Origin of the sequence: Prochlorococcus marinus str. MIT 9201 (assembly GCF_000759955.1) — a bacterium.
Classification (GTDB): domain Bacteria; phylum Cyanobacteriota; class Cyanobacteriia; order PCC-6307; family Cyanobiaceae; genus Prochlorococcus_A; species Prochlorococcus_A marinus_G.
On record NZ_JNAL01000010.1, the window covers coordinates 57,672 to 114,973 of the forward strand.

The following is a 57,302-nucleotide window of genomic DNA, read 5'->3' on the forward strand; positions in this document are numbered from 1 at the left end:
GGGTAAACCAGCTCTTGGGTTAAAGACGCGTAAAAAGAACAAACCAAGTAATAAATTAGTAGTTCGAAGGCGTCGTCGCGTTTCTAAGAGGAGTAGAGGAGGAAGAGACTCTTGATTACTTCAATTTTTAATTTCATTTCTATTTTATAAACATGGGACGTTCACTTAAAAAAGGACCTTTTATAGCTGATAGCTTGCTCAAAAAGGTAGAAAAACAAAATACTAATAATGACAAGTCTGTTATTAAAACTTGGTCTAGAGCCTCTACGATTCTACCTGTAATGATTGGCCACACAATCGCAGTGCATAATGGCAAGACCCATATTCCTGTATTTATAACTGAACAAATGATTGGCCATAAACTAGGGGAATTTGCTCCTACACGCACTTACCGTGGTCACATAAGAGATAAGAAAGGAGCAAAATCATGACAAAAACACCTGAAACAACAAAAACAGCAATCGCGCATGGAAACTATGTTCGAGGATCAGCTTCTAAAGTCAGAAGAGTTTTGGATCAAATTAGGGGTCGGTCTTACAGAGACGCATTGATCATGTTGGAATTTATGCCTTACAGATCTACTGATCCAATTACTAAAGTTCTGAGATCTGCAGTTGCTAATGCAGAGCATAATCTTGGAATGGATCCATCTACCTTAGTTATTTCCTCTGCATGGGCTAATAGTGGTCCAGTAATGAAAAGGTATAGACCTAGAGCTCAAGGTAGGGCTTTTTCTATCAAAAAACAGACTTGCCATATTAGTATTTCTGTTGAATCTGTTACTACTGAAACTAATGCGGAGGTACAAAATTAATGGGACATAAAATACATCCATCTGGACTAAGATTAGGAATTACCCAAGAGCATCGCTCCAAATGGTTCGCCACTTCTAAGACATATCCAATTCTTCTCCAAGAAGATTTTAAAATTCGTTCTTTCATTCAGAAAAAATATGGAGCAGCAGGAATTAGCGATGTATTAATTGCAAGAAAAGCTGATCAACTTGAACTTGAATTAAAAACAGCAAGACCAGGTGTGATTGTAGGAAGACAAGGAAGTGGTATTGAAGAATTAAGATCTGGAATTCAAAAAACCATAGGGGATAGAACAAGACAAGTAAGAATAAATGTAGTTGAAGTTGAACGCGTTGATGCTGATGCTTTTTTACTGGCTGAATATATTGCACAACAACTTGAAAAAAGAGTTGCCTTTAGAAGGACTATAAGGATGGCCTTGCAAAGGGCCCAAAGAGCTGGAGTCTTAGGCCTCAAAATACAAGTAGGCGGAAGGTTAAATGGCGCTGAAATTGCCAGAACTGAATGGACTAGAGAAGGTAGAGTTCCTTTACATACTTTGAGAGCCGAAATTGATTATGCAACACGTGAAGCTAATACAACTTACGGTGTTTTAGGCATTAAAGTTTGGGTTTTCAAAGGTGAAGTCCTACCTAAAGAGGAACAAAATATCCCTGTGGGTGCGAGCCCTAAAAGGAAAGCTAATAGAAGACCTCAACAATTTGAGGATCGTTCAAATGAGAATTCATAGGAGGTATAAAAATGCTTAGTCCAAAACGTACTAAATTCCGTAAACAACATAGAGGCAGAATGAGGGGGGTAGCCTCTAAAGGAAATACTATTGCATTCGGTCAATTTGCTCTCCAAGCTCAAGACTGTGGATGGGTAACTGCACGTCAGATTGAAGCCAGTAGAAGAGCTATGACAAGATATATCAAGCGTGGCGGTCAAATCTGGATAAGAATATTTCCTGATAAACCTGTAACTATGAGACCTGCTGAAACTAGAATGGGTTCTGGTAAAGGTAATCCAGAGTTTTGGGTCGCAGTTGTAAAACCCGGAAGAATACTTTTTGAAATGGGTGGTGAGGATATTACTGAGGAAACTGCTAAGGAAGCTATGCGTTTGGCTCAATACAAACTTCCTGTAAAAACTAAATTCATCTCCATTGATAAAAATGTAGAGAATTCCTCCAAAGAAAATTTAAATATTAAAAAATCTCAAGAGGAGGTTAAACAATGAAAAACTCAGAGTCTCTTAAAGAATTTAAAAAATTAAATTCTGATCAAATTACTGAAAAGATTGACCAATTACGAAAAGATCTTTTTGATTTGAGATTCAAGCAAGCTACGAGACAGCTCAATGAAACTCATAAATTTAAAATTATTAAGAAACAAGTTGCTCAATTACTAACTCTCAGTAAGAGTCAATCTGCTTCTAAAACTACTTCTGATTAATTATTAGTTATGGCACTTAAAGAAAGAATTGGTACTGTTGTTAGCGACAAAATGGATAAAACGGTTGTTGTTGCCGTTATTAACAGATATCCACATCCTACTTATAAAAAAATTGTAAGTAGAACTTCACGATACAAGGCTCATGACCCCGAAAATACATGTGTTTTGGGTGATCGAGTTAAAATTAGAGAAACTAGACCGCTTAGCTCTCATAAGAGATGGGCAATAGAAGAGATTCTTAATAAAAAAAGTCAGGCTAAGGAGGTTAAAAAATGATTCAACAAGAAACTTATTTAACAGTTGCTGATAATAGCGGAGCGAAAAGACTCCAATGTATTAGGGTCTTGGGTTCTAATAGAAGATACGCACATGTTGGAGATGTAATTGTAGCAACTGTTAAAGATGCTCTTCCAAATATGGGAGTTAAGAAATCTGAGGTTGTGAAAGCCGTCATTGTTAGAACAAAAGCAACATTAAGAAGAAATACTGGTAATTCAATCAGATTTGATGATAATGCTGCCGTTTTGATCAATGAGGATAAGAATCCTAAGGGTACTAGAGTTTTTGGTCCTGTAGCCAGAGAATTGCGGGATAAAAATTACACTAAAATTGTTTCTCTCGCTCCGGAGGTGATTTAAATGTTGGATTCATTAAAACAAAAGAAGAATTTGCAAAGAATAAAAATGAGAATCAAAACTGGAGATTTAGTTAAGGTAATTAACGGAAAGGAAAAAGGTAAAACAGGAGAGGTGTTAAAAACTATCCCTCTTGAAAATAGAGTTGTTGTTAAAGGAATCAACCTTAGAACAAAACATGTAAAACCAACTCAGGAAGGTGAAACTGGAAGAATACTTACTGAAGAAGCATCTTTACATGCATCAAATGTAATGTTCTTCTCAAAGGAAAAAAATCTTACAAGTAAGATTGAATACTTTATTGATAAAGAGGGAGTTAAGAAAAGAAGACTTAAAAAAACTGGTGAAGTAATTGATTAATTTTTCATCAGAAACCAGATTTAAACTTTTTCTAATTTATCAATTCTGACAAAGACCAGAATTAAAAAAAAATTATGACTCTAAAAAATCGCTACAAAGAATCAATTAGACCAAAGCTTTTAAAGGAACTTGGTCTTAAAAATATTCATCAAGTACCTAAAGTTGTCAAAGTCAACGTTAATAGAGGTCTTGGTGAAGCTGCTTCAAATTCAAAAGCTTTAGAGGCTTCTTTAAATGAAATGGCAACTATAACAGGACAAAAGGCCTTAGTAACTAGGGCCAAAAAAGCCATCGCGGGTTTTAAAATTCGAGAGGGTATGCCAATTGGTTGTACTGTAACTTTGAGAGGTGACAGGATGTATTCTTTTTTAGAGAGATTTATAAATCTAGCTTTACCAAGAATAAGAGACTTTAGAGGAGTTAATCCAAAAAGTTTTGATGGGAGAGGTAATTACACCGTTGGAGTGAAAGAGCAATTAATTTTTCCTGAAATCTCTTTTGATAAGATAGATTCAATAAGAGGTATGGATATAACTATTGTCACTAGTGCGAGATCAGATCAAGAAGGTAAAGCTCTATTGCAAGAGCTAGGTATGCCTTTTAGTAAGAATTAAATTAAAACTATGTCAAATCACGATCCTATTTCAGATATGCTTACTCGAATTAGAAATGCGAGTCAGAAAAAGCATACAACCACAACAATCCCAGGTTCAAAAATGTCCTTAAGTATTGCAAAAGTACTTCAAAAAGAGGGTTTCATTTCTGACATTAACGAGGAAGGTGAAGGCTATAAATCACAAATAATACTTGGTCTGAAATATAGTGGTAAGAATAAATTCCCTACTATTCGATCCATGCAAAGAGTTAGTAAACCTGGGTTGAGAATTTATAAAAACACTAGAGCTTTACCAAAAGTTCTTGGAGGCCTTGGAGTTGCTATCATATCTACCTCTAAAGGTGTCATGAGTGATCGTGATGCCAGGAAGCAAGGTATTGGTGGTGAAGTTCTTTGCTATGTTTATTAAGGAGGATTAATCATGTCACGAATTGGAAAAACACCAGTACTGATCCCAGATAAGGTAACGGTTGATTTTGATGGATTAACAGTTACAGTTAAAGGCCCTAAGGGTGAGTTAAAGCGTCAGATGCCGGAGGGAGTTAGTTTTGATAAAAAAGATAATTCCGTTGTCGTAATTCCTACTACTACTAAAATATTCTCAAGGCAAAGACATGGGTTATGTAGAGCCTTAATTGCAAATATGGTTGAAGGGGTTAGTCAAGGTTTTTCAAAAAAACTGGAAATTGTAGGCGTTGGTTCCAGAGCACAAGTAAAAGGTAAAAATCTAGTTGTTAGTGCAGGATATAGTCATCCTGTAGAAATGATCCCCCCTGATGGTATAACATACAAAGTTGAGAGTAATACAAACGTTACCGTATCTGGAATTGATAAGGAAATTGTTGGCAATGAAGCAGCAAAAATCAGATCAATTAGACCTCCAGAACCATACAAAGGTAAAGGAATTAAATACCATGATGAGAGAATTCTCAGAAAAGCTGGTAAATCTGGCAAAAAATAATTCCAATTAAAAAAATGACCAAACTTTCCAGGAAATTACAAACCCAAAAAAGACATAGAAGATTAAGGAGATTCTTAATTGGCGATACAACTCGTCCAAGATTGTCTGTTTTTCGCTCTAATAACCATATTTATGCCCAGGTTATAGATGATAGCGCTCAAAAAACTATTTGCTCAGCTTCAACTGTTGATAAAGAACTAAGAGAAAAATCTGAAAAATTACCTTCTGATTGTAATTCTTCTACTATTGTTGGAAAATTATTAGCAAAGAGAGCGATAAAAAAAGGTATTAAGCAAGTAATTTTTGACCGTGGAGGTAATTTATATCACGGTAGAGTTAAGGCGCTTGCTGACGCTGCTCGTGAAGCTGGCCTAGAATTCTAACTTTTTATTTTTACTATGACTGACACCCCAACAAAACAAGAAATTAAATCTAAGAACGATAACGTTCCTGGAACTATGCCCGTGGAACAAAAAAAGAATAATCGTAATGATCGAAAAAGAAATAGAAGAGGTGATTCGAAAAATCAAGAGAGAGATTCTGATTGGCAAGAGAGAGTTGTTCAAATTCGACGAGTTTCTAAAACTGTTAAGGGTGGAAAAAAAATGAGTTTTAGAGCAATTGTTGTAGTAGGTAATGAGAAAGGTCAAGTTGGAGTTGGTGTTGGAAAAGCTGGAGATGTGATTGGTGCTGTAAGAAAGGGAGTTTCAGATGGTAAAAAGAATCTTGTTAGGGTTCCCTTAACTCCAAATAACTCAATACCAACTTTATCTAAAGGTCGAGATGGTGCGGCAAATGTCCTAATTAGACCAGCTGCCCCAGGTACAGGCGTAATTGCTGGTGGTTCAATAAGAACAGTTTTAGAGTTAGCGGGTATAAAAAATGTCTTAGCAAAAAGATTGGGTAGTAAAACACCCTTGAATAATGCAAGAGCTGCTATGGTAGCTCTTTCTCAATTAAGAACCCACAAATCTGCTTCAAGGGAGAGAGGCATCTCACTTGAACAGCTTTATTCTTGAAAATTATGACTTCAACATTAAATACACTTAAATCAAACTCAGGCTCTAGAAAGAAAAAATTAAGAAAGGGTAGAGGTATTTCTGCAGGGCAGGGTGCTTCATGTGGTTTTGGCATGAGAGGGCAAAAGTCGCGTTCTGGAAGACCTACACGTCCAGGTTTTGAAGGTGGACAAATGCCTTTGTATAGGAGAGTTCCAAAATTAAAGCACTTTGAAATTATTAATCAAAAAAACTTTTCGATAATAAATTTAGATAAACTAAATGATTTTAAAGATAATGATACTGTTAGCTTGGACTCACTAGTTAAGAAAGGATTGATCTTTAAGCCAAAATTCCCATTAAAAATTCTTGGTAATGGAAAAGTTAATGTTAAGTTAACAGTACAAGCTCATGCATTCACAAAAGTTGCAAAACAAAAAATTGAGGATGCTGGTGGATCTTGCGAGCTTATAAATAGTAAATAAATTTATTCAAAAATTTAGTTTAGCTTTGAAATGTTTGTCAACAAAAGTAGAAATCCTAGCGCTTCTGAAATACTATCTCAACTATTTTTAAATAAAGAGCTAAGGAGTAGAGTCTTAACAACTTTGGGCCTTCTTCTTTTAGTGAGGCTTGGTATCTATATTCCTATGCCAGGTATTGATAGAATTGCTTTTAAAAGTTTTATAGATCAAGGGGGTCAATTAATAGGTTTTTTAGATATTTTTACTGGAGGAGGAATTTCAACCCTAGGAATATTTGCATTAGGCATACTTCCTTTTATCAATGCATCAATTATTATTCAGCTTCTTACAGCTTCATTACCTGTTCTTGAAGATTTACAAAAAAATGAAGGAGAAGCTGGCAGGAGAAAAATCGCTCAAATAACGAGATATGTATCTTTAGGGTGGGGTTTTCTGCAAAGCATTATTTTTTCTTTAATTCTTAAACAATATGCAATTCAGGGTATAAGCGAAACTACATTTGTTTTGCAAACCTCTATTGCCCTTGTTACTGGCTCAATGTTAGTGATGTGGTTTAGTGAAATTATTACTGAGAAAGGGATAGGTCAAGGCGCTTCATTGGTAATTTTTTTGAATATTGTTTCGACTTTACCAAAGGCTTTGAGTTCTACTATTGAAAAAGCTCAAACCGGTGACAGAGGAGATGTTTTAGGTATAGTAGTTCTACTTGGAGTATTTTTACTGACAATTGTTGGGATCATTTTTGTCCAAGAGGGAGCAAGACGGATTCCTATTGTCAGTGCAAAAAGGCAAATAGGAAATTCAACACTACTTCCTACAAGGCAAAGTTATTTACCTTTAAAATTAAATGCGGGTGGAGTTATGCCTATTATATTTGCATCTGCTTTAATCTTTTTGCCAATAACTATTGCAAATGTTACGGGAAATCCAGTCTTAATCAAACTGGCGAGTAGTTTAAATCCAGGATCTTCTAATCCATGGCCATATGCACTTACTTTCTTCTCCTTGATTTTGGGGTTCTCCTATTTTTATGCATCTCTTACTATTAATCCGGTTGATGTAGCTTCTAATTTAAAGAAAGGAGGAGTAGCGATACCAGGAGTTAGACCAGGAACTAATACAGCAAATTATCTATCAGGTATACAAAATAGGTTGACATTATTGGGAGGATTATTTCTGGGTTCAGTAGCTATAATCCCAGCTGCAGTAGAAAGAGCTACAAATGTGCAGACTTTTCAAGGTTTAGGAGCAACTTCTTTACTTATTCTAGTAGGTGTTGCGATTGATACTGCCAAGCAAATTCAAACTTATGTTATTTCTCAAAGGTATGAAGGATTAATTAATAATTAATGAAGAAGCATTTACTATTTTTGGGAGCTCCTGGAGCAGGGAAAGGGACTCAAGCAGAATTGCTAAGTCAAACTACTTCTTACTTACACCTTTCTACTGGTGAACTATTAAGAAAAGAAATCGAAATGAATAGTATTCTTGGTATTCAGGTAAAAGATATTATTAATAAAGGGGAACTTGTTAGTGATGAACTTGTATTAAATATAGTAAGACAAAATTTAGACAAGAATAATAAAGGCTGGATTTTAGATGGCTACCCAAGAAATCTATCTCAAGCAAATTCATTAAATGAGGTCTTAACTGAAATAAATCAACCTTTGGAAATGGTTTTTTACTTAGATATTCCAGAAGAGGTATTAATTAAGCGTTTGCTTTTAAGAGGTAGAAAAGATGATACTGAAGATACTATTAGAACAAGGGTTGATATCTATAAAAAAACTACCGAACCATTGATTCAATATTTTAAAGATCTCTCATTGCTAGAGTATATTGATGCTGATAGAGATTTAAAAACTATTTCATCTGATATCAAACATAAAATGGCTAGGTGATGATGTAGAATATAGTATTAATGTTTTATTTGCAAAACCCCTATGAAGGTCAGATCCTCAGTCAAAAAAATTAGTCCTGACGATCAGATCGTGAGGAGAAGAGGTAAAATCTATGTTATAAACAAGAAAAGACCTCGCAATAAACAACGTCAGGGTTAAATTTTAACCCTTTAATTCAACCTTTTACTTACTCAAAACACGTGGCCAGGATTGCAGGAATTGACATACCTCGCGAAAAGCGAGTTGAAATTGCACTTACATACGTCTATGGAATTGGTTTAACTAGATCAAAGCTAATTCTTGCTAATACGGGTGTAAACCCAGATATTCGTGTGAAAGATCTTTCAGATTCTGATGTTCAAAAACTTCGAGGTGCTACAGAGGAGTTTACTTTAGAAGGAGATTTGAGAAGAAAAGAAGGAATGGCCCTAAAACGTCTACAAGATATAGGTTGTATTAGAGGAAGAAGACATAGAATGAGTCTTCCTGTTAGGGGCCAAAGAACTAGAACTAATGCAAGAACAAGACGAGGCTCAAGAAAAACAGTTGCTGGAAGGAAAAAATAATTAACTAAATCTATTCACAAATTCCAATATTAAATAAAAAAAATCATGCCAGCTACAGTAAAAAAATCAGGTTCAAAGAAATCTAAACGAAATGTACCAAACGGTGTGGTACATATTCAAAGCACATTTAATAACACTATTGTTTCAATTACTGATACTTCTGGTCATGTAATTTCTTGGTCTTCTGCAGGAGCTAGTGGATTTAAAGGAGCAAGAAAAGGGACTCCATTTGCCGCACAAACAGCAGCTGAAGCAGCAGCTAGAAGAGCACTTGATCAAGGGATGAGACAAATAGAAGTCTTAGTAAGAGGTCCTGGCTCAGGTAGGGAAACCGCCATAAGAGCTTTACAAGTGGCCGGTTTAGAAATAACTCTAATAAGAGATGTAACACCATTACCGCATAATGGATGTAGAAGACCTAAACGAAGACGCGTTTAGATCCTAACTATCTCCGAACCCCCCCCCCAAAAAAAACTTTTTAACATCATTTTTTCCGTGTTGCAATACCAAATTGACAGAATCGACCATCAAATAGCAGATGATCGCTCCCAAACAGGAACTTTTTTAATTGGCCTTCTAGAAAGAGGACAAGCTACAACTTTGGGTAATTCGCTTAGAAGAGTCCTCATGGGAGGACTTGAAGGAAGTGCAGTTACTGCAGTGAGAATAGCGGGAATTAACCATGAATATGCAACTATTCCTGGAGTTAGAGAAGATGTTTTAGATATTCTTCTCAATTGTAAGCAACTATCAATTAATAGTTCTAATCCAGAGCTTGAAATCGGGAGATTAGTGGCAAGTGGTCCAATGGAGGTTAAAGCGAATGATATTCAATTCTCATCACAAGTTGAAATTGTTGATGGTGAAAAACCAATTGCAACTATCCAGGAGGGGCATAATCTAGAGTTAGAAATTCATGTTGAGAGAGGTGTGGGATATAGACCAGTAGATCGTAAGAGTGAAGAAACTACTGCTATTGATTTACTCCAAATAGATGCTGTTTTTATGCCAGTTAAAAGAGTTAATTTTACGATTGATGAAACTGCTGTGGCAGAAGGTGGAACAGGAAGAGAAAGATTAAAAATGGAAGTAGTTACAGATGGATCAACAAGTCCTGATGATGCTATCGCTGAAGCTGCAAACCAGTTGATAGAACTATTTCAACCTCTAGCTACTGTTACAATGGTTGAGGAAATCCCAGAAGAACCTGAACCATCTCCTGAAGCACAAATTCCTCTTGAGGAACTAAATTTGTCCGTAAGAGCTTATAATTGCCTTAAAAGAGCACAAGTTAATTCAGTTTCTGATTTAATGGGCTTTAGCTACGAAGATCTTCTTGAAATTAAGAACTTTGGATCTAAATCTGCAGATGAGGTTATTGAAGCTCTTGAGCGTATTGGAATTTCTATTCCACAAAGCAGAACCTCTGTTTAACATTTTTAAGATTATGAGACACCAACTTAGAATCCCATTATTAAGTAAACCTGCTGACCAAAGGAAAGCACTTCTAAGAGGTTTGACTACACAATTAATTAAAGAAGGTAGAGTAACGACAACAAAAGCTAGAGCGAAAGCTTTAAGAAACGAAGCCGAAAGGATGATTACACTTGCTAAAGAAGGAAGCTTGGCTTCTAGAAGAAGAGCTATTGGATATATTTATGATAAGAAATTAGTTCACTCTCTTTTTGAAAAAGCAAACGAAAGATATGGGGATAGAAAAGGCGGTTATACACGCATAGTAAGAACCGTTTCTAGAAAAGGTGATAATGCTCAGATGGCTATAATTGAGCTTGTTTAAGTTAGTTTCTAAAGATTCTTTATTTTTAAATAACTTTTGAAAAGGGTTGCTTTATTAGTCCAATATGATGGTTCTAATTATTCAGGTTGGCAAAAACAAAAAAATGCAATTACAGTTCAAGAAATTTTAGACAGAACTCTCTTTAAGATTACAAATCATTCAGTAAAGACTTTTGCGGCAGGTAGGACTGATGCAGGGGTTCATGCATCAGGGCAGGTAGTACATTTTGATAGTGATTGTGTTATACCAGGAAATAGTTATTCTGATATTTTAAATAGTCTTTTACCTTCAACAATTAGAATCTTGGAATCAGTTGAGGTTAAAGATTGTTGGCATTCATGCTATTCAGCATTGTATAGACATTATAGATATGTCATTAATAACAGTAAATTTTCTAACTTGTTCATCAATAATTGGTCGTGGCATAGATACCAAAAAGTATTAGATGAAGTTTTAATGTCAAATGCATCAAAGAGAATGGAAGGAGAGCATGATTTTTTTGCTTTTCAAAAAAGTCGAAGTAACAGGAAAAACTCCATTACAAAAATAAAAAAAATAGATATTAAAAGAGTGGAGGATTTGATTTTAGTTGATATTAAAGCTACTGGTTTTCTATATGGAATGGTTCGTTTAATTGTTGGTCAACTAGTGTTAGTTGGAGAAAAAAAAATATCGCCAGAAATTTTTACTCATAGATGGGTAAACAAAAAGAAAAATGATGTTAAAGAATCTGCTCCAGCTAAGGGGTTATGTTTTATCAATGCTGTTTATGAAGAAAATGTTTTTCAAAAGATTAATAACAATGATTTTTTTCCAGTATTTTTAATCAAAGGTTTTTCTTAAGGAAGTTGAATTAATCAAATTTTTGTAAATCACACAAAATTGTTGTTCAATATTCCTCCAATAAGGTAGAATTTAATATTAACTTTAAATTTATTTGCATAGATTTGGTAAATGAATAAAACAATTACTCCATCTTTAGAAACCATTGAAAGAAATTGGTTTCTAGTTGACGCAAAAGATAAGACGCTTGGCAGACTTGCTACAGAAATTGCAACTGTATTAAGGGGTAAGAATAAACCAACATTTACTCCTCATCTAGATACTGGAGATTTTGTCATTGTAGTAAACGCCGAGAAAGTTGAGGTAACAGGTAAAAAAGCATCACAAAAATTGTATAGAAGACATTCTGGTAGGCCAGGAGGAATGAAAATTGAAAAATTTGAGTCTCTTCAAGAGAGAATTCCTGAAAGAATCATCGAGCAAGCTGTTAAGGGTATGCTGCCACATAACTCTTTGGGAAGACAACAATTTAAAAAACTAAAAGTTTATAAAGGTGCTGATCATCCTCATGCTGCTCAGAATCCTGTATTATTAAGTTGTTAATTTATCAAAATGAATAGTCAAATAAAAAACAAAGCTGTGTATTGGGGAACTGGAAGAAGAAAAACTTCAGTAGCTAGAGTTCGCTTGATCCCTGGTAATGGACAAATAAAAATTAATGGTCGTTCAGGCGATGATTACCTAAACTTTAATCCTCTTCACTTAAATTCAATAAAAGCACCTTTGCAAACGTTAGGCCTTGAAAATTCTTATGATATTCTGGTAAACGTTTTTGGTGGTGGATTGACAGGCCAAGCAGATGCTATTAAGCAAGGAGCAGCAAGAGCACTTTGCGAATTATCTCCCGACAACAGGAAACCTCTAAAAACTGAAGGCCATCTTAGTAGAGATCCTAGAGCAAAGGAAAGAAGGAAATATGGTCTTAAAAAAGCAAGAAAAGCTCCACAATTCTCTAAACGTTAAAGGAATTTTAATTATGCCAAAATCAGAAATCCACCCAAAATGGTATCCAGATGCAAAGGTTATTTGTAATGGAGAAGTTGTAATGACTACAGGTTCAACCCAGCCTGAATTACATGTTGATGTATGGAGCGGCAATCATCCTTTCTTTACTGGAACTCAGAAAATTCTTGATACAGAAGGTAGGGTTGATAGATTTATGAAAAAATATGGAATGGGTTCAGCTAATTCAGCTACATCGAAAGAGCAAAAAGAAGAAAAAGATTCTAAAAAATAGAATTTTTAAAAAATAAGCATAATTTCAATTGGAATACTCAACATTAATTGCAAGGTTGAAAACTGCTGCAGAAAGTTTTGCAAATTTGGAAGTGCAGCTTGCAGACCCTGATATAGCTAATGATCCAAAAAAATTAGAATCTATAGCTAGAGAGAGGTCAAAATTGGAACCTTTAGTGATTGATTTTAATAAGTTGCTTGATACTGATAAAGAAATCGAAGATTCAAAAAATCTTTTAAAAGAGAATAGAAATGATAAAGAAATGGAATCTTTGATAAATGAGGAGTTAATAATCCTAGAGGAATGTAAGAATGAACTGATTCAAAAAACCACAATTGCTTTATTGCCTAAAGATCCAAGAGATGAGAGAAGTGTAATGTTAGAAATCAGAGCCGGTGCTGGAGGTAACGAGGCTTGTATCTGGGCGGGTGATTTAGCAAGAATGTATGAAAGATATGGACAAAAAATAGGATGGTCTGTAAAACCTGTTAGTTCCTCAGAGTCAGATATGGGAGGATTTAAGGAATTAGTTATCTCAGTTAAGGGAGATTCTGTATATAGTCAACTTAAATTCGAGGCTGGTGTACACAGAGTCCAAAGAGTGCCAGCTACTGAATCTCAAGGTAGAGTTCACACTTCTACAGCTACAGTTGCAGTCATGCCTGAGGCTGATCCTGTTGAGGTTAAGATTGATCCAACCGATTTAGAGGTTGGTACAGCGAGATCAGGTGGTGCAGGGGGTCAAAATGTAAATAAGGTAGAGACTGCTATTGATCTTCTCCATAAGCCTACAGGAATAAGAGTTTTTTGTACTCAAGAGAGATCACAATTGCAAAATCGTGAACGCGCAATGGAAATTTTGAGAGCTAAATTATATGAAATTCAATTAAAAGAAGCTAATGCCAAAGAAAGATCACAAAGACTTTCGCAGGTTGGAACAGGTGATAGGAGTGAAAAAATTAGGACTTATAATTTTAAAGATAATAGGACAACAGATCATAGATTAGGTTCAAATTTTTCTCTAGAACCAATTCTCGCTGGTCAATTGGATGAAGTGATTGATGCCTGCATAGCTCAGGAACAAAAGAGAATGATGGAAGAATTTAATAACGAAGCTAATTAGGATTTTATTATATTGTCACTCCTATGACGTATTTACTCCATTCTTTATGTCTCCCAGAGTCAATTTGTCTTGTAGCCTCAAAATTGAGATTACTAAGTGGTCGATAAGGCTTTCTTCGTAAAGGCATATTTGCCTCTTCTGGGGTTCGGTTACCTTTTTGCACATTACACCTAAGACAAGCTGTAGTAACATTTTCCCAATTATCAGTTCCACCTCTGCTTCTGGGTAAAACGTGATCAATAGATAAATCACTGCCTCTATAGTTGCAGTATTGGCAAGCGTTATTATCTCTTAGAAGTATATTTTTTCTTGTTAAAGAAACCTCCCTAAAAGGAACTTTGACGTAGTATCTAAGTCTTATAACTGTAGGCAACTTGCGTCCACAATGTATCGAATATGATTTATCTTCCTCTAAGCTTTCTGCCTTACCTTTGATCATCAAAATAACCGCTCTTCTCCAAGAAGTGATATTTAAAGGTTCATAAGATGCATTTAGAACTAGAGTCTGGCCCATGCCAAAATACAATTTACATGTCATGCTAACTGTATATTTCAATAAGCGCATATAATTGTGCAAAGTTAATGCAAATTCGGCCAACAAATCAGGGATTTAATTTTGATAAATATCCAACTTTTGAAAAAGATATTGATCCAAAACAAAGAGCATGGATTGAAGTCAAAGGTAAAGCACTTGAAGCAAATGTAAGGCAGTTAAGGTCGAAGTTAAGTAAAGATTGTCAATTTATGGCAGTTGTTAAAGCTGATGGATATGGACATGATGCAAAAGTAGTATCTGAATACGCTATCAAAGGGGGAGCTTCACAATTAGGCGTTGCCACTTTAAAAGAGGGTATTAGGCTTCGTTCTGCTGGAGTTAAAAAACCAATTCTTATTCTCGGTAATCTTTACAAGAAAAGGGATTTAATAATTTCCTTCAAGAATGATCTTATGCCAACCGTAAGTAGTATAAGAGAGTGTTTAATTTGTAATAATATTGGGAAGCACTTCGGGTTGAAATTTTCTTTACATCTTAAGGTTGATACTGGAATGTCAAGATTAGGATTTGAATCTGATAAATTTGTTCAACAATTTGAAAAAATAAAATCTTTTGAAAATATTTGCATAGAGGGAATCTATAGTCATTTATCATCTGCAGATGAATATAATTCATTAGATCCTAAAAGTAGTACACAATTACAAAGACTTAAGTTTCAGGAATTATTAAAGCAAATTAATGTTGATAGTAATCACAATATCAAAACTCATTTAGCGAATTCTGCAGGCATGCTCCTTCATGAAAAATTTCATTTTCATATGGTACGTGTTGGACTTTCTATGTATGGCTATAGTCCTTTAGCAAAAATAGATAAAAATTTATCACTTAAACCAGCTTTATTTTTGAAGGTTAAAGTAGCTTTTATAAGAATTATTGATCAAGGGGTAAGTGTAAGTTACGGAGGAAACTTTGTAAGTAGTAGAAAAACTAAGTTGGCTGTTTTAAGTATTGGTTATGCAGATGGAGTCTCAAGAAATCTCTCAGGCAAGATAAATGTTATCCACAATAATAAACTTTATCCCCAAGTTGGATCTATAACTATGGATCAAATGATGGTTGACATAACAGGTTCAAATGACATAAAAATTGGCAGTACCATGGTATTACTAGGATCTGATGGAGACAAAATAATTTCTCCTGTTGATTGGGCTAAAGAATCTAACACAATTCCATGGGAAATTCTTTGTTCTTTTAATAATAGATTGCCCAGAGTGCAAGTTGATTAGACATTTCGATTAAATAAAAAATTTTGAATGTTTGCATAAAAATTGATAATGTATAAGAACTGGAGAGGTGGCTGAGTGGTTGAAAGCGGCTCCCTGCTAAGGAGTTACAGGAGGTAACTTTTGTCGAGGGTTCGAATCCCTCCCTCTCCGTAATTAATAAAGAAAATCTATTTTAATTTATATTTTTTTAAAATAAGTCAAGATTAATAGATTTTAGGTCGTTAATAGAATTTAAAATTAAGTCCGCCCCAGCATCCTGTAGATTTTTTTCATATGATTTACGTTCATTTAATCGAGACTTTGAATGTAAATGAGGCGGAGCTATTCCAATACTTATGAATTTCTGAGATGGCATTTCTTTTTTAGCGTTAATAACTGTATTTATATCTGCAATAGTATCTCCTACATATCCAATAGGAATATTTGATGTACCAAGTTTACCTCCAATAAGTTTTTTAGATAATTCAATAAATCCTTTAGGATCAGGCTTGTCCGGGGCATCTCCCATACATATTAATGGAGGTGATTTAAGCCCAAGTCTTTTTTCTAAAACAAATTTTGCAGAGGCAGATTCTGCACCACTAACAAAACCCCAAATTATTCCATTGCTTTCTAATAAATCAAAAAACTTTTTATCAACTAATAAATCCTCATTCGTTATGAATCCAGACCAATATTTGCTATCTTCATTTGGATCACCTCCAAAGTAAAGTTCTTCAAAACACTTAACTATTTCCTCTCTGGGAGGTATTTCAATATTTAAGTTTCTTTTCTTTTTAAATCTTTTTATAAATTCTAAACTTAAATCCCAGTCATTATTCCATATCCCTTCATTTTTGGCATTATCAATATCCATAGAACTTGGCTCCCACCCCGAAAATTTGTAGACTGTTTTTTTTAATGAAAGTCTGTAACTGTTCTCAACGCTACGTATTACACCATCTATGTCGAATAAAATTAAACCAATATTTTTCAATGAAATTTTGAAACCTTATATAGAAGATTAGTATTCTTATTAAAAAAAAGCAAAGAAAAAATTCTTTGAATAATTTATTTATTATTTAAACTTAATGTTATAAATATCCTCTAGGAGTAAGAAAGATTTCATCTATTAATGTTGTTTGAGAATTGCCAATAATTATTATTGATAACATATCTATTTCTTTAAAAGGGATAGTTTTTAAAGTGAAAAACTTTTTTGATTGATTTTCTCTACCTACTTGTCTAGCTATTAAAACGGGAGTATTATCTGGCCTGGATTTTAAACATTGATCAACTACACTTATTAGCTGCCAATTTCTTTCGATTGATTGAGGATTAAATAGAGCTATGACAAAATCACCTAGAAGAGCTCCTTCAATTCTTCTTTCTATTAAAGACCATGGAGTTAACTTATCACTTAAGCTTATTGAACAAAAGTCATTCATTAGTGGTGCTCCACTAAGTGCAGCAGCTAATTGAACACTACTTATACCAGGATGAACTTCAAAGTAAGGTCTATATTCTTTTTCGATTCTTTGAAGTAACTCCAAAAGCAAACCCGCCATTCCATAAAATCCAGATTCACCTGACGAAATTAAAGCTACTTTTATTCCTTCTTCGGCCAGTTTAATAGCTTTAATGCATCTTTCCTTTTCCTGAGTAAGTTTACTTTCAATGAATACTTGATCACTCCTTTTTAAGGGTTTAATCAAATCTAAATACATCTTATATCCAATCCAAACACTACATCTTGAAAGTGCTTTTTTGGCATTACTGGTTAGGAAGGAGATATCACCAGGCCCACTCCCAATAATATGTATTTCGCCATGAGTTGGATTATATTGATTTTTTGATTCTGCTACGGCGATAGATACTGCCCCAGATTGATTTTTAAAAATTCTTTTTTCTTCTAATAATTTTGATTCTTCTCCTGCTGCGAGTAAGCAAGAAGCTTCCGCTACAGAAGGGGTGCCAATTTCTTTTTCTACAATACTTGAAGGATTTGGAACAATTATTGTTGAAAGATTTTCTTTACTAAAAAACTTAATAGGCAAGTTTTTTTCTTCAGCAAGTTCTAAAATTCCTTTCTCATCTTTTTTAATATTAACCGTTGCAATTCCGGCAATTGATTGCTGTGATAAATTTCTTGACTCCATTAAATTATTTAAAGATTTTGCTATTAATTCCTTACTTGTATTTCTTTCACATCCAATGCCAATCCATAGTACCGGCGGATGCCAAGTTGTTGCATGATTTTTGAATATACTCACATGAAATGTTGAATCTGGTTCTTCAATTTCCTTTTCGTTAATTTGATTAATAATCTCCCCTGATTCTGAAGTTTTCCATAAGCTATTACCAGATAATTGTTTGCAAAATATTTCTTCGTTCTTAGCTTGTTTAATTACTAGTTTTGACCAATCCTTTATTTTGCCAGATCTTCCCCAACCCCATTGCTTCCCAAATGCATCAAGATTTAAGAAGCTTTGATCATTTGAATTATTAGTTTCTATTATTTCGCCACCAAGAAAATTAGCAATTTGACATGCAATATTTTGCGTATTTGACTGATGTAAGCCAATTAAAGGAACTATCTTGGTACATTTTTTATCTATGACTATTACACCAGGATCTTTTTCTTTAGAGGTTAAAAAAGAATTTATTATGCGTATTGATGCAGCAATTGAGCCTATAAAAATTATTAAATCTATCTCCTGCCATTTTTTTAGTAAGATTTCTCTAGGTTTTTGTACCTGAATATGCTCATTTTCCTTTCCATCCTCTTTTGAAGAACCTGCAATATATATTTCCTTGACAAATTCTGTTTTTTTTAGCCTTTTTAAAATTTCTTTTGAATTATTAGATAGACCTATCGCAATGCCTTTCAAATTAAAATTTAATTTTTGGTATGATGAAATTATATCCTGTTAGTGCATAGAAAAATAATTTTAGTCAAATATAAAAAAATATTTAAGATATTTTCCAGTATAAATGGGTATATATACTCAAAGCCCAGTCATATTAATAGATCTTGCAAAAAAAGAGAAAAGTAACAAACAGTGAAACATTTGTTACTTTGTCACATGATCAAAGAATCTTTCGCTTATTATTTTTGGTAACCAAAATTCTTATTTTGATTGGTTCGTTCCTAAAAAGTTTAATATTAATGAATGTAGGCTTTTAGGTTCAGAAAATCTACTTAAGGACTTATTACTTAGAGGTGCTAGATGACCATCAGCCCACCAGAAAGTGGAGAAAAAAACAAGAAGATTTTGGAATCACCAGTTAAGGCTGATCCAAAACCAATTGATTTTGCCAAATTAGATAAACCAGGTTTCTGGTCAAGTAAACTATCCAAGGGTCCAAAAACTACAACTTGGATCTGGAATTTACATGCAGACGCTCATGATTTTGATGTTCATGCTGGAGATGCAGAAGAAGCTACAAGAAAAATATTTTCAGCCCATTTTGGACACTTAGCTGTAATTTTTATATGGATGAGTGCCGCATTTTTTCATGGTGCTAGATTTTCTAATTACACAGGTTGGTTAGCTGATCCGACACATGTTAAACCTGGCGCTCAGCAAGTATGGGCGATTGTTGGTCAAGAGATGCTTAATGGAGATCTTGGTGCAAACTACAACGGAATACAAATAAGCTCAGGAATATTCCAAATGTGGAGAGCTTGGGGCATCACAAATGAATCAGAACTAATGGCTTTGGCTATCGGAGCTGTGGTTATGGCTGCATTAATGCTTCATGCTGGTATATTTCACTATCACAAAGCAGCCCCAAAAATGGAGTGGTTCCAAGACGTAGAATCTATGATGAACCATCATTTAGCTGGTCTTTTAGGATTAGGTTCTCTAGCTTGGGCAGGTCACTGTATCCATATTGGTGCACCTACAGCAGCTCTTTTAGATGCTATTGATGCAGGTACTCCTCTAATAATTGACGGCAAAGAGATAGCGTCAATTGCTGATATTCCAATGCCTCACCAGCTTTGCGACCCTCAGATTGTTGGTCAAATATTTCCTGGTTTGGCAAGTGGTACTGGAAACTTTTTTAGTTTGAATTGGTTTGCTTTTACAGATTTTCTAACCTTCAAAGGAGGCCTTAATCCAGTAACTGGTAGTTTATGGATGACAGATATTGCTCATCACCATCTTGCAATAGCAGTTTTATTTATAATCGCAGGTCATATGTATAGAACCAATTACGGAATTGGTCATAGCATGAAAGAAATATTAGATGCTCATCAAGGTGATCCGATCTTATTTCCAGCCCCTCAGGGTCATCAAGGTCTATTCGAATTTATGGCAGAAAGCAGACATGCACAGCTTTCAGTGAATTTAGCAATGCTAGGTTCAATAACCATAATTGTTTCTCACCATATGTACGCAATGCCTCCTTATCCCTATATGGCGATAGATTACATGACTGTTTTAGGAACATTTACACATCATATGTGGATTGGTGCTTTATTTATAGTTGGAGCAGGTGCTCATGCAGGTATCGCAATGGTTAGAGATTATGATCCTGCAAAAAATATTGGTAATGTTCTAGACCGAATACTAAAAGCTAGAGATGCTATCATTAGCCACCTTAATTGGGTTTGTATGTGGTTAGGTTTTCATAGTTTTGGACTCTATATTCACAATGACACTATGAGAGCTTTAGGAAGACCTCAAGATATGTTTAGTGATAAAGCAATTCAACTCCAACCTATTTTTGCTCAATGGGTACAAAATATTCAATCTTCTGGAATTGGTACAACGCTTTTAGAAGGTAACGGAGTAAGTCAAGTATTTAATGGCGATACTATAACTATTGGTGGAAAAGTTGCTATGAAAGCAATACCCCTTGGAACTGCAGATTTAATGATCCACCATATTCATGCTTTCCAAATTCATGTAACATTACTAATCCTTCTTAAGGGAGTTCTATACGCAAGAAATTCAAGGTTAATTCCTGATAAAGCTTCATTAGGATTTAGATTTCCTTGTGATGGACCAGGAAGAGGAGGTACATGCCAAGTTTCTTCATGGGACCATGTATTTCTTGCCACTTTCTGGATGTATAACACCATCTCTATTGTTATATTCCACTTCTCTTGGAAAATGCAGAGTGATGTTTGGGGACTTACTGGAGGTAACTTTGCTCAAAGTTCCATCACTATAAATGGTTGGCTGAGAGATTTCTTGTGGGCTCAGGCTTCACAGGTCCTAACTAGTTATGGCCAGTCAATTAGTATGTATGGTTTGATGTTCTTAGGTGCACACTTCATTTGGGCATTCAGTTTAATGTTCCTCTTCAGTGGAAGAGGTTATTGGCAAGAATTGTTCGAATCAATATTGTGGGCTCACAACAAACTCAAAGTTGCACCCACAATCCAACCCAGAGCATTATCTATCACTCAGGGACGCGCAGTAGGTGTAACCCACTTCCTCGTCGGTGGTATTGCTACCACATGGGCTTTCTTCCATGCTCGCCTTTTCGGGCTGGGCTAATTATCTGAACTTCACCTTTTTAATTCAATGGCAACTAAATTTCCATCATTTAACCAGGGTCTAGCTCAGGACCCAACAACTCGAAGAATATGGTACGGAATAGCTACTGCGCATGACTTTGAGAGTCATGATGGTATGACTGAAGAAAAGCTCTATCAGAAGCTTTTCTCTACACATTTTGGTCACCTGGCAATAATAGCCCTCTGGGTAGCTGGTAACTTATTTCATATTGCTTGGCAAGGTAATTTTGAGCAATTTGTACTTGATCCAACTCATGTTCGTCCAATTGCCCATGCTATTTGGGACCCTCACTTTGGAACTGGAATTACTGAAGCAATGACTCAAGCTGGAGCTGATGGTCCAGTCAATGTTGCTTATTCTGGCCTATACCATTGGTGGTACACAATTGGTATGAGAACAAATGAACAGCTATTTCAGGCATCTATATTTATGAGTATTTTGGCTTGCTGGACTTTATTTGCAGGCTGGTTACATTTACAACCAAAATTTAGACCATCACTAGCTTGGTTCAAAAATAACGAATCTAGATTAAACCATCATCTTGCGGTATTATTTGGATTTAGTAGCATCGCTTGGACAGGACATTTAGTTCATGTGGCAATACCTGAATCTAGAGGCATACATGTAGGTTGGGATAATTGGTTAACTGTTCTCCCTCATCCTGCAGGGTTAGGGCCTTTCTTCTCGCTTAATTGGGGAGCATATGCTCAAAATCCTGATTCTTTAGACCAAGTATTTGGAACAGCAGAAGGTGCTGGAACTGCTATCTTTACATTTTTAGGAGGTCTTCATCCACAAAGTGAAGCTTTATGGTTAACAGACATTGCACATCATCATATTGCTATTGGCACAGTCTTTATAATTGCTGGACATATGTACAGAAATACGTTTGGTATTGGACACAGTCTTAAAGAAATTACAGAAGCACATAATACAAGGCACCCTTTAGACCCTCATAAAGGAAGCTTTGGTATAAACCACGATGGTCTTTATGAAACAGTTACTAACTCACTTCACTTTCAACTTGGTTTAGCTCTAGCAGCTCTTGGAGTAGCTACTTCATTAGTGGCTCAGCATATGGGAGCTCTCCCTTCATATGCATTTATCGCAAGAGACTACACAACACAATCAGCTTTATATACTCATCATCAATACATAGCTATGTTCTTGATGGTTGGAGCGTTTGCTCATGGAGCTATATTTTTTGTAAGGGATTATGACCCTGAATTAAATAGAGATAATGTACTAGCAAGAGTATTAGGTACCAAAGAGGCTTTAATCAGTCACCTTAGTTGGGTAACAATGCTATTAGGTTTCCACACTTTAGGTATTTACGTACACAACGATGTAGTTGTAGCCTTTGGTAATCCAGAAAAACAAATTTTAATTGAGCCTGTATTTGCTCAGTTTGTTCAAGCCGCTCAGGGGAAAATGATGTATGGTTTCAATGCTTTACTATCTGATCCTACTAGTGCTGCCAGTGTCGCAGCAAATTCTTTACCTGGGAATCATTATTGGATGGATTTAATTAATAGGCAAGATGCATTAAGTGCTTTCTTACCTATCGGGCCTGCTGATTTCCTTGTTCATCATGCTATTGCACTAGGACTTCATACAACTGCATTAATTCTTATTAAAGGAGCTCTTGATGCTAGAGGTACAAAATTAATTCCTGACAAGAAAGATTTGGGTTATGCATTCCCATGTGATGGTCCAGGAAGAGGAGGTACATGTGATAGTTCTTCTTGGGATGCTATGTATTTGGCTATGTTCTGGGCATTGAATCTAATTGCATGGGTTACTTTCTACTGGCATTGGAAACACTTAGCAATATGGCAAGGAAATGTTGCTCAGTTCAATGAGTCAGGGACCTATTTAATGGGTTGGTTCAGAGATTATCTCTGGTTAAATTCTGCTCAACTTATTAACGGATATAATCCATTTGGAGTAAACGCATTATCTCCTTGGGCTTGGATGTTCTTATTCGGTCACTTAGTTTGGGCTACTGGTTTCATGTTCCTAATATCATGGCGTGGTTACTGGCAAGAATTAATTGAAACATTAGTTTGGGCACATCAGCGTACTCCAATTGCTAACCTTGTTGGCTGGAGAGATAAGCCAGTTGCACTTTCAATTGTTCAAGCTAGATTAGTTGGATTAGCCCATTTCACCATTGGAAATATTCTTACATTTGGTGCATTTGTTATCGCATCAACTTCTGGTAAGTTTGGCTAAATTTATTTTTAAATAATTAAAATCACCACATCTGTGGTGATTTTTTTTTGTTTAATTTTAATGTTGTAAATTAAGTTAAAATTATATAAATATATCAAAAATAAATGTCAGACATAAAACAATTAATTTCTATTATCATCCCTGTTTTCAATGAAAGTGAGAGTATTGGTTTTTTGTTGGATGAAGTTATAAATGTAATGTTATTAAATAAATTTAATTTTGAATTGATTGTTGTAAATGATGGTTCTAAAGACAATACTCAACAAGTATTAAAACAATTAACTCTCAAAATTAAAGAATTGTTAGTGATTTCCCTTCGCAAAAATTATGGGCAAACTGCAGCAATGTCAGCTGGCTTTGATAACTCTAAAGGCGATATTGTCATTACTTTGGATGGTGATTTACAGAATGATCCAAATGATATTCCGATATTAATTTCAGAAATTAATAATGGCTACGATTTGGTTTGTGGATGGAGGTTTGATAGAAAAGATAAATTAATTAATAGAAAGATACCGTCAAAAATAGCGAATAAATTAATTGCTCGCGTAACAGGTTTGAAGTTGCATGATTATGGATGTTCATTAAAAGCTTTCAAGAAGGAAATAATAGATGATATTAAGTTGTATGGAGAACTTCATAGGTTTCTGCCCGTTTTAGCAAATATTGAAGGTGCAAGAATCAAAGAAATTAAAGTCAACCATAGAAGCAGGCAATATGGATCTAGTAAATATGGCATCGATAGAACTTTTAGAGTTTTAATGGATTTACTAACTGTTTGGTTTATGACTAAATTTTTAACAAGACCAATGTATGGATTTGGTTTTGTAGGGATTATAAGTATTTTCATTAGCCTTGCAATGAGTTCTTATTTGATAGTTTTAAAAATAATGGGTGAGGATATTGGAAATCGTCCTTTGCTAATTTTTGCATTAATATTAGGAATTGCCGGGGTTCAATTATTTAGCTTTGGATTATTGAGTGAACTTTTAATTAGAACATATCATGAAAGTCAAAATCGTCCAATTTATAGAGTTAGGTCAATAAGTAGTACTAATCAAAATTGAATTTTTACTTGAATCTTCTGATTAATAAAGCTGAAATTTCAACCACTTCAGGAGACATATCTTTTAATCCTTTTCTTAAAATTGATAATGTTGATTTATCAGCCAATTCTTCCGCAATTTTTAATGCTTTTAATTTGTCTTCTGTATTACCTTTAAAAAGATTATACATTTTATTTCTTTGAGAATTCTTATAAAATAATGAGTACTTTTTTTCTTCGTGATTGTATAAAACACTTTTTTTATTAGATAGAAGGTTATTATTATTCTTTCTATTTTTTTTTAATTTAACAGAATGTAATTTGCCTTTATTTATTAACTTTCTAAAGCTATTTCTTTTTAAAACTAGAAGTAATATTCCTATAAAAAAAATAAGTATAATTGCGAAAAAATTTAACATGTAAAAAGTTAATAATTTTTATATCATCCAGTAATAAAATTAACACTATTTCGCAGATAAATACTAAAGTGTTTAAAGATGTTTAAAGAACTATGCCATCTGATTTACCAAGTCTCTTACCTTCAATATTTGTTCCATTAATTGGTATAGCAATGCCTGCTGTTTTTATCGTATTGATTGGAAGATTTATTACAGCAACTGAATAAATTATTAAACACTAAACTATTAAAAACATGAGCGACTTTCAAAAATCATTTTCAGAATCAACAAGTTCAATTAAGTTTGATGAGAAATACATAGATACTTCTGTACAACCAAATGATATTGGTGTTGCAGAACAATGGGCAGTAAAAACTGTTGCTGATCCATGTGTTGGTAATTTAGCTACCCCAGTTAATAGTGGCTATTTTACAAAAGCTTTTATAAATAATTTACCTTTTTATAGAGAAGGTATTTCTCCTAATTTTAGAGGCTTAGAAACTGGAGCAGCTTTTGGATATCTCCTATACGGTCCTTTCACTATGACTGGCCCACTAAGAAATTCTGAATTTGCTCTTACTGCTGGACTTCTCTCGGCTATTGGAGCTGTTCATATTTTGACAGCACTTTTGGTTCTTTATAATGCACCCGGTAAAGCACCTAATGTTCAGCCTCCAGATGCGACTGTTAATAATCCACCAAAGGACTTATTTACAAGAGCTGGTTGGGCTGATTTTACAAGTGGATTTTGGTTAGGAGGCTGCGGAGGAGCTGTTTTTGCTTGGCTACTTGTTGGGACGTTACACTTAGATACAATAATGCCAATTATTAAAAATATTTGGACTGCTGGGTAATTCCTAAATAAAAGAATAAGTAATATTTAAAATTTAATTTTAAATTAAAAGGTGAGCTCTATTTACTAACGTATTGTTCTGTCCCATCTATAATTTCTAACAACTCTTCCTGCCGAAATAAGCTTGGATTTATAATGCAATGAGATTTTATCATTAGACTGTTTTAGGGAATCTAATCCTATTCCATTTCTGCCAAAATCCTTTCCAGAGCTATGGTAATACAAGCCATCTCCTTTGTAAATTCCAATATGATCACATTTTTCTATATTTCCAAAAAATAAAAGATCTCCGGGTTGAAGAGCCGCATATGATTCTTTGAAATAAAAAAGGTGTTTACAAAAACTTTTTATTTGAAAAGAGTCTCGAGGTATATGAATATGATGCTTTAAAAAAGCAGTCTGAATTAAACCGGAACAATCAAAATTGGGTCCTAATGTGCCTCCCCAAAGGTATTCATTAGTTAACTCAGCTTGATCCTTGATCCAATTTAAAATTGAGGCAATTTTATCTTTTATAAGGAAGTGTTCATTTTTTAAACTCTCAGTTTTATTTAATTCATATTCTTCAATAATCAATCCATCTAAATTTATCCAACAGACATAGCCATCTTCATATAGTTGAACTAATATTCTTGAAAAATTATGGTTATGTTGATAAATGTTTGGATAAATTAGCCTAAAAACTCTATTTTTGAATATTTCAGTCACTAATTTATCTTCTGTTTCATTTTGATATCCAGAAATGTTAACTTTTAATTTCCACCAAATAGTTTTTGAAAAATTAGTTTGCTTAAATAGTGAGATAGGATTTTTATAAATTTCCATACAATGTCCTTTTACTATTCAAGTAAAGAGATGGGTCTAGCCTTAAATGATATTTTAGGGAAAGTATGCTCTTATATTAAAGATTTTTCAAGAGAAGATATTTCAATAACTTGGATTAATTATAAAAGTGAAAATAAAAGTGTATTTAAAGGTTTTGGGACTGGTATTAATAATACAAAAATGGTTTACCCTGCCAGCATAGTCAAGTTAGTTTATGGCCTTGCTGCATATTATTGGATTAAAAAAGGAAGTTTATTATTATCAGATGAAGTTATTGATGCTGTAAGGAAAATGTTATCTTTCTCGAGTAATAATGCGACAAGCTTCTTAATTGATTTGCTTACTGGAACAACAAGTGGACCCTGTATTGAGGGCGAATTATGGGAAAATTGGAAATATCAAAGAAGCATAATAAACGATTGGCTACATGATTTACATTGGGAGGAGTTGAGTGGTATAAATTGCTGTCAGAAGACCTGGGATGATGGACCATTTGGTCGTGAAAAAGAATTTTATGGACATAATAATAAGAACAGAAACGCTATGAATTCTGATTCGGCTGCAAGGATTTTGGAGGAAATTATGATTCATATTGATTATCAAAAAAATGATTTAAATTTACGAAGTTTTTTAAAAAGAAATTTAAATAAAGTTGTTCTTAAAAACGATTCTCTTAATCAAATAAATGGTTTTTTGGGTGAAGGATTACCAGAAAACATTAACCTTTGGAGTAAAGCAGGCTTAATGACTGAAGTTAGACATGATTCGGCTTGGTGGACTAATAGTAAATCTCTACAAACTTTATTAGTCGTTTTTTGTAATGGAGAAAAATACTCTAAAGATAGTTCTTTCTTACCATTAATAGGAAAAGAAGTATATGAATTTAATAAGAGTTATATTATTGAGGACTAAAGTAAATCGTCTAGGTAATTAGAATCTAATTTATCAGTATAGGCTTCATAAGGTAACATCATTACCTCTTCAAAATTTAAATCATTCATAATCCATTCTCTATATTCTGCTAATAAACTTTTTCTATCTTCATTATCTAATTCATAAATACGCAATGCTGTATCTTTAAAATTTTCTTTAATAAGATTTTCAAGTTCGTTTTTTTTCATATTATTTGCCTTCTACATCTAAGATTACTCTTCTAATAGTTGATAAAGCTATTCCTGTTTGTGCTCTTATTGATCGATATGAATAGCCTTCGTCACGCAATCTAATTACTAGAGATTCCTTTAAAGGACTTATCTTGGGCCTACCTCCTAAATTATTGCCATTTAATCTTCTTTTTAAAACGTTTTCTTTTTTTCTTTCTTTAAGGCAATCATTATCCAAATTATTTAATTCACATAAAATATTAAAAACTAAAGATGTTGTATTTGTAGAATATTGATTGGTAAAAAATCCAGATAAAGTTCTTAACTGGATATCTTGATTTAAAAGTTTATTTATTACTCTCATACATTCATTTTTATTAGAAAATGCGCGATCTAGTTTAGTTACGACTAATTCATCTCCTTTGGATAAAGCTTTTAAAGCTTTTTGGAATTCCGGCTTTATTTCTTCATCGCAACTTAATAGTTCAGAAAATATTAAATTGCAACCTTCATCTTTTAAGAATTGTATTTGTTCTTCTAGGTAAAAAATTTCATTATCAATTGCTCTAGCATATCCTATAGATTTTTTCTTTTTAGTCTTCTCAGATAAAAGAGATACCTTTCTTTTGAATTGAAAAGTCAAAGTATTTTAAGATATATTTTTTACTGTATCAAATACTAAGATAAAAAACACTAAATAGAACAAAAAATACATAATAACACAATCAAATTTTGTTTTTGGATGTTTATCTAATGTTTTTTTACTGTTTCAAAAATTACGTTCTATAAAATGTTCTATATATGATTATAGAACATCAAGATTTCTAAGTTTATGATTTAAAAAGAGGTGCACGTACAATATTTCATTTACTGCAGATAAATTTAAATAGTAAAAAATATAAATTTTGATTAAAATTTATTTAGATGATGCTGATAAAAGTAATTTGACAAGTATTTCCAAAAATGCGGTATCAAAACCAGATTGGTTAAGGGTAAAGGCTCCTCAATTTGAGAGGATAGGTAATACCGCAAATTTATTGAGTGATTTAAAATTAAATACGGTTTGTCAGGAAGCAAGCTGTCCAAATATTGGAGAATGTTTTGCAAGTGGTACTGCGACTTTTTTAATCATGGGTCCAGGCTGTACTAGAGCATGTCCGTATTGCGATATTAATTTTGATAGATCTAAAAGAGATTTGGATCCAACTGAACCTTATCGTCTAGCAGAGGCTGTTTCTAGGATGAATCTCAAACACGTAGTTATTACATCAGTAAACAGAGATGATCTAGATGATGGAGGGGCATCACAGTTTTTTCAATGCGTTTTGGAAGTAAGAAAAAAATCTCCAGAGACAACTATTGAACTATTAATCCCTGATTTATGTGGTAACTGGCAAGCGCTTGAATTGGTTTTAGATTCAAAACCAAATGTCCTAAATCATAATATTGAAACTGTAAAAGGTTTATATAGGAAAGTAAGGCCTCAAGGTAATTATCAAAGAACTTTAGATTTACTGAAACGCACAAGAGAATATTTTCCGAGTGTCTATACAAAATCTGGTTTTATGCTGGGATTAGGAGAAAGTGATGATGAGGTTTTAAATCTTCTTTCTGATTTAAAAAATCATTTTGTAGATATAGTTACTATTGGTCAATATTTATCTCCAGGTCCAAAACATTTACCTGTCCAAAGATTTGTAAGTCCTGCAAAATTTAATTTTTTCAAATTGTTTGGAGAAGATAATCTTGGTTTAATGCAAGTAGTAAGTTCTCCTTTAACTCGAAGTAGTTATCATGCTGAAGAGATTCAAAAATTAATGAAAAAATATCCAAGATAAGCCAATTATTCTTTAGAAATATCAATCCATTCATTTAATTTCCAATCAACAATTTTATTTTTAATCATTGGATCTTCCTTAATTATTTTTAGTGCCTCTTCATAAGTATTAACTTCTATTATCAAGAGGCCACCGGCACCAGGTTCCTTAATTTCATTTACTAAAAATCCACTTTTTATATTCACTCCAGCTTTTGTTAATTCTTTTATCCACAATTTATGCTTATCAATTAATTTCTTTTTAAATTTGTTTTTACTTAAAAATTCCTTTTTAATAATCTCTGTTTTTACAAAAATCGGCATTTATTGATTTTTTAATCCAAGCATTTCTTTTTCACTGGGAGGCACGATTACTTTGAATAAAGTTTTAAAATAGCTCCAATCTTTTAGAAGATTAGCTGCTTTAGGACTCTGCGTTTTGTCATGATAATCGTTAATTATTTCTAATAAAATTTGTTCTTGTTTTGGAGTACTAATTTCATAGACACTTACTATTTCTTTATTTACCTTTTTTTCTAAATCATTTTTTTCATCAAGTATAAATGCTACTCCCCCAGTCATTCCTGCTCCAATATTTCTTCCTATAGAGCCAAGAATTAGAATTTTGCCTCCTGTCATATATTCACAGCAATGATCTCCTGCACCTTCAGTAACAGCAACTGCTCCACTATTTCTTACAGCAAACCTTTCACCTGATTTACCCAAAGCATATAACTTTCCTCCAGTCGCGCCATAAAGACAAGTATTGCCTAAAATGACTTGCTCCGATGAATTCTTATCTATTCTTGGCGGAATTATGGTTAGCATTCCTCCATTCATCCCTTTGCATACATAATCATTTGCTTCTCCAATTAATTTAATAATCATTCCTTTCAATAAAAAGGCTCCAAAACTTTGACCTGCATGACCTTTAAAAATTAGATTCACTGCGCCCTCAAAGCCCTTATTGCCATAATGCTGAGCAAGCTCTCCTGAAATTTTTGCACAAACACTTCTATCAGTATTTTTGATTTCAATTTTTTTACTGAATTCGCCATGAGTAGTGAGCGCATTTATGAATTGAGCATCAGTTAAAATCGAGTCTTCCAATACAGATCCATTACTATGAGCATTGTTTGAATGTTTAATCCATGATCTATCTTTATAGCTAATTTCATTGTTAACAAGAGAAGTTAGATCGATATTTTCCGTTTTAGGCAGACTAATATTTCTTGTGGTCAGAAATTCTTTGTTACCAATTAATTCTTCCATTGTTTTGACACCAATGGTACTCAATATTTGTCTTATTTCTTCAGCAATATAGATAAAAAAGTTAACAACGTTATCTGGTAAACCTTTGAACCTTTTTCTTAATTCTTCTTTTTGTGTTGCTACACCAACAGGACAAGTATTTTTATGGCAAACTCGTGCCATAACACACCCTTCAGCAATCATTGCTACTGATCCAAATCCATATTCTTCTGCGCCCAAAAGAGCAGCAATCACGACATCCCATCCTGTTTTAAGGCCACCGTCAGTTCTTAAAAGTACTCTGTCGCGAAGATTATTATCAAGAAGTGATTGATGTACCTCTGCTAAACCAAGCTCCCAAGGCAATCCAGCGTGTTTAATGGAGCTCAAGGGAGAAGCACCTGTTCCTCCATCATGGCCAGAGATTTGTATAACATCTGCGTTTGCTTTACTTACTCCCGCGGCTATAGTTCCAATACCAATTTCAGAAACAAGTTTCACACTTACTTTTGCTTTAGGATGAACCTGATGAAGATCATGAATAAGTTGTGCTAAATCTTCAATTGAGTAAATATCATGATGCGGAGGTGGAGAAATTAAAGCCACGCCAGGCTTACTGTTCCTGAGTTTTGCTATGTAGGAATCGACTTTTGGACCAGGAAGTTGCCCCCCTTCCCCTGGCTTTGCACCTTGGGCCATTTTAATTTCAAGTTGTTTACCACTTCGAAGATATTCAGGGGTAACTCCAAATCTTCCTGAGGCGATCTGCTTTATGGCAGAACAAGCCGTATCTCCATTTTCTAGACCTTTTATAAATGGCAAAGTAGCTGATTGAGTATTTTCATCAATATCATTTAAAACATTAAAACGAGCTGGATCTTCTCCCCCTTCACCACTATTACTTTTTCCACCAATTCTATTCATTGCAACTGCTAAAACTTCATGCGCCTCTCTTGATAAAGCACCTAAACTCATTCCTCCTGTACAGAACCGTTTGCAAATTGATTCAACACTTTCAACTTCACTTATTGGTATGCTTTCCCTATTAGAATTTATTGTCAGTAAGTCTCTTAGAGCAGTTATTGGTCTCTTACTAATCAGTTCTTTGTACAATTTGAAGTGCTCATAACCTGGTCCTTGTTTTACCGCAGAATGGAGTGCCTTTGACATTTCAGGATTATTTGAGTGATATTCTCCATAATTTCTGAATTGCACAAATCCTAAAAATTCGAGTTTTTTCAGATCAATTTCTGGATAAGCTTTTGTGTGAATTGAAATTGATTCATTAGCTAATTCTGTTAAAGTGATTCCAGCAATACGACTTGTTGTCCCGTCGAAACCAAGTTTGATTAAATCAGAGCCTAAACCTACCGCTTCAAAAATCTGTGCCCCATGGTAACTAGAAAGAAGTGAGATTCCTATCTTAGAAAGTATTTTCCGTAAGCCATCCTCTAAAGCTTTTTTAATGTTGCTCTGAACCTTATCTGTTGATAATGAATCAATTTTTTTGCTCTCTATTAGTTTTTGAGTCTTAGGATGCTTTAACCAATGTCTCCCTGATTCAAATATTAGCCAAGGGCAAACAGCACTAACTCCATATCCAATGAGACATGCTAAATGATGAGTACTCCAACATTGACCAGTCTCAATTATTAGGGAGGCTTTTAATCTTGTTTCTTTTTTAAGAAGATAATGATGAATTGCACCTACAGCTAAGAGAGGGGGAATAAAACTTTTTGTTGAGCTTACTCCTTTATCAGAGATAATGATTAAAGCGCATCCATTATTAACCGCTTTTTCACTTTGCTCGCAAATATCATTTAATTTACCTTCAAATCCTTTGATTCCTTTGTCGATTTCATACAAGGTTGAGATCGTTTGAGATTTAATTTTTGATTTTTTAATTGAAATCAGTTCCTCTTCATTGAGAATTGGACTCTGTAAATGAACAAAAGGTTTAAGATCTTTAATCTCAAATGGTGAACATCTTTCTCCAAGATGCATTTCAAGACTCATTACAAGTTTTTCACGAAGAGGATCTATTGGAGGATTAGTTACCTGAGCAAATCTTTGCTTGAAATAGTCATATAAAATATGTGGTTTTGATGAGAGCACTGCTAATGGAATGTCGTCGCCCATGCAATAAGTTGGCTCTTTAGCTAATGAAGCCATTGAATCTAAGATTAGATCATTATCTTCCGCTGAAAAACCATATGCAGTTTGTTGTTGTAACAACTCTAGGTCTTTTAGTTTGCAGTCTTGAATCCATTCATTATTTTCTATTTTTATGGTTCTATTGATAAGAAGATTTTTATAATCATGCCTTTGAGCTGCTTCAGTTTTTACCTCCCAATTTCTGAGGATTCTACTTTGATGAAAATCAACAGCCAACATTTGTCCCGGCCCTAATCGACCTTTTTCTATAACTTTTTCCTCTTCAAGATCTACTACTCCTGTTTCAGAACCCATAATTACAAAACCATCATTTGTTATTGAATATCTTGCTGGTCTTAGACCATTTCTATCGAGCGTTGCTCCTACAAAATTTCCATCTGCAAATACAATTAGAGCAGGACCATCCCAAGCTTCTTGTAGGCTCGCTGAATACTCATAAAATGATTTAATTTCTTCTCTTTGTTCAAGTTCTGGTTGATCTCTAAATGCTTCTGGAACAAGTTTTAATAATGAGTCAGTAATGGGCTGACCGGAACGAATATTAATTTCAAGAGTTGCATCAAGATTTGATGAATCACTTTTATTTATATCTACGATTGGCTTTATTTCTTTAGATAACTCTCCCCAAAATTCATCTATGTGTGTTTCTGAGGCTTTAGCCCAATTTATGTTACCTAAGAGAGTATTGATTTCCCCGTTATGACCTAAGAATCTCATCGGTTGAGCTAGTGGCCATTTTGGAAGTGTATTTGTACTAAATCTTCTATGGTAAACAGAAAATGAAACCTTGAAATTCTCTTTTTTTAGATCTTGATAAAACTCAGATAATATTTCAGACCTAACCATACCTTTGTATACAACTGTTTGAGAACTAAGTGAGGCGAAATAAAATTCACAATCCCCAACATCGTTTTTAAAGGTATCTCTTATTTTTTTTTCAATTCTTTTCCTTAATTGGAATAAAAGCCTTTCAATATTTTGATTATCTTTTGTATCTATGTATAAAATCCACTGACAAATGTATGGGACATTCGCTTTGGCTAAAGGACCTAAGATTTCATTATTTACAGGAACTGTTCTCCAAGACGTTTCTTTGACTCTTAATTTTTCTGCTTCCTCTTCACATATTGATTTACATTCCTCAATCTTTTCTTTTTTATTAGGCATAAAAACCATGCCTAAACCTCTATTCAATTCTTTAGTATTTTTTTTATTCATCTCTTCTTCTAAATATCCCCATGGAATTGAACATAAAATGCCTGCTCCATCTCCTGAGTCACTATCGCCTCCACAACCTCCTCTATGCTCCATGCAGTTGAGGCCTTTCAAGGATTGTTTTAGGATCCAGTTGCTTTCTATCCCTTTAATATTTGCTATAAAACCTACTCCGCACGCATCTTTCTCACCGATTATTCCATTTGGGGAATAACTATCTTGATATGGCTCAACGATTCTTTTGATACTCTCTGCCATAGATTATTTAATTCTATTTAGTTATTTATGTATTTCTATTATAAAAATAAATATGTAAATAAATCTAAAGATAATTAATATTTACCAAAAAATTTTAATTTCATAAATTTTGAAAAAAATATCATGAAAAACTTTTAGTTGGTGCTCGTAAAAGGTTATGATACTGAAATGTTTATTTTTTTCAAAATATAATAGATGCCTACCATCTCACAACTAATAGGTTCAGAGAGAAAACGTCTGACAAGGAAAACAAAATCTCCTGCATTAAAAGCTTGCCCTGAAAGAAGAGGAGTTTGTACGAGAGTTTATACATCAACACCTAAAAAACCTAATTCAGCTCTAAGAAAAGTTGCAAGGGTAAGGTTAACTTCTGGTTTCGAAGTAACTGCTTACATCCCAGGAATTGGGCATAATTTGCAAGAACACTCTGTAGTTCTACTTAGGGGTGGAAGAGTTAAGGATTTGCCAGGAGTTAGATATCATATAATAAGAGGAACTTTAGATACTGCTGGAGTCAAAGATAGACGTCAATCCAGATCTAAGTATGGAGCAAAAGCTCCAAAAGATTAATTTGTAAACTTCTCATTTAAAAAACATGTCACGTCGTAATGCAGCAGTAAAAAGACCGGTTCTTCCAGATCCTCAATTTAATAGTCGTCTTGCATCAATGATGATTTCTCGATTGATGAAACATGGTAAAAAGTCTACAGCACAAAAAATATTGTCAGATGCTTTTTCTTTAATCAGTGAAAGAACTGGAAGTAATGCAGTCGAATTATTTGAAACAGCTGTTAAAAATGCTACTCCTCTAGTTGAGGTAAGAGCTAGAAGAGTTGGTGGTGCAACATATCAAGTACCAATGGAAGTGCGTCAGGAGAGGGGAACAGCTATGGCATTAAGATGGCTTGTTACATTTTCACGTGCAAGGAATGGCAAAAGTATGTCTCAAAAACTTGCTGGTGAATTGATGGATGCAGCAAATGAAACCGGTAGTGCAGTCAAAAAGAGAGAAGACACTCACAAAATGGCTGAAGCTAATAAGGCTTTTGCACATTACAGATATTAATTTCATCAAAAAGGTACTCAAGTAGTTTATTATTATAAAAGTTTACTTTTAGGGTGAACTACATTTATCAAAAATTATTGTATTTGGAGCTTTAAAATTGGCACGCGACTTTCCCCTAGAACGAGTAAGAAACATAGGTATAGCCGCTCATATTGATGCAGGGAAGACAACAACTACAGAGAGAATTTTATTTTATTCAGGTGTTGTTCATAAGATAGGAGAGGTTCATGATGGTGCTGCTGTAACAGATTGGATGGCTCAAGAAAGAGAAAGAGGAATAACTATTACTGCTGCTGCAATATCAACTAGTTGGCAAGATCACAGAATTAATATTATCGATACACCTGGACACGTTGACTTTACAATTGAAGTGGAAAGATCAATGCGCGTTCTGGATGGAGTCATAGCTGTATTTTGTGCAGTTGGTGGAGTACAGCCTCAATCTGAAACAGTTTGGCGGCAAGCAGATCGATACTCTGTCCCAAGAATGGTTTTTGTCAATAAAATGGACAGAACTGGTGCAGATTTTTTAAAGGTTAATAAACAAATCAAAGATCGATTAAAGGCAAACGCACTCCCAATTCAGCTACCTATTGGAGCTGAAGGAGATCTCACAGGCATTATTGATTTAGTCGCCAACAAAGCATATCTTTATAAAAATGATTTAGGGACTGATATTGAAGAAGCACCCATCCCTTCTGAAATGGAGGAGGAAGCTGCTGAGTGGAGATATAAGTTGATGGAGAGTGTTGCAGAAAATGATGAAGAGTTAATAGAAATATTCCTCGAAACAGGCGAATTATCTGAGGAACAACTTAAAAAAGGTATAAGAGAAGGGGTTTTGAAACATGGATTAGTTCCTGTATTGTGCGGGTCAGCTTTTAAGAATAAAGGAGTTCAGCTTGTTTTAGACGCTGTTGTTGATTACTTGCCTGCTCCAGTTGATGTAAAACCAATACAAGGTGTTTTACCAAGTGGGAAAGAAGATGTGAGACCTTCAGATGATAATGCACCCTTCAGTGCATTAGCTTTTAAAGTGATGTCAGATCCCTATGGCAAACTAACTTTTGTAAGAATGTATTCAGGCGTTCTTTCAAAGGGTAGTTATGTAATGAACTCTACTAAGGATGCTAAAGAGAGGATTTCTAGATTAGTCATTTTAAAGGCTGATGAAAGAGAAGAGGTTGATGAATTGAGGGCTGGAGATTTAGGAGCTGTATTAGGTCTTAAGAACACAACAACTGGTGACACTTTATGTAATACAGAAGATCCTATAGTTTTGGAGACATTGTTTATCCCCGAACCAGTTATTTCAGTTGCTGTTGAGCCAAAAACCAAGGGGGATATGGAAAAATTATCAAAAGCTTTAACAGCTTTATCTGAAGAGGATCCAACCTTTAGGGTAAGTACAGATCCTGAGACTAATCAAACTGTAATTGCTGGTATGGGAGAGTTGCACTTAGAAATCCTTGTTGACAGAATGCTAAGAGAATTTAAAGTTGAAGCTAATATTGGAGCTCCACAAGTCTCATACAGAGAGACAATTAGGTCTAGTTCTAAAGGTGAAGGTAAATATGCAAGACAAACTGGAGGTAAAGGCCAATATGGTCATGTAATAATTGAAATGGAACCTGCTGAAGTTGGTAAAGGCTTTGAATTTGTCAACAAAATTGTAGGTGGATCTGTACCAAAAGAGTTCATTGGTCCTGCATCTAATGGCATGAAAGAAACCTGTGAATCAGGTGTTCTGGCCGGTTATCCACTCATTGATGTAAAAGTAACACTAGTCGATGGTTCATTCCACGATGTAGACTCATCTGAAATGGCCTTCAAAATTGCAGGTTCCATGGCTTTTAAAGATGGGGTTAAAAAATGCAATCCTGTCCTGTTAGAGCCTATGATGAAAGTTGAGGTCGAAAGTCCTGACGACTTTCTTGGATCTGTAATTGGTGATCTCTCTTCCAGAAGAGGTCAAGTAGAAGGACAATCTGTTGACGATGGATTGTCTAAGGTACAGGCCAAAGTGCCCTTAGCCGAAATGTTCGGTTATGCCACTCAACTCCGATCAATGACTCAAGGTCGGGGTATATTTTCAATGGAGTTCGCAAACTATGAGGAAGTACCTCGTAATGTTGCTGAAGCTATCATTTCCAAGAATCAGGGCAACTCCTGATCTCTAAACTAAAACACTCTTAAACCCTCGATTCTTTAATTCAAAATGGCTCGCGAGAAGTTCGAAAGAAACAAACCACATGTCAACATAGGTACTATTGGCCACGTTGATCATGGAAAAACAACGCTTACTGCTGCTATTACGAACGTATTAGCAAAAAAAGGTCAAGCTCAGGCACAAGACTACGGAGACATTGATGGTGCTCCTGAAGAAAGAGAGCGTGGTATTACTATTAATACAGCTCACGTTGAATACGAAACTGAAGGCAGACATTATGCTCACGTTGATTGTCCAGGACACGCTGATTATGTAAAGAACATGATTACAGGTGCCGCGCAAATGGACGGAGCTATTCTCGTTTGTGCAGCTACTGATGGGCCTATGGCACAAACAAAAGAGCATATTCTCTTAGCTAAACAGGTTGGAGTCCCTGCTCTTGTAGTAGCTCTCAATAAGTGCGATATGGTTGATGATGAAGAAATTATTGAACTTGTTGAAATGGAAATCAGAGAACTATTAGATAGTTATGACTTTCCTGGAGATGATATTCCTATAGTTCAAGTCTCTGGTTTAAAAGCTCTTGAGGGTGACTCCACTTGGGAATCAAAAATTGAAGAATTAATGAAAGCAGTTGATGCTAGTATACCTGAACCCGAAAGAGAAGTTGATAAACCATTCTTGATGGCAGTTGAGGATGTTTTTTCAATAACTGGTAGAGGAACTGTAGCTACTGGAAGAATTGAAAGGGGTAAAGTTAAAGTTGGAGAAGAAGTGGAAATAGTTGGGATAAGAGATACAAGAGTAACTACTGTTACTGGTGTTGAAATGTTCCGTAAACTTCTTGATGAAGGTATGGCTGGCGACAACGTCGGTTTATTATTACGTGGTGTTCAGAAAGAAGATATTGAAAGAGGAATGGTACTTGTTAAGAAAGGATCTATTACTCCTCATACTAAGTTTGAGGGTGAAGTTTATGTTCTCAAAAAAGAAGAGGGCGGCAGACATACACCTTTCTTCGCAGGATATAGACCACAGTTTTATATCAGAACAACTGATGTTACAGGTCAAATTACAGCATTTACATCCGATGACGGTTCAAACGTTGAGATGGTTATGCCTGGGGATAGAATTAAAATGACTGGAGAATTAATTTGTCCAGTGGCTATCGAACAAGGTATGCGATTCGCAATCCGTGAAGGTGGACGTACCATAGGTGCTGGAGTTGTATCAAAAATTCTCAAATAAATTTTTTAAGAATTAAACCTCAATCACTTAATATTGATTAATGGATAAGGTCGTTGCAATTCCAACGGCCCTCCCACAGAAATTAATTAGAAATTATGACTGCATCAATTGCACAACAAAAAATAAGAATAAGACTAAAAGCATTTGATAGGAGAATGCTTGATTTGTCTTGCGATAAAATAATTCAAACTGCGGATACTACTTCCGCTTCAGCAATAGGCCCAATACCTTTGCCAACAAAAAGAAAAATTTATTGTGTCCTTAGATCACCACATGTTGATAAAGATTCTAGAGAACATTTCGAAACAAGAACTCACCGAAGAATAATCGACATTTATAGTCCTTCTGCAAAAACTATTGATGCTTTAATGAAATTGGATCTTCCTAGTGGTGTAGATATAGAAGTTAAACTTTAAGAAATCCCGAAAAGGGTTAAAATTGATTAAAATAGTAATACATAAATGAGGATTAAATGGGAGAACTCTCAGTAAGGGAATTGCCTTTATTTCCTTTGCCAGAGGTAGTTCTATTTCCTCAAGAGGTATTGCCTTTACATATTTTCGAATCCAGATACAGAATAATGCTTCAAACTGTCCTTGAGACGGACTCTATGTTTGGCGTTATAAAATGGGATCCCAATACTAAAAGCATGGCTAATATAGGATGCTGTGCTCAGATAATAAAACATCAAACTGCAGAAGATGGTCGAAGCAATATTATCACTCTTGGACAACAAAGATTTGAGGTTTTGGAAATCATTCGTTCAACCCCATTTTATTCAGCTATGGTAAGTTGGATAAGCGATGAGAATGTTGAAAACATTCAAAAATTAGATTTTCTTAAAGATTCAGTCACAGAAGCTCTCAGTGATGTCATTAACCTAACAAGTAAGTTGACAAATACTAAGAAAAACTTGCCTGACAAATTACCTAAAAATCCTATGGAATTATCATTTTGGATTGGAGCGCATTTGGGAGGTCCAGTTGCTGATGAACAGCAAAAACTTCTAGAAGAAAGAAATACTTATACTCGCCTGCAAAGAGAATATGAAATGCTTGATCATACTAGAAAACAACTTGCGGCGAGAACGGCATTGAAAGAAAGTTTTCCTGATATAAAAGAAAATTAAATGTTTGAATTAATATTACCTTTCTTTTTTCTTTTTATATTCCTTTTAGCTATAACTATCATCTGGAGAATTAACGCTAGAAAATATATTTCTTCGGGTACAGTAGCGTCTGCATATGATGCTTGGACTCAAGATAAATTACTGGAGAGATTGTGGGGAGAACATATACATTTGGGCTTTTATCCCTCAGGAAAGAAAAATATTGATTTTAGAGAGGCTAAAGTCCAGTTTGTACATGAGTTAGTTAAGTGGAGTGGTTTAGATAAATTACCTAAAGGTTCTAGAATTCTAGATGTAGGTTGCGGAATAGGTGGAAGTTCAAGAATTTTATCCAAATATTACGGTTTCAATGTTACTGGAATTACTATTAGTCCTGGCCAAGTAAAAAGAGCTAGAGAACTTACCCCATCAGGACTCAATTGCAACTTCCAAGTTATGGATGCACTTGATTTGAAATTTGAAGATGGATCATTTGATGCCGTTTGGAGTGTTGAAGCTGGCGCACATATGAATGATAAAAGTAAGTTTGCAGATGAAATGTTGAGAACTTTGAGACCTGGTGGGTATTTGGCATTAGCAGATTGGAATTGTAGAGATTTGAAGGCATACCCTCCATCTTTTTTTGAGAAGTTGGTTCTTAAACAATTACTTGAACAATGGGTACATCCCTATTTCATTAGCATTAATGAATTCGGAAATATTCTTAAAATTAATAAAAATAGTGCAGGAAAAGTTATTTCTGATAATTGGAATGTTTATACAAATCCCTCATGGAGAGATTCTATAATTGAGGGTACGAGAAGACCTTTTTCAATTTTGTCTCTCGGTCCACTAGCGATAATAAAGTCTATTCGTGAGATACCAACAATACTTCTAATGAATTGGGCATTTAGTAAGGGTTTAATGGAGTTTGGAGTTTATAAATGTAGAGGATAATTAATTTAATTCAACATTTTCAGACAAATAGTTTCCAAAATCTACAAAATTCTTGCATAGTGGCTTTAGATGATTTTTTAATTCAAGGAAATTTTCTATTTTATTTTCATTATTTAATTCTAAATCAATATAAATTATGTATTCCCCTAATTCTCTTTTAGAAGGCCTTGACTCGATCTTACTCATATTAAATCCAAAATTTGCAATATAGTTTATTGCCTTCAGTAATGCGCCAGGTTTGTTTGAGATTAATGAGAAGGCAAAACTTGCAATATTGGCTGAATTAGAATTTGATTCTTTGCTCAATAATACAAATCTGGTGCAATTACCTGGGACATCATTAATAGGAAAGGCTAATTCTTTAAGTTCTTCAATTTGAGTTAATGATTTTGAACCGATAGCTGCTCTAAATTTACTCCCCTTTACCATATTTACAGCTTCAGATGTTGAACTTGTTGGAAGAGTGATTGCATTTGGAAGATTTTCAGATAACCATTCTGAACATTGAGCTAATGCTTGAGGATGAGATAAGACTTCTGAAATGATTGAAAGTTCTCCATCACTAATTAGGGCATGTTTTATAGGTAAAACAATTGCTCGATTGATAAAAATTTCAGGGAATTTCCAAAGGGCATCAAGAGTTGCTGTAACTCCGCCCTCTACAGAATTTTCAATAGGAACTACAGCAGCATCACAATTGTTGTAGGCTATTGATTTAATGACCGAATTTAACCCGTTACATGGTACAAATATAGGTGTCTGAAAATTGGCAAGCTTTGATAATATATGAGCTGCTTTTTCTGCGTATGTCCCTTGAGGACCTAAATATGCAACTTGTTTGCTCATGATTAATTGTAAGAAAAAAAGAGATCAAATAAGCATTGGAGGGGGTTAGAAAATGCTATTATCTTTTGATGCTAAACAGAAACTAAAGCTTTCTGTAACAAGAAATAAGGAATATCTTTCTAAATATCTTTTGGAAGAAGAAAGAGTTGTTGGAGCAATGCTGGACTCCAAAAAATTATTACCTGAAGGGGGAGGTAGATACAAGTATACAGTAACAAGTTTTAAGGTTTTTCAATTGGATATTAACCCTGTTGTTTTAATTGGGGTAGAGAATAAAGATGGAATTTTGAGAATGAGTGCACTTGAAAGTAAATTGGATGGTTTGGGGATAATAGATGACTTTACTCTAATTTTGAAAGCTAATTTGGAAGCCACTGAGGTAGGTTTAGAAGGTGAGGCGCTTTTAGGGGTTTCTGTAAGCCAACCTACTCTATTGAAGCTGGTGCCAAAGAAAATTTTGGAATCTACTGGTCATTCTGTATTAAATGGAATTTTATTGGGTATAAAATCTAGAGTTCAGCAGCAGTTAGTTAAAGATTTTTTAGATTGGTGTGAATTAAATAAGATTTGATTTTTTTAAAAAACTTTTCCTGTGAAGTTTAGTTATTCCATTATCTTTGATAATTGAAAGATGCTCTTTAGTACCATAACCTTTATTCTTAAATATAAAGTATCCTGAGTATTTCTTTTCTAATCTTTCCATTAGGTTGTCACGCGATACTTTTGCAATTATGCTGGCAGCTGCTATTGCAATAAATTTAGAGTCTCCAGATACTATATTTTTCTGAATTCCCTTCCATGGCCTTAATGGTAATGTGCCATCAATTATTAATTCAGATGGTTTTTCTTTTAATTTCTTTAAAGCTCTTATCATTGAAAGTTCAGTGGCAATTCTAATTCCGAACTTATCTATTTCTCTGGCCGAGGATTGACCAATTCCATAATCAGAACAAAGTAATAAAATTTTTGGCAAAAGTACTTTTCTTTGTTTGGGAGTTAATTTTTTACTATCATTAACTCCAAATTTTTTTAAGTTTAATTTATTTTTTTTAGTCAAAACCACGACTGCTGAGAAAACTGGACCAAAAACTGCTCCCTTTCCAACTTCATCTAGCCCTACTTCGGATACTTTATTCAATACTTGCTGAAGATCTCCTTCTTTTTTTTCTTGCATTGTTTATTTCATCTGTTAGTTCGCTTTCATCGCTCTTATCTGTAAATAAAACTTCTTCTGTTTCATTAGTTTCTTTTGTTGATTTATCTTTTAAGTCTGTGTTCGCTTTAATATCAATTTCAGACACTTCTTCTTCAGTTTTTGAGATTTTGCTTACTTGTTTTGAAGTTGTTTTTTTAATATCTAAAGTTTTTTCGTCTGTCTTACTCTTTTCATGTAACTGCGCAAGATTATTGCTGTTGAGATACTCTTTCCCTACCTTTATGAGTGGATTAATGCCCAATTGGCTGTAAACAATTTTTTCATCATTCGTAAGATCAACAGTTATTAAGTTTTTTTCTTTTGAATTTAATGAGTTCAAATTTTCATTATTATTTTCTTGTTTATTCGAAGAATCATCCTTATTTATGTTTTTTGAGTTAAGTAATTCATTTTCAACTATTTTTTGCTGCTTTTCAGTTAATTGAGAACCCTCTATATCTAGAGATTTTATTCCGTTATATTTATTAAATTTATTGTCAGAGTTTTTAAATTGAAAACTAGTTACTTCATTGTTTAATATGTTTTCGATATTTCCTGTGCCGTTGCAATGAGAACATTTTTTACCAAATAATTCATATATATTTTGACCTTGTCTTTTTCTGGTTAACTCAACTAAACCTAATTCAGTAAGCTGAGCTATCTGAGGCCTAGCAGAATCATCTTTTATTGCCGAAGTGAAATGCTCAAGTAACTGAAATTGATCTCTTCTAGATTCCATATCAATAAAATCTACTACGATAACTCCGCCAATATTTCTTAATTTCATTTGTCTTGAGATTTCAACAGCTGCTTCGCAATTCGTCCATAAAACTGTTTGTCTTGAGTTGGCAGATCTTGTAAATGAGCCAGAGTTTACATCAATTACTGTTAAGGCTTCAGTTGGTTCAATAATGATATATCCTCCTGAAGGAAGGTCTACCCTTGGTTGAAGAGCTTTCTGAATTGTTTTTGTGACTTCGTACTTTTCTAAAATATTTTGGTTGAGAACATTATCATGAAATTCAATATCTATATTAGATTCGTAATTTATTAAAAAATCTTTTGCCTTTTCAATTGAAATTTTACTATCGATAATTACGCTTTTAGTTGATGATTTAATATGATCTCTCAAAATTTTAAGAGAGAAATCATCATCTCTTTTTATTAAATTTGGTGGGTTAGAAGTTTCAGAAACTTTTAAAATATTTTCCCATTGTTGAATTAAATTTTCTAAATCTTCAATAAGTAGTTCTTCTTTTATCTTTTCTGCCTCTGTTCTAAATAGTAAACCTGTACTTTGTGGTTTTATTAGAACTCCTAGAGCTTTTAAGCGACTCCTTTCAGTTTCAGTATTGATTTTTCTGGAAATATTTACTCCTTGACCATATGGCTGTAATATCAAGTACTTTCCAGGAATTGAAATACTTCCGTTAAGTCTAGGCCCTTTAGATCCTGTAGGTTCTTTCATGACCTGTACTAGAACTTTTTGTTTTGGCTCTAGTAATTCAGTTATTCCATATATTCCTTTTTTTTGTCTTAATGGACCAAGATCTGATACATGGATGAATCCATTTTTATCGCTTTCACCAATATTTATGAAAGCTGCATCTATTCCAGGAAGAACATTTTCAACCGTTCCTAAAAAAATATCGCCAATTTGATATTGACCTTGTGCGACGATTAATTCATCAACTCGACCATCTGTGAGCAGAGCTGCAATTCGAGCCTGCTCAGCGATGATAATTTGCTGAGACATATAATTTATTCTGAATGATTTGGATTTTGAAAATCATCTAAGGTAATTAGTTAGATTTTTTTCTTTTTAAAAAAAGCAACTATTTATAGCTAGTATTATGTAATTTTTTAAAATTAATAAATTTAATTGTGATTGAATTCTGCTATTTATAAAGCTTTAAACGATTTTCAAACTAATTGAAATTGAATTCATAGCTATGATTATTTCTTGAATTAATCATAACTAGGATAATCTTAACATCTAATCACCACTAAAGCACGTTGATCCATTATTCTAATAAAGGTGAAATTTTTTATTTAAAGTGGTTCAAGTAAACGAAAATTATTTAAAACTCAAAGCAGGCTATTTATTCCCTGAAATTGCTAAAAGAGTAAAAATATATTCCCAATCAAATAGTAGTGCTGATATTATAAAGCTTGGAATAGGAGATGTTACAGAACCATTACCTAGAGCATGCATAGAGGCAATGGGCAAAGCTTTAGATGATATGGGGACAACAGAAGGTTTTAGAGGTTATGGTCCAGAACAAGGTTATTCTTGGCTCAGAGAAAAAATATCTGAGCATGATTTTCTTTCTCGAGGCTGTCAAATATTACCTGAAGAAATCTTTGTATCAGATGGATCTAAATGCGATAGTAGCAATATTTTAGATATTCTTGGAAAAGATAATTCCATTGCTGTAACAGATCCTGTTTATCCTGTTTATGTTGATAGTAATGTTATGACAGGCAGAACTGGAGATGCTCTTGAAAATGGAACTTATCAAGGGTTGACATATCTTGCAATAAACGAGGGAAATAACTTTATGCCAGAATTACCTGAAAAAAAAGTTGATATTTTATACCTTTGTTTCCCAAATAATCCAACTGGAGCAACTATTACTAAAGATGAATTGAAAAAGTGGGTTGACTATGCTCTTCAAAACAAATCTCTAATACTTTTTGATGCAGCTTATGAAGCATTTATTCAAGATAATGATATTCCACATTCAATATATGAGATCGAGGGGGCAAAGGAATGTGCAATTGAATTCAGATCTTTTTCAAAGAATGCAGGATTCACTGGAGTTAGATGTGCTTTTACAGTAATACCTAAAAATCTCAAAGGTTTGAGCTCAACAAATGAGGAAATAGACTTATGGCCTCTTTGGAATAGGCGACAATCTACAAAGTTTAATGGAGTAAGTTACGTCGTTCAGAGAGGAGCAGAAGCTGTTTATTCACATGAAGGGAAGAAAGAGGTGAAAGGTTTAATTGATTTTTATATGGAAAATGCAAAAATCATGAAAAATAAACTTCAGACAGCAGGATATAAGGTTTTCGGAGGGGACAATGCTCCTTATATCTGGATTAAAGTTCCTGATCTAATGACATCTTGGGACTTTTTCGATTTTCTTCTTCAGAAAGTTAGTGTCGTGGGCACACCTGGGAGCGGATTTGGATTATCAGGAGAGGGTTATTTCCGTTTGTCAGCATTTAACTCACGATCAAACGTTATTGATGCAATGGAAAGAATAATTAATATATAATTATTATTACTATTTAGATTCTTAAAAAATTTAATGCTATCCATAAAATTAAAACAAAGCGATAATAATAATTCAGCAGTGATTGAAAAGAAACCTGCTGAATTAAAAAATAAATCTCCAAAATATAAGGTATTACTTCATAATGACCCAGTAAACTCTATGGAGTATGTAACTATTTCACTACGAGAAGTTGTGCCGCAATTAAGTGAACAAGATGCGATCTCCATAATGCTAGAGGCACACAATACGGGTATAGGTTTGGTAATTGTTTGTGATTTAGAGCCAGCAGAATTCTACTCAGAATCATTAAAATCAAGAGGAATTTCTAGTTCAATTGAAAAAGAGGATTAATAATTTTTGAATTTATTATTTTAAATGAGCTAATTTCCTTTCTGATAAGGGACGCACTTTTAGAGATTCTTCTAGGGAAGACTTTCCATATTCTCTCTCAAGAATGTTGATAACCGTTTTACCAAATTCATCTTCTGGATTATCAAAAGCTTCTAAGCAAACCTGGCCAAGTTTTTTTCCTAATGAGCCTGGATTCCATAGAAGTTTTCTTGCTGTCCAGGGCATCATACTCATTGGATTATAATCAGGCTTCAAAATTTTATGATCTAAGGCATATTTTTCAAGAAGAGTGTGAGGTTGCAAACCTATAAAGAATATAGCTGGATCAACTAGGCCTTTACCAAAAATATTTTCTAATTCTCTATGGTAAGCAATTGTTTGTCTTATGGTGCTTGGCGTTTCATCAAATACATTAAATGAATAATTGACTGATACATGGTTTTTGAAACCTGATTGGACTAGCATCCTACAATTATTTAATACAGTTTCAAGGTCGTACGCTAGTTTCATTTTTCTTACAAGTTCTTGAGATCCCGAAGTGATACCGATTTCAAAATAGCTCATACCTGTATCAACCATAAGCTGAGCAAGTTCAGCATCAATATTATCCGCTCTTATGTATGCAGCCCAATTAATGTCGTGCCAGCCTTGGTTTTTAATAGCTTGCAATAGCTTTTTCGCGTCTTCAATGTGCTTTTTGGCTGGAATAAATTGAGCATCTGTAAACCAAAATCCTCTAACTCCAAGATCGTATAATTGTTTCATCTCTTTGATTACTTCGTTAACTGGATTTACACGAACTTGCTTCCCTTCTACAACTGTATAAACACAGAAGCAACAATTATGAGGACAGCCTCTTTTTGTTTGCACCCCTACATAGTATTCTCCACCATCTATATACCAGTTAAATTCAGGCCATATTGATTTAATATATTTATAATTGCAAGCAGTTTTAACAGTGCCTGAAGGTTGTTCATGTATTAATTTGTTACGAGGTTTTTGTCCAGCAATATAACACCTTTCTTCCTCTATGGAATCTCTCCTAATGATTTTCTCTATGAGATTTTCTCCCTCTCCAACAGATATAACAGTTCCTTTAGGAAGTAGACTTCCTAATTGTTCATAGAAGACACTAACAGCACCACCTCCTAAAATTACTTTTATATCTTTGTTATATTTTTGTGCTCTTTTTAATCCCATCTTGACTAAAGAAGTATTTCTATATATCTCTCCGTAGTGAGATGCAATTAATTTTAATCCTCCCCAAGAACCTCTAATTTTTTTTAGGAAATTTTTTGAGTAAAAAACCTCAAAAGAGTTTTGAAGGGGATTTCCACTTCTTCCATCAACAGGTGCATAAATTTGTATATCTCTCCATGAAAAAATGATTAGATGAGGTCTAAATTGGTCAATTTTTCTAGCTAAATATTTGGAAACTCTATTAGATGGAATTATTGCTAGATCAATAAATTGTTGCTCTACATTTGGAAAACATTTGTGAATATGGTCTGCTAAATAAATAGGTCCTATTGGAAATATCGGATTACATGGAAGTCTTACAGTAAGAATTTTTTCATACTGCTTTTCGAGGGGATTTTTTTTATTTATTTTTTTGATTTTTAAATTTAAATTCATGCCATGAATTTCTAATGATCTTAACTTCATAGAGAATCTAACTACTTTATAACTAATTTGGAGAAATTAAAATCCCAAGAGAATGATACTAACAATTAATTAAATTCAAATAACAGAAATTTTATAAATCCATTTTTGTATTTAGAAGAGTTTGAATGCATCAATAAATTTGACTAAGAATTTCAAAATATTTTTTAGAGACTTAAACTTTTTGCAATAAAAATAAGCAAGAAATAAAAGTTACATAGTTAAAATGGATATTTAAATTATGAAAATCAACCATATAAAATTATCTCTAATATGCTTTTTAAATGCCGATAATCGGAATTGAACCAATGACCTACTGTTTACGAGACAGTTGCTCTACCCCTGAGCTATACCGGCAATATTAAAGTCTTGATTTTTCGTTTAGACTTAATTCTATTATTAAATAAATTTATGTCAAAAATAGATCCTGAGTTAAAAAAGAAATTATTAAAGGAATCTCAGGCTCCTTTCAAAGGTTTGAGGAGAATATTGTGGATAGCTTTTAGCGGTTCGGCATTTTTGGGACTTTTGATAATGCTTTTAAAAATGTCTAATGGAAGTGAATTGCAGCAAAATAATCTTCTCATTCAATTGGGTGCATGTATATTATTTCCTACTTTATTATTCCTTGACAAAAATAAAGATTCATAAGTCAACTATTGGATGTTTGGGTTAATGTTCTCTTTTTAGTAACAAATTTGTATGCTTCAATTAAGTCTCCCTCAATCCAAGAGGAGAATTTATCGCAGCCAACTCCGCATTCAAAGCCTGTATTTACTTCTTTTACGTCATCTTTAGCCCTTTTGAGAGAGTCTAAATTGCCTTCAAAAATTACTTTATCTGATCTAATAACTCTTAGAGAACAATTTCGTTGTAATTTACCATTTTGTATGTAACATCCTGCGATAGCTCCCTTGCCAACTGCAAAAGTTGCCCTAACTTCGGCTTTTCCTAAAGATTCTTCTACAAGATCAGGTTCTAGTAAGCCTTCCATAGCCAACTGAATATCTTCTAAGAGTTTATAGATTACTTCATATTCTCTTATGTCAACATCGTTCGCATCTGCTGCTTTCTTTGCTCCAGATGCTAACGATGTGTTAAATCCAATGATTACTGATCCTGATGCAGCTGCAAGGTCTATATCTGTCTCAGTTATTTCTCCTGGAGCTGATAGTAAAACCCTTACTTGAACTTCATTCTTTGGTAATTGTTCAAGTGATCCTAATATAGCTTCTACACTACCTTGAACATCAGCTTTAAGAATTAAGTTTAACTCTTTTAGTTCTCCATCATTTGCTTTAGTTGATAGGGATGATAAGCTAACTCTTCTTGAAGCCATCTGCTGGGCTAATTTTGTAGCTCTGGCATCAGTGGCTCTATCTCCAACAACAGCTCGAGCAGTTTTTTCATCAGGGTAGACTTCGAATTCATCACCTGCTGTTGGTACCTCACTAAATCCAAGTGCTTCAACAGGAAAGGATGGTCCGGCTTCTTTGATTCTGTTACCATTTTCATCAACCATTGCTCTTATTTTTCCTAGGACTGAACCTGCAGCCAAAACATCACCAGATTTTAAGGTACCATTTTGTACTAAAAGAGTAGCTACAGGACCTTTGGCTTTATCTAGGTGAGCTTCAATAACAGTACCTTTGGCATGTCTGTCAGGGTTTGCTTGTAGGTCTTCAACTTCTGAAACTAATAAAATCATTTCAAGCAATTTATCAATGTTTTGTTTTTTGATTGCACTCACTGGAACCATCACAATATCTCCTCCCCAATCTTCAGCAATTAAATCTTTTTCTGATAGTTCTTGTTTAACTCTTTCTGGAGATGCCCCTTCTTTATCAATTTTATTTATTGCAACAACAATTGGTACTTTTGCAGCTTTTGCATGACTAATAGCCTCAAGTGTTTGGGGTCTGCAACCATCATCTGCCGCCACAACAAGAACAGCTACATCTGTGACTTTTGTACCCCTTGCTCTCATTGCTGTAAAGGCTTCATGCCCAGGGGTATCAAGAAAAGTTAATTTTTTCTTTTTGGATTCATGTTCAAATTCAACTTGATAAGCGCCTATGTGTTGAGTTATACCCCCTGCCTCTCCTGAAGCTACCCTTGATTCCCTTATGGAATCTAAGAGACTTGTTTTACCATGATCTACATGACCCATTACTGTAATAACAGGTGGTCTTTTTATTAAATTATCAATATCATCAGATTCAATCATATCTACTGTTTTCTCTGCGGCTTCTTGGATATCATCTTGCAAAACAGGCACTCCAAATTCTTCTGCAACAGTTTCAATAGTTGCCAAGTCAAGTGATTGGGTTACAGTGGCCGTTATTCCCTTAAAGAAAAGTGATTTGATTATTTCAGAACTTTCCAGACTTAATTTATCAGCCAATTCTTGAACAGTTAGATTATCTTCAGGAACAATTATCATCTCAGGTCTTACTTGTTTTGCTTCTTTAGCAGCCCTTAACTCCATAGCTCTTCTTTTTTGCCTTTGTCTTGTGGTCTCTTTTTTCTTTTTCTTAAATTGTTTTATAGATTTTTGAGGTCTAGTCTCATCAGACTTTTCTTTCTTTGGACGCGCCAAACTAGCTGATAGTATTGATATTTTTTCACCTGAGTATCCACTGGTTTCAGATGTTAATGAATCATCATTCTCACCGATAAAATGAACTTTCTGTCTTTGTTTTTGGGTATTTTTACTTTTTAATGCTTCTAATTTTGCACTATCATCCCAATCCGTCTTCCCGGTTTTTCTTGAACTATTTGAAAATGTTCTATAAGGTGTTTTTTTAGAATTCGGGGCAGCATTTGGACGATTATTGGGAGTTTTTACCTTCTGCTTAGGTGACTCAATATTTTGTTTGTCGTTATTTTTAATACTTTGCTTATCTTTTTCAGATTTATTAGTTTTTTGGAGTTGTAAAAGTTCATTAGGTGATACTGGTTTCCTGATGCCAGAGGGCTTTTGACTATTGAATTTAGAACTAGATCTATTAAAATCACCTTGCTTAAAAGAACTTCCTTGTCTGTAATTTCCACTAGAACTTCCAGATCTGTTGGGATTGAATTGTCTATTGAAGGAGCCAGGTCTGCCTTGATCTGATTGCTTGTTACTTAATCCTGGCCTATTGGAGATGCCAGGTCTGCCTTGATCTGATTGCTTGTTACTTAATCCTGGCCTATTGGAGATGCCAGGTCTATTTGGAGAACCCGGTCTGTTTGGAACACCAGGTCTTTTTTGGGCAGTTTGTTTAAAAGAAATGTTTTGCTTAGTATTGTTTTGCCTATTAGCCTCTCTTCTTATGGGAGCTCCTACGAGCTCTGGAGTATTCACTTTATTATTAAGATTTTTTGCTTGAGATTTGTTCGTTTTTTGATCAGGGTTGTTAGATAGTTCTCTTTTATCTACTGCGCTGTAAATGTTCTTCGAGGATTGATTAGATTTAATATTATTATTATTACTATTTATATTTTTTGGCTTTGCAATTAGCTGAATAGGAGGTTTTGCTGGACTTTTGATAGGTGGAGTTGTGTTATTTCGAAAAGTTTTTTTATCTTGGTTGTAAGAGTATGAAGGTTTACTATTTGTATTTTGATTTTTAGGATTTGCTTGCGATTGTGAATTATTAATATTTGGGGGCTTATTTGGATTTTTAGGTAAATTTGAAATTGTTTTAGGACTCTCGGGCTTATTAAGAGGTTTTATCAATAATGGCTTTTTGTTTAGATTGTCTTTAGAGGGTTTCCCTATTTCAGAAGAGATTAAGGGAGATTTATCTTCTTTGTTTTGTTTGTAATTATCTTTTTTAATTAAAGGTTTATTAATAGAAAGTATTTTTTTATTTGAATCTTTTTTATTAATAAGATGTTCTATTTTTTTTGCATCCTCTACACTAATCGAACTGCTGTGACTTTTTACTGAAATTGAAAGTTTTTGAGCGGCATCCAATATATCTTTATTTTCCAGATTTAAGTCTCTGGAAAGTTCGTAAATTCTGATTTTATCGCTGAGTGTCATTTAGTCTGATTTTTACTCTTTCTAAAATTTAAAGAGGATTTAATTTAATTATATTCCCTTAATGGGATTGTCATTGTAGCTTGAAATTACTTTTTCAAAAATATCAATAAACTCAGGGTCTAGAAATGTTTTTAAAGCTTTTTGAAGCTTTTTTTTGATTTTAGAATCTGAGTAGCATTTTTTTGACTTGCAAATGTAAGCCGATCGTCCCATCCCTTTTTGAAAAATGATGCCTTGCTTATGATCTTTGGTAATCTTAATAAGATTTTGCCTGTCATATGTTTTTCTACATGAAATGCATATACGCATGACAGGGGTTTGTTGTATCACCGCTTTCTCTCCTCTCTAGTGGATATTTCACTCTCTTTAGTTGTCTCTGATTGATCATTATCTGAAAATGCTTCTTCTTCATATTGTTCTTCTCCGTATTCTTGATCATCTTCAGGAAGGGGATAAAGTTCTCTTAATCTAGCTTCTTCTGCAGCACGCTCAGCTTGTTCTGCTTCTAATCTTAGTTCAGCTTCTCGCTGGAGATTTTCTTCATCTTCCCTCTGAGCGATTAATTCAGAGACTGCAGCATCTTCTGATTCCTGATCGTATTCATGTGAGTTTTTAACATCAATTTTCCATCCGGTTAATCTTGCGGCAAGTCTTACATTTTGACCCTCTCTACCAATTGCAAGACTCAATTGATCGGGAGGAACTAATACGTGAGCATGTTGCCCTTCTGGATCAACTAGTCTTACTAGATCAACTTTCGCAGGACTTAGAGAGTTAAGAATATACTGTATTGGGTCAGATGACCATTTAATAACATCAATTTTTTCTCCTCTTAATTCATTAACAACTTGCTGAATTCTTGCTCCTCTAGCACCAATACAAGCGCCAACGGGATCAACTTCTTGTTCGACGCTATCAACAGCTACTTTTGTTCTAGGGCCAACAGCTCTTGAAGGAGGGTTCGCTTCTCTTGAAACAGCAACAATTTTTACTGTACCTTCTTGAATTTCCGGCACTTCATTCTCAAATAAATAAACCACTAAGCCTGCATTCGCTCTGCTTACAAAAAGTTGTGGGCCTTTCCTCGCTATTTCGCTAACTTCTTTCAAAAATACTTTAAAAGTTGCATTCGCTCTATAATTATCATTTGGTAATTGATCCCTTTTTGGAAGTTCTGCCTCTACTTCAGGTCTGCCAATGCCCGAACTAACTCCCATAATGACCGATTGTCTCTCAAATCTTATAACTCTTGCAGTTAAAACAGGATCTTCTAAATCAGCAAATTCTTCTTGAATCATCTTTCTTTGCTGATCTCTTAATTTTTGGGCTAAAACTTGCTTTGTTGTAGAAGCAGCCATTCGCCCAAAATCCTCTTTCTCAGGAGTAACATCTAAAACAACTGTGTCACCTATTTGAGCATCATCAGCGACTTGTTTGACTTCTAAAAGAGAAATTTGATGGTCTTCGCTCTCAACTTCTTCAACAATTATTTTACTTGATAAAATCCTATAGCCTTCTTCATCAAGATCTAGTCCAACATCAAAATTATTAAAATATTCTTCGTCAAATGGATCTTCATTAACTCCAATGTAAAAAGTTCTTCTATATTTTTCGTATCCTTTTAATAAGGCTTCGCGTAAGGCCACTTCTACGATATTAGGAGGTAATTTTTTTGCCTCACTAATGTCTTCAATTAGATTGTTTAAACCTGGGAGAATTACTAATGCCATCTATGATGGGAAATTGAATAATGGTTGAAAATAATTAATCTTTTAATGTACAAAGACTAATCTTTTGTACTTCATTAAAAGGGATTTTTTTTATCTTACCCTTAATGTTAATGGATAAATAATCTTTAGACTTTTCATAAAGTAAACCATTCAGAAATTTAATTTTTGAATTGTTCTGGTTCAACTCAACATTAACTGGGAAACCCTTAAAAGTTTTGAAGTCTCTTTCTGAGGTTAATTCATCACTGACCCCTTGACTACTAATTTCTAAAACATATGAACAATTTAAAAGATTTGAATTCTCAATTTCTTCAGATGCAGGTACATTAAATAGTGCACAATCATCAAGTGAAACATCATCATCATTAGTTTTTTTTATAATTATTTCCAAAACAATTGGATTTTGATTCGTTTGTATTTTTAAATTACAGATTTCAAGATCCCATACATGAGCAACTTTTCTTAAAAGATTTTCTAATTTACTTTTATCTTCTTTATTCAAATCTAATTAAAAAATTGATTCAAGATAATTTTCACATAAAAAAAAATATTTTCTATAAAAATTCAAAAATTTGTATTTTATGGATGTAAACAAAAAAACAACAATATTGTATTTCTTCAATTACATTAACTTAGTAACTTCTAAAACTTTTGAATATTAATGAAGATTCTCAAGATTAAATTCATCAATTTAATCCAAATATTCATTGTTGTTTGTTTTTGTTTAGTTAACTTCTCTCAAAAAGTTGAAGTTTTAGCTTTGACTTCTTCGGATGATCATAATTTTGTGTCATCTGCAGTGAAAAATGTTGGCCCAGCGGTTGTAAAAATTGATACTGAGCGATTAGTAGAGAGGCAACAATTCGATCCCACTTTGCTTGATCCTTTATTGCGAGATTTACTTGGGGAACAGGGATTGACTCCAGAGAGAGAGAGAGGTCAAGGTTCTGGAGTTATTATAAATAAAAATGGTTTAGTTCTTACAAATGCTCATGTAGTAGAAAGAGTGGATGATGTTTCTGTAACTTTGGCAGATGGAACTATTTGTGATGGCCAAGTTTTGGGGACAGATGTAGTGACTGATATAGCTTTAGTGAAAATTGAAGATTCATCACAATCTAATTTTGCCCCACTTGGAAATTCTGAAGATCTTGAAGTAGGAGATTGGGCAATTGCTCTGGGTACTCCCTATGGACTAGAAAAAACAGTCACCCTAGGGATTGTAAGTAGTCTCCATAGGGATATTAATAGTTTAGGTTTTTCAGATAAAAGACTTGATCTTATTCAGACTGATGCGGCAATAAATCCAGGAAATTCTGGAGGACCACTTATAAATTCAAATGGTGAGGTAATAGGAATAAATACATTGGTAAGAAGTGGTCCAGGAGCCGGATTAGGTTTCGCAATACCCATTAATTTAGCAAAAAGTGTCTCTGATCAGCTCCTTAAAAATGGAGAAGTTATCCATCCATATTTAGGTGTCCAATTAATTTCTTTAAATCCTAAAATTGCTAAAGAACATAATCAAGATCCTAATTCACTAGTCCAATTGCCTGAAAGGAATGGAGCTTTAATTCAATCAGTTGTACCCAATAGCCCTGCTGAAAAAGCTGGTTTAAGAAGGGGCGATTTAGTAATAGCAGCTGAAAATATCTCTATACAAGAACCGAAAGCTTTGTTAGATGAGGTAGAAAAAGCTCAGATAGGCAAGGTATTTCTCTTAAATGTCTTAAGGGATAACAAAGAGATACAAATAAATATCAAACCAGAACCTCTCCCGGGTTTGACATAAATCATCCATTGAAATTTAATAATCTATAAACTTAGAAAAAAAAATTTTGGATTCGCAAACTCAAATGAAACAAATAGTTGCTGATGCAGCAATTAAAGAAATAGAGAGTGACATGATTCTCGGATTAGGATCTGGATCTACAGCAGCTCTTATGATCAAAAATCTTGCTGATGAAATTCGCTCTGGTAAATTGCAAAATATCAAAGGTGTAGCGACTTCCTTTCAATCAGAAGTTTTAGCACTAGAACTAGATATTCCTCTTATTGATTTGGCTTCCGTTTCTCAAATCGATTTAGCTATTGATGGAGCAGATGAAGTTGATCCTGGATTTCAATTAATAAAAGGAGGTGGTGCATGCCATGTTAGAGAAAAGTTAGTAGCATCTAAAGCTAGTCAATTGTTAATTGTTGTCGATGAAACAAAACTTGTAAAAAACTTAAATAAATCTTTTCCTCTACCAATAGAGGTACTTCCAAATGCTTGGAAGCAAGTTCAAGATGTCATTTCAGAAATGAATGGCAGTTCTACTTTAAGAATGGCTACCAAAAAAGCTGGTCCAGTTGTTACCGACCAGGGCAACTTAATCCTTGACGTGTTATTTAAGAATGGAATAAAGAATCCCAAAGAAATTGAGATGCAAATTAATAATATTCCGGGAGTATTAGAAAACGGATTATTCGTTGATATTACAGACAAAGTATTGGTTGGTAAAATTGAAAATAGTGTTCCAGTCGTTTACTCTCCATCAAAAGTCCTTTAATTTTCAAACCTTATTTGTACTGAATTAGCATGACTATGCAAGCCCTCACTTTTAGCAAGATTTATAATATCAAGACTGTTAACTTTTAAACTTTTTTCATTAAATTCTATTATTGAAGTGTTTTTCATAAAAGTTTCAACCCCTAAGGAACCGCTAAATCTAGAATTTCCTGATGTAGGTAAAGTATGATTTGGACCAGCTAGATAATCTCCCACAGCTTCCGGGGTCCATTTCCCTAAAAATACTGCTCCTGCATTCTCTATACCTTCAAGAATCTTTTGTGAATCTAAAGTTAAAATTTCTAAGTGTTCTGGAGCAAAGTTATTACTAAGTTCAATACATGATTCATAATTTTCACAAATAACAATTAATCCCCAATTTTTTATTGATTGCATGCAAATTTCTTTTCTTGGATGATTATCTATTCTTTTTTCAAGTTCTTCTAAAACTTCCTTTGCCTGGTGCTTAGATGTAGTGAGAAGTATTGAAGAGGCCAAAGGATCATGTTCTGCTTGTGCGAGAAGATCAGATGCTATGTGAGTGCTTTGAGCTGTTTCATCTGCGATGATTACTATTTCACTTGGCCCAGCCAAAGAATCAATACCAGTAGAGCCATATATTAGTTTTTTAGCAGTAGTTACATAGATGTTCCCTGGACCTGTAATGACATCAACTTTATTAATTTGATTTGTACCAAAGGCTAAAGCACCAATTGCTTGTGCCCCTCCAATTCTAAAAACTTTAGTGATCCCTGATAAGTGAGCTGCGGCTAAAACAGTTTTGTTTATTTTACCTTCTTTATTTCCAGGGGATACCATGATAATTTCTTCTACTCCTGCAACTATCGCTGGTATTGC

General features: G+C 34.1%; 66 protein-coding genes and 2 tRNA genes (2 of these 68 cut by a window edge). 49 read left to right on the plus strand and 19 right to left on the minus strand.

The window, feature by feature from the left end; translation table 11 throughout:
* The 27 genes from rplB to prfA form a co-directional block, all read left to right on the plus strand.
* A protein-coding gene (rplB, locus tag EU95_RS05215) for a 50S ribosomal protein L2 (RefSeq protein ID WP_032521986.1) crosses the window boundary here: on the plus strand, window positions 1-115 show its end. The gene continues 749 nt to the left of window position 1, outside the view; only the last 115 of its 864 coding nucleotides appear in the window; its start codon lies off the left edge, out of view; the stop codon is at window positions 113-115.
* A 37-nt stretch (window positions 116-152) separates the two neighbouring features.
* Window positions 153-431 (plus strand): 30S ribosomal protein S19, encoded by a 279-nt coding sequence (gene rpsS / locus EU95_RS05210; RefSeq protein ID WP_032521987.1) that lies wholly within the window; start codon window positions 153-155, stop codon window positions 429-431.
* Window positions 428-814, plus strand: coding sequence for a 50S ribosomal protein L22 (gene rplV, locus EU95_RS05205; RefSeq protein ID WP_032521988.1), 387 nt, complete (start codon window positions 428-430; stop codon window positions 812-814). The genes rpsS and rplV overlap by 4 nt, the downstream gene beginning before the upstream one ends.
* Entirely contained in the window at window positions 814-1,545 is a 732-nt protein-coding gene (gene rpsC / locus EU95_RS05200; RefSeq protein WP_032521989.1) for a 30S ribosomal protein S3, read from the plus strand. Before rplV ends, rpsC begins: the two co-directional genes overlap by 1 nt.
* Before the next feature lie 11 nt (window positions 1,546-1,556).
* Window positions 1,557-2,036, plus strand: coding sequence for a 50S ribosomal protein L16 (rplP, locus tag EU95_RS05195; protein ID WP_032521990.1), 480 nt, complete (start codon window positions 1,557-1,559; stop codon window positions 2,034-2,036).
* Complete coding sequence (gene rpmC, locus EU95_RS05190; protein ID WP_032521991.1) at window positions 2,033-2,251, plus strand: 50S ribosomal protein L29; 219 nt, start codon at window positions 2,033-2,035, stop codon at window positions 2,249-2,251. The genes rplP and rpmC overlap by 4 nt, the downstream gene beginning before the upstream one ends.
* Window positions 2,252-2,260: 9 nt before the next feature.
* Entirely contained in the window at window positions 2,261-2,527 is a 267-nt protein-coding gene (gene rpsQ, locus EU95_RS05185) for a 30S ribosomal protein S17 (RefSeq protein ID WP_032521992.1), read from the plus strand.
* Window positions 2,524-2,889, plus strand: coding sequence for a 50S ribosomal protein L14 (rplN, locus tag EU95_RS05180; protein WP_002807235.1), 366 nt, complete (start codon window positions 2,524-2,526; stop codon window positions 2,887-2,889). The genes rpsQ and rplN overlap by 4 nt, the downstream gene beginning before the upstream one ends.
* On the plus strand, window positions 2,890-3,246 hold the full coding sequence (gene rplX / locus EU95_RS05175; RefSeq protein ID WP_032521993.1) for a 50S ribosomal protein L24: 357 nt from the start codon (window positions 2,890-2,892) through the stop codon (window positions 3,244-3,246).
* 74 nt (window positions 3,247-3,320) lie between these two features.
* The gene (rplE, locus tag EU95_RS05170; protein ID WP_002805606.1) at window positions 3,321-3,860 is read left to right on the plus strand and encodes a 50S ribosomal protein L5; all 540 of its coding nucleotides are present in this window, start codon (window positions 3,321-3,323) and stop codon (window positions 3,858-3,860) included.
* Between the two features lie 9 nt (window positions 3,861-3,869).
* Window positions 3,870-4,271 (plus strand): 30S ribosomal protein S8, encoded by a 402-nt coding sequence (rpsH, locus tag EU95_RS05165; protein ID WP_032521994.1) that lies wholly within the window; start codon window positions 3,870-3,872, stop codon window positions 4,269-4,271.
* Window positions 4,272-4,283: 12 nt separating this feature from the next.
* Window positions 4,284-4,823, plus strand: coding sequence for a 50S ribosomal protein L6 (gene rplF / locus EU95_RS05160; RefSeq protein WP_032521995.1), 540 nt, complete (start codon window positions 4,284-4,286; stop codon window positions 4,821-4,823).
* Between the two features lie 14 nt (window positions 4,824-4,837).
* Window positions 4,838-5,206 (plus strand): 50S ribosomal protein L18, encoded by a 369-nt coding sequence (gene rplR, locus EU95_RS05155; RefSeq protein WP_032521996.1) that lies wholly within the window; start codon window positions 4,838-4,840, stop codon window positions 5,204-5,206.
* A gap of 15 nt (window positions 5,207-5,221) precedes the next feature.
* Window positions 5,222-5,842 (plus strand): 30S ribosomal protein S5, encoded by a 621-nt coding sequence (gene rpsE, locus EU95_RS05150; RefSeq protein WP_032521998.1) that lies wholly within the window; start codon window positions 5,222-5,224, stop codon window positions 5,840-5,842.
* A gap of 5 nt (window positions 5,843-5,847) precedes the next feature.
* Window positions 5,848-6,306 (plus strand): 50S ribosomal protein L15, encoded by a 459-nt coding sequence (rplO, locus tag EU95_RS05145; protein ID WP_032521999.1) that lies wholly within the window; start codon window positions 5,848-5,850, stop codon window positions 6,304-6,306.
* 30 nt (window positions 6,307-6,336) lie between these two features.
* A complete protein-coding gene (secY, locus tag EU95_RS05140) occupies window positions 6,337-7,656 on the plus strand; it encodes a preprotein translocase subunit SecY (protein WP_032522000.1) in 1,320 nt (439 codons plus the stop codon).
* Complete coding sequence (locus EU95_RS05135) at window positions 7,656-8,207, plus strand: adenylate kinase (protein WP_032522001.1); 552 nt, start codon at window positions 7,656-7,658, stop codon at window positions 8,205-8,207. The genes secY and EU95_RS05135 overlap by 1 nt, the downstream gene beginning before the upstream one ends.
* Before the next feature lie 42 nt (window positions 8,208-8,249).
* A complete protein-coding gene (gene rpmJ / locus EU95_RS09415; RefSeq protein ID WP_011377173.1) occupies window positions 8,250-8,366 on the plus strand; it encodes a 50S ribosomal protein L36 in 117 nt (38 codons plus the stop codon).
* 41 nt (window positions 8,367-8,407) lie between these two features.
* A complete protein-coding gene (gene rpsM, locus EU95_RS05130; RefSeq protein ID WP_032522003.1) occupies window positions 8,408-8,773 on the plus strand; it encodes a 30S ribosomal protein S13 in 366 nt (121 codons plus the stop codon).
* Between the two features lie 45 nt (window positions 8,774-8,818).
* Entirely contained in the window at window positions 8,819-9,211 is a 393-nt protein-coding gene (gene rpsK, locus EU95_RS05125) for a 30S ribosomal protein S11 (RefSeq protein ID WP_032522004.1), read from the plus strand.
* A 57-nt stretch (window positions 9,212-9,268) separates the two neighbouring features.
* Window positions 9,269-10,207 carry a DNA-directed RNA polymerase subunit alpha gene (locus EU95_RS05120; RefSeq protein ID WP_032522005.1) on the plus strand — a complete coding sequence of 313 codons (939 nt, stop codon included), beginning with the start codon at window positions 9,269-9,271 and terminating at the stop codon, window positions 10,205-10,207.
* Window positions 10,208-10,220: 13 nt separating this feature from the next.
* Window positions 10,221-10,571, plus strand: a complete 351-nt coding sequence (gene rplQ / locus EU95_RS05115) for a 50S ribosomal protein L17 (RefSeq protein WP_032522006.1) — start codon at window positions 10,221-10,223, stop codon at window positions 10,569-10,571.
* Between the two features lie 36 nt (window positions 10,572-10,607).
* On the plus strand, window positions 10,608-11,414 hold the full coding sequence (truA, locus tag EU95_RS05110) for a tRNA pseudouridine(38-40) synthase TruA (protein WP_032522007.1): 807 nt from the start codon (window positions 10,608-10,610) through the stop codon (window positions 11,412-11,414).
* Between the two features lie 111 nt (window positions 11,415-11,525).
* Entirely contained in the window at window positions 11,526-11,957 is a 432-nt protein-coding gene (rplM, locus tag EU95_RS05105) for a 50S ribosomal protein L13 (protein WP_032522008.1), read from the plus strand.
* 9 nt (window positions 11,958-11,966) lie between these two features.
* Window positions 11,967-12,377 (plus strand): 30S ribosomal protein S9, encoded by a 411-nt coding sequence (gene rpsI / locus EU95_RS05100; RefSeq protein ID WP_011377166.1) that lies wholly within the window; start codon window positions 11,967-11,969, stop codon window positions 12,375-12,377.
* Between the two features lie 13 nt (window positions 12,378-12,390).
* On the plus strand, window positions 12,391-12,651 hold the full coding sequence (gene rpmE / locus EU95_RS05095; protein ID WP_011819146.1) for a 50S ribosomal protein L31: 261 nt from the start codon (window positions 12,391-12,393) through the stop codon (window positions 12,649-12,651).
* 28 nt (window positions 12,652-12,679) lie between these two features.
* A complete protein-coding gene (prfA, locus tag EU95_RS05090; RefSeq protein WP_032522009.1) occupies window positions 12,680-13,774 on the plus strand; it encodes a peptide chain release factor 1 in 1,095 nt (364 codons plus the stop codon).
* A gap of 7 nt (window positions 13,775-13,781) precedes the next feature.
* On the opposite strand, the gene EU95_RS05085 is transcribed toward prfA, so the two are convergent.
* Complete coding sequence (locus tag EU95_RS05085) at window positions 13,782-14,339, minus strand: HNH endonuclease (protein ID WP_032522122.1); 558 nt, start codon at window positions 14,337-14,339, stop codon at window positions 13,782-13,784.
* A gap of 17 nt (window positions 14,340-14,356) precedes the next feature.
* On the opposite strand from EU95_RS05085, the gene alr reads away from it, so the two are divergent.
* Complete coding sequence (alr, locus tag EU95_RS05080) at window positions 14,357-15,556, plus strand: alanine racemase (protein ID WP_032522010.1); 1,200 nt, start codon at window positions 14,357-14,359, stop codon at window positions 15,554-15,556.
* A gap of 61 nt (window positions 15,557-15,617) precedes the next feature.
* Window positions 15,618-15,706: transfer RNA gene (locus EU95_RS05075), tRNA-Ser, on the plus strand.
* A 37-nt stretch (window positions 15,707-15,743) separates the two neighbouring features.
* Here EU95_RS05075 and EU95_RS05070 read toward each other — a convergent pair.
* Complete coding sequence (locus EU95_RS05070; RefSeq protein ID WP_032522011.1) at window positions 15,744-16,532, minus strand: TIGR01548 family HAD-type hydrolase; 789 nt, start codon at window positions 16,530-16,532, stop codon at window positions 15,744-15,746.
* A gap of 97 nt (window positions 16,533-16,629) precedes the next feature.
* On the minus strand, window positions 16,630-18,426 hold the full coding sequence (cobJ, locus tag EU95_RS05065; RefSeq protein WP_032522012.1) for a precorrin-3B C(17)-methyltransferase: 1,797 nt from the start codon (window positions 18,424-18,426) through the stop codon (window positions 16,630-16,632).
* Between the two features lie 339 nt (window positions 18,427-18,765).
* Here cobJ and psaA point away from each other — a divergent pair, with 339 nt between their 5' ends.
* The 3 genes from psaA to EU95_RS05050 all read left to right on the plus strand — a co-directional run bounded on the left by psaA (window position 18,766) and on the right by EU95_RS05050 (window position 24,371).
* Window positions 18,766-21,048 (plus strand): photosystem I core protein PsaA, encoded by a 2,283-nt coding sequence (gene psaA, locus EU95_RS05060; protein ID WP_032522013.1) that lies wholly within the window; start codon window positions 18,766-18,768, stop codon window positions 21,046-21,048.
* 27 nt (window positions 21,049-21,075) lie between these two features.
* Complete coding sequence (gene psaB / locus EU95_RS05055; RefSeq protein WP_032522014.1) at window positions 21,076-23,304, plus strand: photosystem I core protein PsaB; 2,229 nt, start codon at window positions 21,076-21,078, stop codon at window positions 23,302-23,304.
* 104 nt (window positions 23,305-23,408) lie between these two features.
* Window positions 23,409-24,371 (plus strand): glycosyltransferase family 2 protein, encoded by a 963-nt coding sequence (locus EU95_RS05050; protein WP_032522016.1) that lies wholly within the window; start codon window positions 23,409-23,411, stop codon window positions 24,369-24,371.
* Window positions 24,372-24,375: 4 nt separating this feature from the next.
* On the opposite strand, the gene EU95_RS05045 is transcribed toward EU95_RS05050, so the two are convergent.
* Window positions 24,376-24,768: a hypothetical protein gene (locus EU95_RS05045; RefSeq protein ID WP_032522018.1), complete on the minus strand. Its 393-nt coding sequence runs from the start codon at window positions 24,766-24,768 to the stop codon at window positions 24,376-24,378.
* Between the two features lie 92 nt (window positions 24,769-24,860).
* On the opposite strand from EU95_RS05045, the gene EU95_RS05040 reads away from it, so the two are divergent.
* The gene (locus EU95_RS05040; protein ID WP_002807990.1) at window positions 24,861-24,974 is read left to right on the plus strand and encodes a photosystem I reaction center subunit VIII; all 114 of its coding nucleotides are present in this window, start codon (window positions 24,861-24,863) and stop codon (window positions 24,972-24,974) included.
* A 27-nt stretch (window positions 24,975-25,001) separates the two neighbouring features.
* Window positions 25,002-25,601: a photosystem I reaction center protein subunit XI gene (locus EU95_RS05035; RefSeq protein ID WP_032522019.1), complete on the plus strand. Its 600-nt coding sequence runs from the start codon at window positions 25,002-25,004 to the stop codon at window positions 25,599-25,601.
* 65 nt (window positions 25,602-25,666) lie between these two features.
* Here EU95_RS05035 and EU95_RS05030 read toward each other — a convergent pair whose 3' ends face one another.
* The gene (locus EU95_RS05030; protein WP_032522020.1) at window positions 25,667-26,425 is read right to left on the minus strand and encodes a C40 family peptidase; all 759 of its coding nucleotides are present in this window, start codon (window positions 26,423-26,425) and stop codon (window positions 25,667-25,669) included.
* Window positions 26,426-26,428: 3 nt separating this feature from the next.
* On the opposite strand from EU95_RS05030, the gene EU95_RS05025 reads away from it, so the two are divergent.
* Window positions 26,429-27,337: a serine hydrolase gene (locus EU95_RS05025; RefSeq protein ID WP_032522021.1), complete on the plus strand. Its 909-nt coding sequence runs from the start codon at window positions 26,429-26,431 to the stop codon at window positions 27,335-27,337.
* Here the strand turns inward: EU95_RS05025 and EU95_RS05020 are convergent.
* Complete coding sequence (locus EU95_RS05020; RefSeq protein WP_032522023.1) at window positions 27,334-27,546, minus strand: hypothetical protein; 213 nt, start codon at window positions 27,544-27,546, stop codon at window positions 27,334-27,336. The genes EU95_RS05025 and EU95_RS05020 overlap by 4 nt on opposite strands.
* A gap of 1 nt (window position 27,547) precedes the next feature.
* The gene (locus tag EU95_RS0108870) at window positions 27,548-28,171 is read right to left on the minus strand and encodes a recombinase family protein (protein ID WP_032522024.1); all 624 of its coding nucleotides are present in this window, start codon (window positions 28,169-28,171) and stop codon (window positions 27,548-27,550) included.
* Window positions 28,172-28,472: 301 nt separating this feature from the next.
* Here EU95_RS0108870 and lipA point away from each other — a divergent pair, with 301 nt between their 5' ends.
* Entirely contained in the window at window positions 28,473-29,366 is an 894-nt protein-coding gene (gene lipA, locus EU95_RS05015; RefSeq protein WP_193742467.1) for a lipoyl synthase, read from the plus strand.
* A 5-nt stretch (window positions 29,367-29,371) separates the two neighbouring features.
* On the opposite strand, the gene EU95_RS05010 is transcribed toward lipA, so the two are convergent.
* Both EU95_RS05010 and gltB read right to left on the minus strand, forming a co-directional pair.
* The gene (locus EU95_RS05010) at window positions 29,372-29,668 is read right to left on the minus strand and encodes a YciI family protein (RefSeq protein WP_032522027.1); all 297 of its coding nucleotides are present in this window, start codon (window positions 29,666-29,668) and stop codon (window positions 29,372-29,374) included.
* The gene (gltB, locus tag EU95_RS05005; RefSeq protein WP_032522028.1) at window positions 29,669-34,243 is read right to left on the minus strand and encodes a glutamate synthase large subunit; all 4,575 of its coding nucleotides are present in this window, start codon (window positions 34,241-34,243) and stop codon (window positions 29,669-29,671) included. It lies immediately after the preceding gene.
* 195 nt (window positions 34,244-34,438) lie between these two features.
* On the opposite strand from gltB, the gene rpsL reads away from it, so the two are divergent.
* The 7 genes from rpsL (at window position 34,439) to EU95_RS04970 (ending at window position 40,792) form a co-directional block, all read left to right on the plus strand.
* Window positions 34,439-34,813 carry a 30S ribosomal protein S12 gene (rpsL, locus tag EU95_RS05000; RefSeq protein ID WP_025915119.1) on the plus strand — a complete coding sequence of 125 codons (375 nt, stop codon included), beginning with the start codon at window positions 34,439-34,441 and terminating at the stop codon, window positions 34,811-34,813.
* Between the two features lie 25 nt (window positions 34,814-34,838).
* Entirely contained in the window at window positions 34,839-35,309 is a 471-nt protein-coding gene (gene rpsG, locus EU95_RS04995; protein ID WP_032522029.1) for a 30S ribosomal protein S7, read from the plus strand.
* Window positions 35,310-35,406: 97 nt separating this feature from the next.
* Entirely contained in the window at window positions 35,407-37,482 is a 2,076-nt protein-coding gene (gene fusA, locus EU95_RS04990; RefSeq protein ID WP_032522030.1) for an elongation factor G, read from the plus strand.
* A 45-nt stretch (window positions 37,483-37,527) separates the two neighbouring features.
* Entirely contained in the window at window positions 37,528-38,727 is a 1,200-nt protein-coding gene (tuf, locus tag EU95_RS04985) for an elongation factor Tu (protein WP_032522031.1), read from the plus strand.
* A gap of 95 nt (window positions 38,728-38,822) precedes the next feature.
* Entirely contained in the window at window positions 38,823-39,143 is a 321-nt protein-coding gene (gene rpsJ / locus EU95_RS04980; protein ID WP_002807536.1) for a 30S ribosomal protein S10, read from the plus strand.
* 56 nt (window positions 39,144-39,199) lie between these two features.
* Window positions 39,200-39,856, plus strand: coding sequence for an LON peptidase substrate-binding domain-containing protein (locus EU95_RS04975; RefSeq protein ID WP_032522032.1), 657 nt, complete (start codon window positions 39,200-39,202; stop codon window positions 39,854-39,856).
* Window positions 39,857-40,792 (plus strand): methyltransferase domain-containing protein, encoded by a 936-nt coding sequence (locus EU95_RS04970; protein WP_032522033.1) that lies wholly within the window; start codon window positions 39,857-39,859, stop codon window positions 40,790-40,792.
* Here EU95_RS04970 and pheA read toward each other — a convergent pair whose 3' ends face one another.
* The gene (pheA, locus tag EU95_RS04965; RefSeq protein ID WP_032522034.1) at window positions 40,793-41,638 is read right to left on the minus strand and encodes a prephenate dehydratase; all 846 of its coding nucleotides are present in this window, start codon (window positions 41,636-41,638) and stop codon (window positions 40,793-40,795) included.
* A 52-nt stretch (window positions 41,639-41,690) separates the two neighbouring features.
* Between pheA and EU95_RS04960 the strand changes: the two genes are divergently transcribed.
* Window positions 41,691-42,209 carry a DUF1997 domain-containing protein gene (locus EU95_RS04960; protein WP_032522035.1) on the plus strand — a complete coding sequence of 173 codons (519 nt, stop codon included), beginning with the start codon at window positions 41,691-41,693 and terminating at the stop codon, window positions 42,207-42,209.
* Here EU95_RS04960 and EU95_RS04955 read toward each other — a convergent pair.
* On the minus strand, window positions 42,195-42,812 hold the full coding sequence (locus tag EU95_RS04955) for a ribonuclease HII (RefSeq protein ID WP_032522036.1): 618 nt from the start codon (window positions 42,810-42,812) through the stop codon (window positions 42,195-42,197). The two genes, EU95_RS04960 and EU95_RS04955, sit on opposite strands and share 15 nt — an antisense overlap.
* A complete protein-coding gene (locus EU95_RS04950; protein ID WP_032522037.1) occupies window positions 42,769-44,589 on the minus strand; it encodes an Rne/Rng family ribonuclease in 1,821 nt (606 codons plus the stop codon). The genes EU95_RS04955 and EU95_RS04950 overlap by 44 nt, the downstream gene beginning before the upstream one ends.
* 301 nt (window positions 44,590-44,890) lie before the next feature.
* On the opposite strand from EU95_RS04950, the gene EU95_RS04945 reads away from it, so the two are divergent.
* Together EU95_RS04945 and clpS are read left to right on the plus strand one after the other, a co-directional pair.
* A complete protein-coding gene (locus tag EU95_RS04945; protein WP_032522038.1) occupies window positions 44,891-46,117 on the plus strand; it encodes an LL-diaminopimelate aminotransferase in 1,227 nt (408 codons plus the stop codon).
* Between the two features lie 33 nt (window positions 46,118-46,150).
* The gene (clpS, locus tag EU95_RS04940; RefSeq protein WP_032522039.1) at window positions 46,151-46,468 is read left to right on the plus strand and encodes an ATP-dependent Clp protease adapter ClpS; all 318 of its coding nucleotides are present in this window, start codon (window positions 46,151-46,153) and stop codon (window positions 46,466-46,468) included.
* A 15-nt stretch (window positions 46,469-46,483) separates the two neighbouring features.
* Here the strand turns inward: clpS and EU95_RS04935 are convergent, their stop codons facing one another.
* Both EU95_RS04935 and EU95_RS04930 read right to left on the minus strand, forming a co-directional pair.
* Window positions 46,484-48,103: a photosystem II high light acclimation radical SAM protein gene (locus tag EU95_RS04935; RefSeq protein ID WP_032522123.1), complete on the minus strand. Its 1,620-nt coding sequence runs from the start codon at window positions 48,101-48,103 to the stop codon at window positions 46,484-46,486.
* A 312-nt stretch (window positions 48,104-48,415) separates the two neighbouring features.
* Window positions 48,416-48,487 (minus strand) — tRNA-Thr (locus EU95_RS04930).
* Between the two features lie 54 nt (window positions 48,488-48,541).
* Here EU95_RS04930 and EU95_RS04925 point away from each other — a divergent pair.
* On the plus strand, window positions 48,542-48,781 hold the full coding sequence (locus tag EU95_RS04925) for a DUF3493 domain-containing protein (RefSeq protein WP_032522124.1): 240 nt from the start codon (window positions 48,542-48,544) through the stop codon (window positions 48,779-48,781).
* A 1-nt stretch (window position 48,782) separates the two neighbouring features.
* On the opposite strand, the gene infB is transcribed toward EU95_RS04925, so the two are convergent.
* From infB to rimP, 4 genes are read right to left on the minus strand one after another with little or no spacing between them, the layout of a single operon-like run.
* Window positions 48,783-52,163 (minus strand): translation initiation factor IF-2, encoded by a 3,381-nt coding sequence (infB, locus tag EU95_RS04920; RefSeq protein WP_032522040.1) that lies wholly within the window; start codon window positions 52,161-52,163, stop codon window positions 48,783-48,785.
* Between the two features lie 48 nt (window positions 52,164-52,211).
* On the minus strand, window positions 52,212-52,493 hold the full coding sequence (locus EU95_RS0108875) for a YlxR family protein (protein WP_158462202.1): 282 nt from the start codon (window positions 52,491-52,493) through the stop codon (window positions 52,212-52,214).
* Window positions 52,490-53,893, minus strand: coding sequence for a transcription termination factor NusA (gene nusA / locus EU95_RS04915; RefSeq protein WP_032522041.1), 1,404 nt, complete (start codon window positions 53,891-53,893; stop codon window positions 52,490-52,492). Before nusA ends, EU95_RS0108875 begins: the two co-directional genes overlap by 4 nt.
* A gap of 34 nt (window positions 53,894-53,927) precedes the next feature.
* Window positions 53,928-54,395, minus strand: a complete 468-nt coding sequence (gene rimP, locus EU95_RS04910) for a ribosome maturation factor RimP (RefSeq protein ID WP_032522042.1) — start codon at window positions 54,393-54,395, stop codon at window positions 53,928-53,930.
* A gap of 159 nt (window positions 54,396-54,554) precedes the next feature.
* Here rimP and EU95_RS04905 point away from each other — a divergent pair, with 159 nt between their 5' ends.
* Together EU95_RS04905 and rpiA are read left to right on the plus strand one after the other, a co-directional pair.
* Window positions 54,555-55,685: a trypsin-like peptidase domain-containing protein gene (locus tag EU95_RS04905; RefSeq protein ID WP_032522043.1), complete on the plus strand. Its 1,131-nt coding sequence runs from the start codon at window positions 54,555-54,557 to the stop codon at window positions 55,683-55,685.
* Window positions 55,686-55,731: 46 nt separating this feature from the next.
* The gene (gene rpiA / locus EU95_RS04900; RefSeq protein ID WP_342665519.1) at window positions 55,732-56,445 is read left to right on the plus strand and encodes a ribose-5-phosphate isomerase RpiA; all 714 of its coding nucleotides are present in this window, start codon (window positions 55,732-55,734) and stop codon (window positions 56,443-56,445) included.
* On the opposite strand, the gene hisD is transcribed toward rpiA, so the two are convergent.
* Window positions 56,442-57,302: the 3' portion of a histidinol dehydrogenase gene (hisD, locus tag EU95_RS04895; protein WP_032522044.1), read on the minus strand. It continues 426 nt past the right edge of the window; 861 of the gene's 1,287 nt are visible here — the last part of the coding sequence; the start codon falls outside the window, past its right edge; the stop codon is at window positions 56,442-56,444. The genes rpiA and hisD overlap by 4 nt on opposite strands.

Bases quoted from the DNA above. Each gene is read 5' to 3' on its own strand.
- rpsS (WP_032521987.1), top strand. From the start codon at position 153: ATGGGACGTTCACTTAAAAAAGGACCTTTTATAGCTGATAGCTTGCTC.
- rplV (WP_032521988.1), top strand. From the start codon at position 428: ATGACAAAAACACCTGAAACAACAAAAACAGCAATCGCGCATGGAAAC.
- rpsC (WP_032521989.1), top strand. From the start codon at position 814: ATGGGACATAAAATACATCCATCTGGACTAAGATTAGGAATTACCCAA.
- rplP (WP_032521990.1), top strand. From the start codon at position 1,557: ATGCTTAGTCCAAAACGTACTAAATTCCGTAAACAACATAGAGGCAGA.
- rpmC (WP_032521991.1), top strand. From the start codon at position 2,033: ATGAAAAACTCAGAGTCTCTTAAAGAATTTAAAAAATTAAATTCTGAT.
- rpsQ (WP_032521992.1), top strand. From the start codon at position 2,261: ATGGCACTTAAAGAAAGAATTGGTACTGTTGTTAGCGACAAAATGGAT.
- rplN (WP_002807235.1), top strand. From the start codon at position 2,524: ATGATTCAACAAGAAACTTATTTAACAGTTGCTGATAATAGCGGAGCG.
- rplX (WP_032521993.1), top strand. From the start codon at position 2,890: ATGTTGGATTCATTAAAACAAAAGAAGAATTTGCAAAGAATAAAAATG.
- rplE (WP_002805606.1), top strand. From the start codon at position 3,321: ATGACTCTAAAAAATCGCTACAAAGAATCAATTAGACCAAAGCTTTTA.
- rpsH (WP_032521994.1), top strand. From the start codon at position 3,870: ATGTCAAATCACGATCCTATTTCAGATATGCTTACTCGAATTAGAAAT.
- rplF (WP_032521995.1), top strand. From the start codon at position 4,284: ATGTCACGAATTGGAAAAACACCAGTACTGATCCCAGATAAGGTAACG.
- rplR (WP_032521996.1), top strand. From the start codon at position 4,838: ATGACCAAACTTTCCAGGAAATTACAAACCCAAAAAAGACATAGAAGA.
- rpsE (WP_032521998.1), top strand. From the start codon at position 5,222: ATGACTGACACCCCAACAAAACAAGAAATTAAATCTAAGAACGATAAC.
- rplO (WP_032521999.1), top strand. From the start codon at position 5,848: ATGACTTCAACATTAAATACACTTAAATCAAACTCAGGCTCTAGAAAG.
- secY (WP_032522000.1), top strand. From the start codon at position 6,337: ATGTTTGTCAACAAAAGTAGAAATCCTAGCGCTTCTGAAATACTATCT.
- EU95_RS05135 (WP_032522001.1), top strand. From the start codon at position 7,656: ATGAAGAAGCATTTACTATTTTTGGGAGCTCCTGGAGCAGGGAAAGGG.
- rpmJ (WP_011377173.1), top strand. From the start codon at position 8,250: ATGAAGGTCAGATCCTCAGTCAAAAAAATTAGTCCTGACGATCAGATC.
- rpsK (WP_032522004.1), top strand. From the start codon at position 8,819: ATGCCAGCTACAGTAAAAAAATCAGGTTCAAAGAAATCTAAACGAAAT.
- rplQ (WP_032522006.1), top strand. From the start codon at position 10,221: ATGAGACACCAACTTAGAATCCCATTATTAAGTAAACCTGCTGACCAA.
- rplM (WP_032522008.1), top strand. From the start codon at position 11,526: ATGAATAAAACAATTACTCCATCTTTAGAAACCATTGAAAGAAATTGG.
- rpsI (WP_011377166.1), top strand. From the start codon at position 11,967: ATGAATAGTCAAATAAAAAACAAAGCTGTGTATTGGGGAACTGGAAGA.
- rpmE (WP_011819146.1), top strand. From the start codon at position 12,391: ATGCCAAAATCAGAAATCCACCCAAAATGGTATCCAGATGCAAAGGTT.
- EU95_RS05085 (WP_032522122.1), bottom strand. From the start codon at position 14,339: ATGCGCTTATTGAAATATACAGTTAGCATGACATGTAAATTGTATTTT.
- alr (WP_032522010.1), top strand. From the start codon at position 14,357: ATGCAAATTCGGCCAACAAATCAGGGATTTAATTTTGATAAATATCCA.
- psaA (WP_032522013.1), top strand. From the start codon at position 18,766: ATGACCATCAGCCCACCAGAAAGTGGAGAAAAAAACAAGAAGATTTTG.
- psaB (WP_032522014.1), top strand. From the start codon at position 21,076: ATGGCAACTAAATTTCCATCATTTAACCAGGGTCTAGCTCAGGACCCA.
- EU95_RS05050 (WP_032522016.1), top strand. From the start codon at position 23,409: ATGTCAGACATAAAACAATTAATTTCTATTATCATCCCTGTTTTCAAT.
- EU95_RS05045 (WP_032522018.1), bottom strand. From the start codon at position 24,768: ATGTTAAATTTTTTCGCAATTATACTTATTTTTTTTATAGGAATATTA.
- EU95_RS05040 (WP_002807990.1), top strand. From the start codon at position 24,861: ATGCCATCTGATTTACCAAGTCTCTTACCTTCAATATTTGTTCCATTA.
- EU95_RS05035 (WP_032522019.1), top strand. From the start codon at position 25,002: ATGAGCGACTTTCAAAAATCATTTTCAGAATCAACAAGTTCAATTAAG.
- EU95_RS05030 (WP_032522020.1), bottom strand. From the start codon at position 26,425: ATGGAAATTTATAAAAATCCTATCTCACTATTTAAGCAAACTAATTTT.
- EU95_RS05025 (WP_032522021.1), top strand. From the start codon at position 26,429: ATGTCCTTTTACTATTCAAGTAAAGAGATGGGTCTAGCCTTAAATGAT.
- EU95_RS05020 (WP_032522023.1), bottom strand. From the start codon at position 27,546: ATGAAAAAAAACGAACTTGAAAATCTTATTAAAGAAAATTTTAAAGAT.
- EU95_RS05010 (WP_032522027.1), bottom strand. From the start codon at position 29,668: ATGCCGATTTTTGTAAAAACAGAGATTATTAAAAAGGAATTTTTAAGT.
- gltB (WP_032522028.1), bottom strand. From the start codon at position 34,243: ATGGCAGAGAGTATCAAAAGAATCGTTGAGCCATATCAAGATAGTTAT.
- rpsL (WP_025915119.1), top strand. From the start codon at position 34,439: ATGCCTACCATCTCACAACTAATAGGTTCAGAGAGAAAACGTCTGACA.
- rpsG (WP_032522029.1), top strand. From the start codon at position 34,839: ATGTCACGTCGTAATGCAGCAGTAAAAAGACCGGTTCTTCCAGATCCT.
- tuf (WP_032522031.1), top strand. From the start codon at position 37,528: ATGGCTCGCGAGAAGTTCGAAAGAAACAAACCACATGTCAACATAGGT.
- rpsJ (WP_002807536.1), top strand. From the start codon at position 38,823: ATGACTGCATCAATTGCACAACAAAAAATAAGAATAAGACTAAAAGCA.
- EU95_RS04975 (WP_032522032.1), top strand. From the start codon at position 39,200: ATGGGAGAACTCTCAGTAAGGGAATTGCCTTTATTTCCTTTGCCAGAG.
- EU95_RS04970 (WP_032522033.1), top strand. From the start codon at position 39,857: ATGTTTGAATTAATATTACCTTTCTTTTTTCTTTTTATATTCCTTTTA.
- pheA (WP_032522034.1), bottom strand. From the start codon at position 41,638: ATGAGCAAACAAGTTGCATATTTAGGTCCTCAAGGGACATACGCAGAA.
- EU95_RS04960 (WP_032522035.1), top strand. From the start codon at position 41,691: ATGCTATTATCTTTTGATGCTAAACAGAAACTAAAGCTTTCTGTAACA.
- EU95_RS04955 (WP_032522036.1), bottom strand. From the start codon at position 42,812: ATGCAAGAAAAAAAAGAAGGAGATCTTCAGCAAGTATTGAATAAAGTA.
- EU95_RS04950 (WP_032522037.1), bottom strand. From the start codon at position 44,589: ATGTCTCAGCAAATTATCATCGCTGAGCAGGCTCGAATTGCAGCTCTG.
- clpS (WP_032522039.1), top strand. From the start codon at position 46,151: ATGCTATCCATAAAATTAAAACAAAGCGATAATAATAATTCAGCAGTG.
- EU95_RS04935 (WP_032522123.1), bottom strand. From the start codon at position 48,103: ATGAATTTAAATTTAAAAATCAAAAAAATAAATAAAAAAAATCCCCTC.
- EU95_RS04925 (WP_032522124.1), top strand. From the start codon at position 48,542: ATGTCAAAAATAGATCCTGAGTTAAAAAAGAAATTATTAAAGGAATCT.
- infB (WP_032522040.1), bottom strand. From the start codon at position 52,163: ATGACACTCAGCGATAAAATCAGAATTTACGAACTTTCCAGAGACTTA.
- nusA (WP_032522041.1), bottom strand. From the start codon at position 53,893: ATGGCATTAGTAATTCTCCCAGGTTTAAACAATCTAATTGAAGACATT.
- EU95_RS04905 (WP_032522043.1), top strand. From the start codon at position 54,555: ATGAAGATTCTCAAGATTAAATTCATCAATTTAATCCAAATATTCATT.